We start from the raw sequence: 50843 nt of genomic DNA, 5'->3' as shown, positions 1-50843 counted from the left end.
CGCTTGCATGGCATGCAAGAGGTCAGCGGTTCGATCCCGCTTATCTCCACCAAATCTTCACCAGCAGATTGGGTGGCACCGAAAAATCGCAGAGTTAGTAGTGGGGGTATAGCTCAGCTGGGAGAGCGCTTGCATGGCATGCAAGAGGTCAGCGGTTCGATCCCGCTTATCTCCACCAAATTCTTAATGATGTGAACAATAATCTGCTCAGGCGGATTTTTTTTCGTCTGCGTTTTATCAGGGGCAGGCAAGCCGCCCCTACAACTACCGGCCAGAAACCGCTGTCGCGGTCGGTCTGGACGTACGCCCGCCCCCTGTTTCGGCATAGCGACGCGACGAATTTTACGCCGTCAGCACGCTAAACCCATGCGTGCCGTCGCGCTCCAGCTGCGCCACCAGACCATACTCCCAATCGAGATACGCCTGCATAGCCTCGGCGGAGTTATCCGTACCCTCATAAGGGCGGCGATAGCGATCGATGCGCGGCAGCAGCAGGGCTGTTTCCCCAGCTTCCACCGGCAATCCCGCCGCTTTCCATGCCGTATTTCCGCCCTTCAGCACGATAACCGCTTTACCCGTCAGCGCTTCCAGCTGTGCCACTGCATAGCGTGCCAGCATACTGCTGCCGCAGGTCACCACGTAACGCTGCGCGGCGGGCAGAATGGCCGCCCCCTGCTGCGTCAGTGCTGAGCGCTGAAGCCAGGCCGCACCGGGAATATGCGCGTTGACGTAATTGGCGCTGGTGGTGAAATCCAGCACCTGCGTATCGCCCTCTGCAAGCCAGTTGGCCAACTGATGCGGTTCAACTTCCTGCTGAGCTGGCAGAGGTGGGATAAGCGGTGCCCAGCCGCCGCTGGCGCTGAAATCCTGCGCGCAGAGGTCGTCCAGCACCCACACCTGCCACCCCAGCTGTGCCAGCCACGAGCCGGTGCTGTTGGCGCGCACGCCGTCATCGTCGATTAGCACGATCCACCCGCCGCGCACGCTGGCATAGTGGTCCGTCTCCTGCACCAGCTGGCCACCGGGCACATAGCGGCTGCCCGGCAGATGGCCGTGTTCGTATTCGCTGGCGGCGCGCACATCAAACAAATAAACGGTGTGCTGCTGCTGGCGCTGCCACAGCTGTACTTCTTTCAGCGTGGTGCGCTGCACGCCGGCTTTATCTGCCAGCGTCCTCGCCTGGCGCGCCGCCTGCACTCGCGCGGTATCGCTGGTGCCTGCATACTGGCGTGACTGTCCGTGCTCCAGCGCCAGGCCGGCCAGCGTCCAGCCGATGGTGCCGTTGCGCAGGGCGAAAAGCGGGTTACGTACGCCGGCGTTGACCAGCGACTGCGTGCCGATAATGCTGCGCGTGCGTCCGGCGCAGTTAACAATAATAGTGGTTTGCGGGGAAGGGGCGAGATCGCGCACGCGCAGCGCCAGCTCGCCGCCCGGCACGCTGATGCTGCCGGGAATGCTCATGGTCTGGTACTCATCAAAGCGGCGCGCGTCGAGCACCACCACCGGTTTGCCGCTGCGAAGCAGTGCATCGACCTCTTCGGCACTGAGTGAAGGGGTTGCGGCGCGGCTTTCGACCAGCTCGCCAAACGCTTTGCATGGCGAATTGACGTCGATGAACAGTTCGCCTCCGGCTTCGCGCCAGCCTGCCAGATCGCCCGCCAGCAGGGCAATATCCTGATAGCCAAGCTCGTGCAGCCTGAGCGCCGCAGCCCGCGCCAGCCCGCTGCCATTGTCATACAGCGTCACCGGGGTATTCAGCCGTGGAATGCGGTTAAGGATTTCGATATCCAATTTGGAGTACGCGATATTCACCGCGAACAGCGGGTGCCCGCTGGCGTAGTCGGCCTCTTCGCGCACATCGACCAGCGCCACCTCCTGGTGATTAAGCAGCGCGTGGCGCAGCTGATGATAGTCGCGGGTAAGCGGATTGAATTCAGTCATGTGAGAGATCCCAGATATTTGGTAAATGCGTGTTGTTGTAGCCGGAAATAAACGGTTTTTCACTGCCGTCATCAAGGTAGACCGCCCGGCGCACGCCGCCGATATTGCCGCCGTAGACGTGAATGCTGACCGAGGTGCGGTCACCCCAGGCATTGCTGACGCGGTGGATATCGCCCACCTGCGGCGACACCGCCTCAACCGTACCTGGCTCCAGCCGCACAGCCTGCCCGTCGGGTTGCAGGCCGCTTTCCGTCAGGCGATAGCCTTGCGAAACTTCGGCACCGCGCAGCATGCCGATCAGCCCCCAGACGCGGTGATCGTGTACCGGCGTGGTCTGGCCCGGCCCCCAGACAAAGCTCACCACCGAAAAGCGCTGCTGCGCGTCGGCATACAGCAAGTATTGCTGGTAGCGCGCGGGATCGGGCCGGGCGAACTCATCGGGCAGCCAGTCATCAACGCGCACCAGCTCTTTAAGCAGTGCACTGCCGTGCAGTAGGATCTCCTGCTGCTGCGGCTTCTCGTCGAGCAGGCTCGCCAGCCCGGCGAGAAAGGTACGCAGTCGTTGTGGATTACTCATGGGGTTTCTCCCCGGCGGCGATGCGGTTGGCCGCGTCGGCCAGCGAATAATCGAAGGCGTTATGCACATCGATGGCTTTTGGCAGTACCTTATAGCGATAGAAGAAGTCCGCTGACTTTTGCAGCGTTGCCGCCAGCTGCGGATTAAAATGGGTCGGGCGGATCTGCGCGGAGGCGATCCAGCGCTGGGTAATGCTGACCGGCATGTTGAGTGATTGACTCAGTGCCTGCGCAAACTGTTGCGGATGCTGCTGTGCCCAGATTTGCGCTTTCGCCAGCCTTGCCAGCAGGTCACTAATAGCCTGGCGTTTACCGCTCTCTTTCAGCGCCTCTTCACGCGCCAGCGCATAGGAGTAACCGGAAAGAATGCCCTTGCCGCCGCCCTGCGGTACCAGCACGGCGTGGTCGACCACGATAGCGGAGGAGACATACGGCTCCCAGGTGGCCCAGGCATCAACCGATCCGGTCGCCAGCGCGGCGCGCCCGTCCACCGGCCCAAGGAAGCGCATCGTGACATCCTGCGGTTTCAGTCCGGCACGCTCCAGCAGGCCAAGCAGCAGAAAGTGCCCCCAGCCGCCGCGGTTGACCGCAATCTGCTTACCTTTCAGATCTTGCAGGCTGTGGATACCGCTGCCGGGGCGGGCCAGCAGGGCGATGCTGTCGGCGTTATTCTGCCAGGCACCGACCGCTTTCACCGGCGCGCCGGCGGCATAGACGAACAGAAACGGCAGGTCGCCGGTAAAGCCAACGTCAAGCGCCCCGGCATTGAGCGCTTCCTGCACCGGCGCACCGGAATCAAACGAGCTGAGCTTGAGCTCGTAAGGCAGATTATCGAGCTGTCCCGAGGCGCGCAGCGAGATAAAGCGGTCGCCTTTGACATCGCCCAGCCGCAGCGTGACTTTTTCCGCCGCCAGTGCCGAGGTCGCCACCGCCGCCAGCAGCAGGGCGTAAAGTGCATGACGTCTCATCAGGCGCTCCTTGCCACGCGGCGAGCCGCCACTTTTTCCCGCGTCAGGGGGATCAGCTCGCGGCCATACTCCAGCGCGTCATTGAGCGGGTCGAAGCCGCGTATCAGCACGCTTTCAATGCCGAGATCGTAATATTTGAGTAGCGCATCAGACACCTGATCCGGCGTGCCGACCAGGGAGGTGGAGTTATAGCCGCCGCCGACCAGCTGTGCGATGCCGGTCCACAGCACGCTGTCGAGACGCTCACCTTCACTGGCGGCGGCCATCAGGCGCTGCGCCCCCACGCTTTGCGGCTTGGTGGAGCCAAAATTGTGGCCGCTCTCATGCAGCTTTTTGCGCGCCTCTTCGCGGATATATTCCGCTTTCTCCCAGGCTTCTTTTTCCGTGGCGGCAATAATCGGGCGGAAGGAGATATTAAAACCGATCTCACGCCCGTGGCGGGCGGCCGCGGCGCGCACGGTGCGCACGGTTTCCGCTGCGCCTTTCAGCGGCTCTCCCCACAGTGCAAACACATCGGCGTGACGAGCTGCCACGGCGATCGCTTCGTCGGAGGAACCGCCAAAATAGATCGGCAGCTTACCCTGCACGGGCTTTACCGCCGAAAATGCCTGCTCCGCCTGATAATACTCGCCCTGATGATCGTAAGGCTGCGCGGAGGTCAGGCTGCTGTTCAGCACGCTGAGGAAGTCGTCGGTGCGCGCATAGCGCTGGGTTTTATTCAGATAGTCACCGTCGCGGCGCTGCTCGGCATCGCTGCCGCCGCTGATGATATGCACCGCCAGGCGGCCGTCGGTTAACTGGTCAAGCGTCGCCAGCTTGCGCGCCGCCAGCGTTGGCGAGACGAAGCCGGGGCGATGCGCCAGTAAAAACTTCAGCGTAGAGGTATTGGCCGCCGCATGGGCGGTGACCAGAAAACCGTCCGGTTGATCGGACCAGTAGCCGATCAGAATGCGGTCAAATCCCGCGTCTTCGTGGGCGCGGGCGAAGTCGGCAATATACTGTTTGTTAAACACCGGCCCGCTGGCGCTAAGGGTTTCCGAGGCCAGGCGGTGGCCAATCATACCGAGGAACTGAATGCTCATGCTGTGCTCTCCGTGGTGAACGCCGCGCACTGGCGGGGTGAGAGCCAACCCTAAAGCTGAAAACACTATGTGTGAAATTCATAATTCTTCGTTGTTAATATAAAAATCAGCAATGCTCGCTGAGGCCAAATCCAGCCGCCAGCGTCGTGGCGAACAGATTGACGGCGGCCTGGTGGCTGGCCGGGAGCGCCGGATGCACCAGCCACAGCTCGCTTTGCGGGCTGAAGTCCTGCAGCGGGACTTCCCGCACCCGCTGCTGATTTGCGGCACGCGGCAGCAGCATGCGCGGTAAAATGCCCAGCCCGCTGCCCCCGGCAATTAACCCCAGCTGCAGCGCGGTGCCCTGAACTTCCATATTCAGCTGAAGCGGCAACCCCTGGTCCGCCAGCGCGCGGGCAATTGTGGCACGAAAACCGCAGCCGTCCGGATTGAGGATCCAGCCCCGGGCATAGCACTGCGCCAGCGTGCGCGGCAGCGGCTGCCCGTCATCGGCGGCCACCACCACCAGCGGCACGGCGCCCAGACCGCGCGCCTGCAATCCACCGGCAAAGACTTTCCCCGCCGGGAACAGCAGCAGGGCGGCATCCAGCTGGGCCTGATCCAGCTGCTGAAGTAGCTGATTACCCCAGCCGCTGCTCAGGCGTGGCTGTAAATCGGGGTAGCGCTGCTGCACGGCGGCCAGCACCGGAAGCAGGCTATCATCGGTCAGACTGTGCGGCAGGCCAAAGCGCAGCACGCCCTGCGGGGCGGCATCACCAGAGACCAGCTGCGTCAGGGCCTCTACTTCAGCGGCGATGCGCTTGCACTGCTGATACACCAGCAGGCCAAGCGCGGTCGGTTTCAGCGGTTTGGTCTGGCGGTCCAGCAGCAGCACGCCGAGCGCCTCCTCAAAGTTTTGCACCCGTCGCGTCACGGCAGGCTGAGTCAGCCCGAGTCGGCTGGCGGTCTGCTGCGTGGACTGCAGCTGCACAAGGGTGACAAAGGCGTGAAGATCTTCCAGTTTCATCGCAGTTTTCCAGCAGTAAAAAACGTCAGCATAATGGCCCGTTGCGGAATTTAATATGCTCATTATGCATATTTATTGCTGATAAAATGCGTTCAGATTATAAACAGCGCGGTGCTAGTCTCAGTTTTTTCCTCTTGCTGAGACACCCGATGAAATCACGCTATCTGCTTCCTGTTTCCCTGCTGCTGGCCGCCGTCAGCTCCACCAGCTTTGCCGCCACGCTGTCGGTCGGCGATCAGCGCGGCAATGCCCGTGCCATCCTTGAAGCCGCTGGCGAGCTGAACAATCTGCCGTATACGCTCGACTGGCACGAATTTGCCAATGCCGCTCCGCTGCTGGAAGCGATGCGCGCCGGCTCGATTGATGCCGGTTCGGTCGGCGATGCACCGCTCACTTTTGCCGTGGCCGCCGGCCTGGATGCCAAAGGCATCCTTGCCACTCAGTATGCGGGTAACGCGATTATCGTCAAAAAGGGCAGTGCTATCACCACGCCACAGCAGCTGGCGGGCAAGCGCATTGCCACCGTCAAAGGTTCGTCGGGCCATAATCTGGCGCTGCAGGTGCTGGAACGCGCTGGCGTCGCGGTCAAAGCGGTCAATTTTGTGTTCACGACCCCGGCAGAGGCCACGCTGGTGCTGGATCAGGGCGGGGTGGATGCGGTTTCCACCTGGGAGCCTTACGTCTCGTTCGCCACCCAGCAGTCCGGCGCGCAGATTATTGCTGACGGCAAAGATTACCCGGCGCTCAACTACCTGGTCGCCAGCAACAGCGCGATTGCCGCCAGGCGCAGCGAGCTGTCGGACTTCAGCCAGCGGCTGACGCGCGCACGGGCCTGGGGAGCGCAGCATCCGCAGGAGTACGCCGCGTCAATTGCTAAGCTGCTGCGCATCCCGCAGGAAGTCGCGCTGCAAAAGGTGAAGCGTGAGATCAATACGGTGGTCAGCGATAAGGCGCAGGTGCTGGCTATCCAGCAAAATACCGCTGATTTCTACGCGAAAAATGGCCTGATCCCGAAACCGCTCAAGGCCGAATCGTTTATCGATCTCTCCTTATCGGCGGGGAAATAGTTATGCACCTGGCACTCTACCTGAGCGACACCGGGCTGCATGCGGGCGGCTGGCGCCATCCTGACGCCGAAAACCCGGACCCGATGCAGCTGGAAACCTGGCTGAAGCTGGTGCAGAAGGCCGAGGCGGCAAAATTCGACTTCGCCTTTATTGCCGATAAGCTGTCGATCGATGATATCTACGGTGCGGATATCGCCACTACCGTGCAGTACCGTCCCGGCTATGCGCGCCCGGAACCGATGGCGCTGCTGACCGCGCTCAGCCTGTTCACCCGCCGCATCGGGCTGGGGGGCACGCTGTCGACCACCTATGGCGAACCGTTTCACGCGGCGCGCACGCTGGCGACTCTGGATCACTTCAGCCACGGGCGCGCCGCCTGGAATGCGGTGACGTCGACTAACGACGGCGAAGCGCACAACTTCAGCCGTCAGCAGCTGCCCCCGCACGGCGAACGTTATCAGCGCGCGGCCGAGTTTATCGACGCGGTGCAGCTGCTGATGGCGAGCTGGCAACCCGGCGCGCGCGTGGCTGATAAAGCCAGCGGCGTGTATGTCGATGCCAGCAAGGTCAGCTACAGCCATTTCCACGGCGAACATTTTCAAATCAAAGGTCCGCTGACGGTCAGCCAGCCGCCGCAGGGCAGGCCGGTGCAGATCCTTGCGGGCGTCTCGGCGGATTTCCAGCAGGTGGCGACCCGTCTGGCGGAGGTGATCTTCACCGTGCAGCCCGAGCTGGCGCGCGCGCAGCTGTTCTATCAGCAGTTCAAACAGCAGATGGCCCTGCACGGTCGCCCGCCCGCCGCCTGCAAAGTGCTGCCGGGAATTATGCCAGTGGTGGCCGCCACGCAGCGGGCGGCTGAAGAGAAACGCCGTGAGCTGGACGAACTGGTTAACCCGCTGGCGGGCCTGAGCTTTATGTCGGCCAGCATGAATTACGATCTGTCACAGCATGACCCTGATGAGCTGTTCCCGGATATCTTTGCGCAGATCAGCGGCAGCAAAGGGTGCTTTGAATATGTGATCAGGCAGGCGCGGCAGGAAGGGAAGACGCTGGCGCAGGTGGCGAAAACCTACGCCGCCAGTGCCTCATTCCCGCTGCTGGTGGGCACACCACACTCGATAGCAGACGAGATGATTCGCTGGGTAGAGGAGAGGGCCTGCGATGGATTTGTGCTGATGCCGGCCGATATGCCTGCGTCACTGAATGATTTTGCCGATTACGTGGTGCCGGAGTTACAGCGGCGCGGGGCCTTTAGAAAGGAGTATCAGGGGGAAACGCTGCGCGAGCACCTGGCGGTACCGTTGTGAATCGAAGGGGATTTGGCACAGGGCTGACCTTTTTTTCGGTCAGCCCGCAAACCTATTACAGCACCAGACCCGTAATCGAGGCCGACAGCACGCTGACCAGCGTTGAGCCGTACAGCAGCTTCAGGCCAAAGCGGGAAACCACGTTGCCCTGCTCTTCATGCAGGCCTTTGATGGCACCCGCCACGATACCGATCGAGGAGAAGTTAGCAAACGATACCAGGAACACCGACAGGATGCCTTCACCACGCGGCGACAGCGTACCGGCGATTTTTTGCAGATCCATCATTGCCACAAACTCGTTTGATACCAGTTTGGTCGCCATGATGCTGCCGACCTGCAGCGCTTCATGAGCCGGCACGCCCATCACCCACGCGAACGGGAAGAAGACATAGCCGAGAATGCCCTGGAAGCTGATACCGAAAATAAAGTCGAACAGCGCGTTAATCCCGGAGATCAGGGCGATAAAGCCAATCAGCATCGCTGCCACGATCACTGCCACTTTGAAACCGGCGAGGATATATTCGCCCAGCATCTCGAAGAAGCTCTGTCCCTGATGGGTATTCCCCAGCTTGAGGTCTTCTTCGCTATCAACGCGGTACGGGTTGATCAATGACAGCACGATAAAGGTGCTGAACATGTTGAGTACCAGCGCGGCGACCACATACTTTGGCTGCAGCATGGTCATGTAGGCGCCGACAATCGACATTGAAACGGTCGACATCGCGGTCGCTGCCATGGTGTACATGCGGCGTTCGGACATTTTTCCAAGGATATCTTTATACGCAATAAAGTTTTCTGACTGTCCCAAAATCAGAGAACTGACGGCGTTGAAAGACTCCAGTTTGCCCATGCCGTTGATTTTTGACAGCACGGTACCGATGGCACGGATGACGATGGGCAAAATGCGGAAGTGCTGCAGGATGCCGATCAGCGCAGAGATAAAGACGATAGGGCACAGCACATTAAGCCAGAAGAAGGCCAGACCTTTATCGCTCATATTACCAAAGACGAAGTTGGTCCCTTCCGCCGCATACTTCAGTAATTTTTCGAACAGATTTGAGAACCCCTGGACGAAGCCGAGACCCACTTCCGAGTTCAGGAAGAACCAGGCGAGGGCGACTTCAATCACCAATAGCTGTATGACAAAGCGGACACGGATGTTTTTACGGTCACGGCTGACTAACAAGGCCAGCAGAGTCACCACCACCAGTGCCAAAGCAAAGTGAAGAATGCGGGACATATTTGCTCCAAATTTGAGGGCTGTTATATTTCGTTGCACATTCTATGTAACAGGAACCGGAAAAACGAGATCTATGCCTCAATATAACAATTCCCTATTGCAGCAGATTACAGAAAAGCTTGAGGCGTCACAGGTTTTCACTCTTTTTTAACAGCTTACGCGTAAAGTTGCGCTTACCGACCTCTTTATTAAAACAATCCTGGCTGAATTGCGATGAAAAAATCACCGCACAAGTGGTAAGTGAATGCCAGATACCCTACAGTGAAAAAGGTTGCTCATTTTTTGGCGTTGCCGTACTTTATCTAAAAGTATAGCCATTGCTATAACTCATAGCGCTGGCTATCACAGCGATAAAGATAACCATTTTAAATGCACTTGATAATCATTATCACTTAAAGGCATGATAATTGTCAGGTGTTTAGCAGCAGGGGTAACAGCTATGTCGGAAAGCCGCACTGCGGAGCAGAACGTCCGCAGTAGTCGTAAAATCAAATTTGCCTTGATGGGGCCAGCCTTTATTGCGGCGATTGGCTATATCGACCCCGGCAACTTCGCCACCAATATCCAGGCAGGTGCCTCTTACGGTTACACCCTGCTGTGGGTCGTTGTCTGGGCCAACATCATGGCGATGGTGATCCAGCTGATGTCTGCCAAGCTGGGTATCGCAACCGGCAAAAATCTGGCCGAGCATATCCGCGATCGTTTTCCGCGCCCGGCGGTGTGGTTTTACTGGGTGCAGGCGGAAATTATCGCTATGGCAACCGACCTCGCCGAGTTTATCGGCGCGGCGATAGGCTTCAAGCTGGTGTTTGGCGTCAGCCTGTTGCAGGGGGCGATGCTCACCGGTGTGGCAACGTTTCTGATCCTGATGCTGCAAAGCCGTGGTTCAAAGCCGCTGGAGTTGGTGATCGGTGGCCTGCTGCTGTTTGTCGCGGCGGCCTATGTGATTGAGCTGTTTTTCTCGCAGCCGAAGGTTGTCGACCTGCTGCAGGGTATGGCGGTGCCATCACTGCCAACCGCAGATGCCGTGCTGCTGGCGGCGGGGGTGCTTGGCGCGACCATTATGCCGCACGTCATCTACCTGCACTCCTCGCTGACGCAGAACAGCAGCGATGGCGGTACGCGGGAGCAGCGCTACTCTTCAACCAAGCTGGATGTGGCGATTGCCATGACTATCGCCGGCTTTGTGAATCTGGCGATGATGGCCACGGCGGCTGCCGCATTCCACTTTAGCGGCCACAGCGGGATTGCCGATCTCGACCAGGCGTATCTGACGCTGGACCCGCTGTTAGGTAAAGCCGCCGCGCTGGTGTTTGGCCTTAGCCTGCTGGCAGCAGGATTGTCCTCTACCGTGGTCGGCACCATGGCCGGGCAGGTGGTGATGCAGGGCTTTATCCACTTCCATATTCCGCTGCTGGTGCGCCGCGTGATCACCATGCTGCCCTCCTTTATTGTGATTATGGCAGGCTGGGAACCCACGCGGATACTGGTGATGAGCCAGGTACTGCTCAGCTTCGGTATTGCGCTGGCGCTGGTGCCTCTGCTGGCCTTTACCGGCAACCGTGAGCTGATGGGGGATATGGTGAACTCGCGCCTGATGCAGAACGTTGGCCGCCTGATTGTCGCGGTTGTGGTGGTGCTGAATGGGTATCTGCTGGTATCGATGGGAATGAATTTGTGAACCCGGGCGGGGCATGCCGCCGCCCCTACGCTTAACGTTATGCATGCGGCCTATGCCGCAGCATTCAAATGGATGTTTTTCGTAGGGGTCAGGCATGCCTGACCCGCCAGGATGGTTACCAACGGTCGTGGCCGTGATGGCGACCGTGGTCGTGACGCCATTCACGATGGCGCTCGTGGTCGCGCCAGCGGCGCTCCCTTTCCCTTTCATGATGTCGGCGCTCTGCTTCATGGCGTCGCCACTGCTCGTGTCGCCACCAGCGCCCTTCATTGTAGCGATAATTATTACGCCACCAGTGGTTGTCGCGCCAGCGGCCGCCGTCCCAGTAGCGTCCGCGATCGTCGCGGTCGCCCAAATGCAGCGTCACCCCCGGGGCTAAAGTAATACGTGCGCTGTCGGCATAAGCTGTGTGTACCGCCAACGGGGACAAACTTGCCAATAAAGTGGCAACAAGCAATAAGCGTTTCATATTATCTCCTTTATCAGCGGTCTGCCTTCTCCGCTGTAGCAGCACAATATAACGAGATTGCTGGCTTAACGCCTGGTGAATTCTGATAAACGCGCAAAAACGGCGAATTGGGATTTTTCTGCAGGGGGGAAAGGGGCAATTCTCGTTGGGGCCGACCCTCTCTTCCGGTCGGCCCGCATGGCGGGATTAAGCCAGAATTGACTCTATACGGGCTAACTCATCTGCGCTGAAATCACGCTTGTTGAGCATCTGCACCGCATCATCAATCTGCGCAGTTTTACTGGCGCCAATCAGCACCGAGGTGACGTGGCCGCCGCGTAAAACCCACGCCAGCGCCATTTGCGACAGCTTTTGCCCGCGCTGCTGCGCCAGCGCATTCAGGCGCTGAACCTTCTCCATTTTCTCCGGCGTCAGCTGATCGCTGCTGAGGAAGCGGCTGCCGCTGGCGGCACGGGAATCTTCCGGGATGCCGTTGAGATAGCGGTCGGTCAGCACACCACCGGCCAGCGGGGAGAAGGCAATGCTGCCCACCCCCTTCTGCGCCAGCACATCCAGCAAGCCAGCTTCCGGTGCGCGCTCAAACATCGAATATTTCGGCTGGTGGATCAGGCACGGCGTGCCGAGATCCTGCAAGATAGCAATCGCCTGCGCGGCCAGCTCTGCCGGGTAGTTGGAAAGCGCCACGTACAGCGCTTTGCCCTGGCGCACCAGATGGTCAAGCGCTGCCATGGTCTCTTCCAGCGGCGTTTCCGGATCCGGGCGGTGATGGTAGAAGATATCCACATACTCCAGCCCCATGCGTTGCAGGCTCTGATCCAGGCTGGAAATCAGGTATTTGCGCGAACCCCAGTCGCCATAAGGTCCTGGCCACATGGTGTAACCCGCCTTGCTGGAGATCACCAGCTCATCGCGATACGGGCGAAAATCTTCGCGCAGAATCCGGCCAAAATTCTCCTCGGCCGAGCCGGGAGGCGGACCGTAATTATTGGCCAGATCAAAATGGGTGATACCGTTATCAAAAGCATGGCGCAGCAGGTCACGACTGTTATCCACGCGCGTGCTGTCGCCAAAGTTGTGCCATAAACCCAGTGAAATTGCCGGGAGTTTCAGGCCGCTGCGCCCGCAGCGGTGGTAGGTCATTTTCTCATAACGCTGGGCATCTGCTTGATAAACCATGAGTAAATCCTGTTATTGAAACGGTAAGGACGCGGAATAGCATAGCAGTGTATACGGTTACACTAAGTGAAAGAGCGGGATGGATCGCAACTTAAAGATAAATCTTAACGGCGTAACGATCTGTTGCCACGCGGTCAAAGGAGTTTCCTATAACAGAGTGAAAATAATCGCTAATACTCAATTCATACCGCCATGAGGAGCCGAATGATGAGCAGTTATACCGTTGGGGATTATCTTCTTACGCGTTTAAATGAGATCGGTATCGATCATCTGTTCGGCGTGCCCGGGGACTACAACCTGCAGTTTCTTGACCACGTTATCGACCATCCGCGTCTTGCCTGGGTGGGCTGTGCCAACGAGCTTAATGCCGCCTATGCGGCGGATGGTTATGCCCGCTGCCGCGGGGCAGCGGCGTTATTGACCACTTTTGGCGTGGGTGAACTGAGCGCCATCAATGGCGTGGCGGGCAGCTATGCCGAGTATCTGCCGGTGGTGCATATCGTTGGCGCGCCCTCACAAACCTCACAGAATAAGGGTGAGCTGCTGCACCACACGCTGGGCGATGGCGACTTCCGCCACTTTATGCGTATGCATCAGGAAATTTCCGTCGCCAGCAGCGTGCTGACGGCAGAGAACGCGGCCGCAGAGATTGACCGGGTGCTGATTGCCGCGCTGACCGGGTATCGCCCGGTCTATCTGCTGCTAGCGACCAACGTGGCAGAAAGCCCGCTTTCACCGCCTTCAACCCCGCTATTGCTGCCCGTCACTAACAACAGCACGCAGCGGGCGGCCTTTGCCGATGCCGCAGAGCTGAAGCTGGCCCCGGCCGCCAGCGTGGCGCTGCTGGCTGACTTCCTCGCCGATCGTGCCGGGCAGCAGCAACCGCTGGTGCGCTGGCTGCGCGAGGTGCCGATGCCATTTGCCACGCTGCTGATGGGAAAAAGCCTGCTGCCGGAAACGCTGCATGGCTTTGCCGGCACCTATGCCGGGGCCTCCAGTGCGCCACACACTCGACAGGTGATCGAGCAGAGCGACGTGCTGGTTACCGTGGGGGTAATGTATACCGATACCATTACCGCTGGCTTTACTCAGCAGATCGACAGCGCAAAAACCATTGACGTCGGGCTATATCGCAGCCGCATCGGTGACCAGACGTTCGAGCTGCCCATGGCGACTGCGCTGGAAGTGCTGCACCAGCTGGCACGTAAGCATGGTGCAGGCTGGCAGCGCGCCATTGTTGCGCCGCCGCAGCTGGAAGGGGACTGCTCAGACAATCTGACGCAGAACAGCTTCTGGCCGCTGATTCAGGCGTTTCTGCGCCCCGGGGATATTATTCTGGCCGATCAGGGAACGGCGGCATTCGGTGCGGCCTCTCTGCGCCTGCCGCCGGATGCCCGCCTGCTGGTTCAGCCGCTGTGGGGATCGATCGGCTACACATTACCGGCGGCTTTTGGCGCGCAAACGGCAGAGCCTGCCCGCCGCGTGGTGCTGATAATCGGTGACGGTTCGGCCCAGCTGACGGCGCAGGAGATAGGATCGATGCTGCGCGATGGGCAAAAACCGGTGATTTTCCTGCTCAATAATGATGGCTACACCGTCGAGCGTGCCATCCACGGCGCAGAGCAGCGCTATAACGATATCGCTCACTGGGACTGGACGCGGCTGCCGCAGGCGCTGAACGTCGATTGTCAGGCCCAGAGCTGGCGCGTAACGCAAACGGTGCAGCTGCAGGAAGTGATGAAGCTGCTGGAGGGGAACTCGCGCCTGTCGCTGGTGGAAGTGGTGCTGCCGCAGCAGGACATTCCGCCGCTGCTGGCCGCCGTCACCCAGGCGCTGCATCAGCGTAACAGCAGCTAAACTGCCATTTAGTGCGCAATTCAGACTGTTGCCCGTGGGCAAAAAGCACTAACCCCGTTAAGGTAACGCTCGCGTAGGTTTTACTTCCGCTGATCGTTGTCGTTTTAACGGGGGGAATTTATAGTGTGTCTAATTGACGTAAGTGGAGCAAAACAATAATGACTAAGTATGCTTTGGTAGGTGATGTCGGCGGCACCAATGCGCGCCTGGCACTGTGTGAAGTTGAGACCGGTGCTATTTCACAAGCCAAAACGTTCCCCACGACAGATTATGCCAGTCTGGAAGCGGTGATCCGCGCTTATCTGGATGAACAGCAGCAGGACATTAAGCATGGCTGTATTGCCATCGCCTGCCCAATCACGGAAGACTGGGTCGAAATGACCAACCATGACTGGGCATTTTCCACCAGTAAAATGAAAGCCAGCCTGGCCTTCGAGTCGCTGGAGATCATCAACGATTTTACCGCCGTGTCGATGGCGATCCCGATGCTGTCGCCTGACGACGTGCTGCAGTTCGGCGGCGAACCGGCAGTGCAGGATAAGCCGGTTGCCGTGTATGGCGCGGGCACCGGGCTCGGCGTGGCGCATCTGGTCCACGTGGATAAGCGCTGGGTGAGCCTGCCGGGCGAGGGCGGCCACGTTGATTTCGCGGCTAACAGCGACGAAGAAGATATGATCCTTGAGGTGCTGCGCGCTGAACTCGGCCACGTTTCCGCCGAGCGTATTCTCTCCGGCGGCGGGCTGGTAAACCTGTATCGGGCGATTGTTAAATCAGATGACCGGGAGCCAGAAAACCTCAAGCCGCGCGATGTCAGCGAGCGGGCGCTCAACGGCAGCTGCACCGACTGCCGCCGCGCGCTGTCGATGTTCTGCGTCTGCATGGGCCGTTTTGGCGGTAACCTGGCGCTGAACCTCGGCACTTTTGGCGGCGTGTATATCGCCGGTGGCATCGTGCCGCGTTTCCTGGAGTTCTTTAAAGCTTCCGGGTTCCGTGCGGCGTTTGAAGATAAAGGACGCTTCCGCGACTACACCTCGCGCATTCCGGTCTTCATGATCACTCACGATCAGCCGGGCCTGCTGGGCGCGGGCGCGCACCTGCGTCAGACCCTGGGCCGCGTGCTGTAATCTCCACGCTGTTGCGGCGCTACAGCCGCATCAGCTGGCGAAACTCCTTCACCTTGCTGCGGCTGACCGGAACCTGAAACTCCATATCGCGCAGCTTGAGAATATAGGTGTTGTTAAACCACGGCTCAATCTCGCGGATCTTACTCAGGTTCACGCAGTATGAGCGGTGGCAGCGAAAGAAATACGCCTCCGGCAGGCGACTGCAAAACTCGGTGATATTCATCGACATCACATACTCTTCCCGCCGAGTATAGACAAACGTCAGCTTTTCATGGGCTTCTGCGTAATAGATATCGTTGATATCGGTGACGATGATGCGTTCGTCCTTCACCAGATTAATGGTGTACGCAGCAGGGCGCGCCGCCGTGCTGCTGAGCTGTGCGCTGCTCTGCGCATGGTTTTCCAGCTTGCGCAGCAGAGTAACGATGCGCATCTCTGAATAGGGCTTGAGGATGTAGTCAAATGCTTCCAGCTCAAACGCATCCACCGCGTGCTCTTTATAGGCGGTAATAAACACGATCAGCGGCTTGCTGGCGAACTTACTGATGTTCTGCGCCAGCAGCATGCCGTCCAGCGACGGAATATTGATATCGAGAAATATCACGTCCACCTGGTGACTCTGCAGGTACTTCAGCACGTCGAGGCCGTCATCAAAGGTGGCTTCAATGCTAATGCTGCTGTGCTGGCGGATCAGCCAGCTCAGCTCCTGCTGGGCAAGAAATTCATCTTCAACGATTATTGCTTTCACATCGGTTTCCCATCTCAGGCAGTCAATGAAACACTCTGGTTTTCCGGCAACAGGGCGCCGTTCTTACTGATGTAGAAGGCGATTTCGGTACCCGGATTAAAACGGTGGATATGCAGCCCCTCGCCGTACAGCAGTTTCACCCGATGATGCACGTTCAGCAGGCCGATCTTGTTGCCCGGCATTTCGTTGCGCTTCACGCGCGCCATTACCTCTTCGCTAATGCCGTTGCCGGTGTCGCGCACCGCAATACGCACCCGATGGCCCTGATCCTTAATGCTCAGCGTCACCACGCCTTTACCCCGGCAGGGATGGATGCCGTGGACAATGGCGTTTTCCACCAGCGGCTGGATCAGCAGGCTGGGCAGCGGGCAGTTGACCTCTTCATCGATATCGTAAATCACCGTCAGCTTGTCACCGAAGCGCGCCTGCTCAATGGCGATATAATCTTTCACCTGATACAGCTCTTTTTTGATGTCGATGGTTTCATCGTCATTCAGTTCGAGGTTATAGCGCAGATAGCGGGAAAGATTGGTAATCAGCTGGCGCGCAGTATCGGGATTAATACGAATAGAGGAGGAGATGGCATTCAGCGCGTTGAACAGGAAGTGTGGGTTAATCTTGCTTTGCAGGGCGCGCAGCTCCGCCTTGTTAGCCATTTCGCGCAGCTGCTCGGCGCGTGATACTTCCAGCTGGGTGGAGATAATTTGCGACAGCCCGACTGCCATCTCTTTCAGCGACCAGGTAATGCGGTGCGCGTGGCGATAGTAAATCTTCAGCGTGCCGGTCACTTCGCCTTTTTCCCACAGGGGGATGACAATCATCGAGTGAATTTCCGGGGTGCGGTGCGCCTCATCATTATTTTTAATGATGATTTTACCCTCTGAGATCGCCGCCAGCGTGGTCGGGCTGATGCCGTCATCGCCGTCACGATAGTTGCCTTCGCCCACGCCAACGTAGGCGAGGATCTGGCGGGTATTGGTCATCGCCACCGCATCGGCGTTGATATCGCTGCGGATGATGTCACACACCTGGCGCAGCGACTGGCTGTTGACCTGGCGGAACAGCGGCAGGGTTTTATTGGCAATATCCAGCGCCAGCTTCGCCTGGCGGGCGGCAATTGCCTCTTTTTCCCCCTCTACGCTCTGCACCAGCAGCACGATCAGGCCGATGCTGACCGCGCCGAGGATCATTGGAATGGCAATCTCAGAGACGATATCGACGCCCAGTGAGGTCGGTGACGCCCACAGGACAATCAGCACCATGGTCAGCGTTTCACAAGCCATCCCGCCGATAATGCCGATGCTCCAGCGCTTCTCTTTCACCACTTTGAGATTGATCCAGCCGGAGACGATCCCGGCGGCAATGCTGGTGATCAGGCACGGCACCGAAGTCACGCCGTCAATGTCGATCAGGAAGCGGTGCAGCCCGGCAATCACCCCGGTAGCGATGCCGACCCACGGACCAAACAGGATGCCGCCGGACATAATGGCGATGGTGCGCACATTGACCAGCGACCCTTCAACATTGATGCCGGTCCAGGTGCTGAACAGCGCAAACAGCGAGAAAATAGCGGTCACCGCCAGCAGCTCCTGGCGCGAGTGCTCGTCCTTCTGCAACAGCTGCCGGAAATGGCGGGTACGGGTAATAAAGAACAGGCAGATAAGCATCAGCGCTGCGCGATCAAACACGGCGAGCAACATCTCAAACATCGAATGCACGGGCGCCTCGGCTGGCGGAAAACAGTGGCGCTATGATAGGGAAAGCGGGCGGGATGTGCCAGGGATCACCGCGTGGCAATCGGTTAATCCCGGCCTGGATCAATTTTCCCCGCATAAACGGGGGACCTGTTTTCGATCGCCCCGCAGGTTTACTCCAGCATCTGCTGCTTGCCCAATGGCGTCAGATCCTGCGCGGTGGCGCGCCCAACGAAATCGACTTCGAAATCGTCGGCGGCGAAATCCGGTGGCGAACGCCCCTCAACAAAGGCGGGCCACTGGCGCTGTAAATAGGCGACATTTTTCTCGCACCACGGCGCGGCGGCAATGTACATCACGTTGCTGTCGAACTCGCCCTGATGCTCATTTTCCACGGCGTGAACCACGTCGCAATGCCAGAACACCGTGTCGCCCGCTTCCATATCGGGAATAGAGGAAAAACCCTCAAGTAAAAGAGGATGGAACTTCTCACTAACCGATAAAGCGCGCCCCGGAGCGGCACCGCACAGGTCATCCTCCGCGACATCATCCTGCAGCGCGCGCAGTAAAATCCACGCCATGGCGTTGGCGATCGGCAGCAGCTGCAGGGTGCCGCCGTGCTTGCGCTGCGGCGTCAGTGCCGTCCAGCCCTGGAAAGTGCGAAACATCGAGCAGACGGCAGGGGAGGGAAATTCGCGTACTTCGCAGCGTTTCTCGGCATCAAACGGATTGTACTGCTGCCAGTTGCCGCTAAACACGTGTCGGTAAACGTGACGGAAGTTCTCATCCAGCCAGCGCTCCAGCGACCCGCCATCCACGTGCGGCGACAGGCCGAGTGAACCCGAGTTCGGTGGGCGGCGGCGCGTGCGGTCGGCGTAGCTGACGATGCGCGTTGGGTCGAAGTGCTGCTGGCCGTGGCTTTCGCTCTGCCACAGCGAGTTAAGGAATGCCTGCACCGCCTGCATGCGTGCATCCTGACGCGCCTCCACCTGGGGTCTGGACCAGTAAATGCCGTAGATTTGCGGCTTACCCTGCTTCAGGTCGCCAAAGTAATTGTCCTCGGCGGCATGTTTTAGCTTTTCCACAAACTGATTCTCGTCGAGGTAATCGCCAATCTGCTGGTTCCAGTCGCTGGCCTGCTGGCGCGTGAACACGCCTTTGATGACGCAGCAGCCGCGCTGGCGGATCAGATTTTTTTGCTGTTCCGTCACGCGCTGATTCAGGATATCGTTGGCCTCAAGCTGCGGTACCGGATGCTCACCGCGCTGCTGCTCATGGTTGAGCGTGGCAATCTGGCGGCGCATATCGGCATCCAGTTCGGCAAACACCTGGCGATAGTTGGGAAGCTGCTGGCGCAGCTGCGCTTTAATCTGGCGCACTGCGTCGGGAATATTGTCGATTTTGAGAGGGGCCATGGTCGTTCTCCAGTGACAAAATTGTTATCGTTTTGCTGTAGGGCAGGACGATTACACGGCCAAAAAGCGGCAGATAAAAGAGATGACTATTTTGTGTTTTTTCCCCTTTTAGTGAGCGAAACGATGCAACTCACCACGCAACGACTGGTACTGACCCGGCTGAAGCCGGAAGACTGGCAGCTTTTTTTACAGGTCCACACTGACGAAACCTGCATGGAGTTTATCAGTGCGGTACCGCAGCTGGCCGATATCCGCCAGCGTTTTCAGGACCGGCTGGCGCCCTGGCAGGTGACCAGCTTTCACATGCTGTGCCTGGTTATCCGCCGCAAAGAGGACAACCAGGCGATAGGCATGATGGGGGCGAACCCGGAATGGGCTCCCCATCGGCAGGTGGAAGTGGGCTATTCGCTGCTGAGCGACTATTTCGGCCAGGGCTACGGCAGCGAAGCGCTGGGGGCGCTGTGTGACTTCCTGCTGGCGCACTGTGAGTTCCACAAGCTGAAAGCGCAGGTGGTGGAGGGCAATATCGCCTCGCGCCGGGTGCTGGAAAAAAACGGCTTCGTGCTGGAGGGGACGCTGCGGGATAATTATCTGCTGCGCGGCCAGTGGGTGAATGACTGGCTATTTGGACGCATTAATCCGGCCAGATAAAAAATTTTATTCTGCCTCTCGACAGGTTACAGAATTGTACGTTATGGTCATTCCTCGACCACTACGGTGGTCAGCGTCGCTCGGATGGTCCGGGCGCTTACGTTAATCAGAGGTTACTATGGCTGACAATCATTCCGCTCGCCGTTTTTCCCGTATCGAACGTCTTCCCCCCTATGTATTCAATATCACTTCCGAACTGAAGATGGCCGCACGCCGTCGCGGGGAAGATATTATCGATTTCAGCATGGGCAACCCGGACGGCCCGACGCCGCCGCACATCGTGGAAAAACTCTGCACCGTGGCGCAGCGTGATGACACCCACGGCTACTCGACGTCGCGCGGCATTCCGCGCCTGCGTCGGGCGATTTCCCGCTGGTATGCCGACCGTTACCAGGTGGATATCGACCCGGAATCGGAAGCGATTGTCACCATTGGTTCCAAAGAGGGGCTGGCACACCTGATGCTGGCAACGCTCGATCACGGTGATACCGTGCTGGTGCCGAATCCGAGTTATCCCATCCATATTTACGGTGCCGTGATTGCCGGGGCGCAGGTACGTTCGGTGCCGCTGGTGGCGGGCGTGGACTTCTTCAACGAGCTGGAGCGTGCGATCCGCGAAAGCTATCCGAAGCCGAAGATGATGATCCTCGGCTTCCCGTCGAACCCCACCGCGCAGTGCGTCGAGCTGGACTTCTTTGAACGGGTCATCGCGCTGGCTAAGCAGTACAACGTGCTGGTGATCCACGACCTGGCCTACGCCGATATCGTTTACGATGGCTGGAAAGCGCCGTCGATTATGGAAGTGCCGGGCGCGCGCGACGTGGCAGTGGAGTTCTTCACGCTGTCGAAAAGCTACAACATGGCGGGCTGGCGTATCGGCTTTATGGTCGGTAATAAAGAGCTGGTGGCGGCGCTGGCGCGCATTAAGAGCTACCACGATTACGGCACCTTCACCCCGCTTCAGGTGGCCGCGATTGCCGCGCTGGAAGGGGATCAGCAGTGCGTGCGCGACATCGCTGAACAGTACAAACGCCGCCGTGATGTGCTGGTGAAAGGGCTGCACGAGGCGGGCTGGATGGTGGATAACCCGAAAGCCTCGATGTACGTCTGGGCGAAAATCCCCGATCGCTATGCGCACCTGGGTTCACTGGAGTTCGCTAAACTGCTGCTGCAGGAAGCGAAAGTCTGCGTCTCGCCGGGGATTGGCTTTGGCGATTACGGCGACACGCACGTGCGCTTTGCGCTGATAGAGAACAGCGACCGTATTCGCCAGGCAGTAAGAGGGATCAAGGCGATGTTTCGTGGAGAAGGCGTGAACTAACCAGGCTGGGGGTCAGGCGCACCTGACCCTTTTCTCTATCCGGCCAATCATTACAGCATCAGATAGAAAGTGCCAACCCAGATTAGCAGGATAAAAGAGATCCCCATAAAAGCATATTTCACTGAAAAAACCCTCTGAACACCCATGATCGAACGCTAATCTACCGCTATTTCCCGGCAAAATAAAGACGCTTGTTCTGAGACCTTTCTTACATTAATGGCTTTCCAGTTGCGGCACCACCGACATGCCAACGCGCAGCCTTGCCAGCTCAGGCTGGCCCGGTTCCAGCACGATTTTAACTGGAAGACGCTGAACCACTTTAGTGTAGTTTCCGGTCGCGTTGTCGGCGGTAATTGCGGCAAAGGTCGAGCCGGTCGCCGGTGCGATACTGTCGATATGGCCGCGCAGGGTAACTCCGGGCAGGGCATCCACCGTTATTGAAACGGCCTGGCCGTGGCTGACATGTGCCAGCTGGGTCTCAAGAAAATTGGCCACCACATAGCTCTGCTGCAAAGGCACCACCGCCAGCAGACGCGTTCCGGCCGACACCCACGCTCCCTGGCGCACCGCGCGCTGCCCAACGCTGCCGTCAATCGGTGCGGTGATGCGGGTATACGAAAGGTTAAGCTGCGCCTGATCCACGCTGGCGCGCATCGCGGCGATATCGGCCTGCGCCTGCTTCTTGCTGGCCTGCAACACGGCCACTTCCTTACGCGCGGCCAGCTCGGCCGCCTGGCTCTGCTTTACCTGCGCTGCGGCGCTTTGCATGGTGGAGCTGGATTTTTGCTGTTCATCCGCCGTTGCGGTGCCGCTTTTCAGCAGGCGGCGATAGCGCTCGGCATTCTGCCCGGCGTAGCTCAGGGTCGCCTGGCTGGCGCTGACCGCGGCGGCCGTCTGGGCGATGGTTGCCTGCTGCTGTTCAAGCTGGGCATCAATGCTGCTCAGCTTCGCTTCGCTGACCTGTAAATTGGCCTGGGCGGTTTCCAGCGCGACGCGATAGTCGCGATCGTCGATGGTTGCCAGCACGTCACCAGCTTTAACCTGCTGGTTATCCTCTACATTTACCGTGCGAATATAGCCAGAGACTTTCGGGGCTACCAGCGTATAGTCCGCCGTGACGACCGCGTCATCGGTGCGTAGCGAACGGTGGTTGATCGCCGACCAGACGAAAAAGGCGATAGCCAGCAGGATCAACAGCAGCAGGAGCAGCAGAGTGGTACGTTTGGCAGGTGTGAAGCGCATTATAATTTTCCCGGAGTAAGCGGAGCAGAAGTGAGTAAGGTTTGCGGTGGCCAGACGCGTTTCGGCAGCCAGGCGGTCAGCAGCACCAGCAGCAGAGCGAAGCCGATGATCAGCAGGTAGCAGTCGCTGATGCTGAGGATCACCGCCTGATGTTTTACCAGCGTGCTGAAATGGCCAAGGTTCTCGCCGGAGCTGATTGAACCGTCCGGCAGCAGCGGAGCCAGAGAACTGGCGCTGTCGCTGCCGGGGGCGGTCATCAGCCACGGACGGTTGCCGAGCTGATCGACCAGCACGTGCGAATGGAATTTTTCACGATGGGTGAGGAAGTTTTCCACCAGTACCCCGGCGGCGACGCTGGAAAAGCCGCGTACGGTATTAAACATCGCGGAAGCAAAGGGGCCTTCGGGCGGTAACACGACGCTGGTGGCGCTCATCAGTACCGGCAGGATCATCATCGGCTGACCGAACGCCTGCAGGCTCTGGATCAGCCAGAAGTTCTGCCGCGCCCAGTCGTCGGTCAGCTGCATTCCCAGCAGGCAGGAGAGCACCATCAGCGCCGCGCCGGCGGTCAGCATCCAGCGGCAGTCTACCCAGCGCAGATTAAGCAGGGCTGCTATCAGCGGCGCAATCAGCAGCTGCGGCAGGCCAATGGTCAGCGCCAGCGGAGCAAACTGCGCGGTGCGAAACCCGTCAATCTGCCCGAAGTAGGCAGAGGGCAGCGCAGATCCGGAGAGCGCCACCATCAGCACGCCCGCTAACACCAGCAGTCCGTGGGTCAGGTTTTTACGCTGCAGCATTTGCAGCTTGAACAGCGGCAGCGGGTGATACCATTCGTTAATCAGGAACACCAGCAGCAGGGCAGCCGCGGCCAGCAGCATGGCGCTAATCAGCGGTGACTGCAGCCAGTCAAGGCGCTCGCCCTGGGTCAGCGCCAGCACCAGCAGCGCCATGCCGCTACAGCCGGTCAGCATGCCGAAGGCATCAATCTGGCGAAAGCGCTCAAGGCGCAGCGGATCCTGCGGCAGTCCCCAGCCAATCAGCGTGGCGGCCACCAGGCAAGCCGGGATCACCTGCCAGAAAGTAAACTGCCAGCCGACGGAATCGGTCCAGAACGCCGCAAGCGAGGCGGCCATATTCGGACCAAAGGTGGCGGTCAGCGCATAGGCGGCCAGGCCATAGAGTTTGATGCCCGGCGGCAGAAAACGCAGCGCCACCGTCATCAGCAACGGTGGCAGCGCCCCGCCAAACAGCCCCTGGATTGTGCGCAGGGTAATAAAGGTGCTGGCATCGCGGGCTAAGGGCTGGATCAAGGCGATCAGCGCAAAACCAAAGGTTACTGCCAGCGCAAAGCGGCGCAGGGAGAAGGTCACGGCAAACCACGGCGCAATCATCATGGCCGCCACTTCTGCGGCCTGGTAGCTGGAGGTGATCCAGCTGCCGCTGTCAAAATCGATACCGATCGCTGCCCGAATGTCGGCCAGCGCCAGATCGGTGACGCGATCGTTAAGTCCTGAACTGAGCGCGGCGATCAGCACGCCAACCAGCCCCAGCGCCAGGCGCAGGGTAAATGGGTGCGGTGCGGGCATAGCGGCAGGCTGGGAGTTCATAGCAGGGGCTCCGACATCATTCATCGTTATTATTATCGATGCACTGTATTGCATCGTGATACATTTGCGGCAATGGTACAGGGTGATGCACTGTATTGCAATGCGATACAGCGTGTCCGCTAAGCCAATTAGTGCTACAGTAATTGCCGATTACAAGGAAAGAGAATCCTATGTCTGAACCCCTACACTGCCGCGATGATGAACGGATCGGCGGCATTCAGGTCATCACACGCGCCGCGAAAATATTAGATGCGCTGGGGGCCACACCAAACGGTATGAGTCTGGGCGAGATCGCCCAGGCCGTTAATTTGCCGCGATCGACCGTGCAGCGCATCGTCGGCGCACTCGACTCGGTGCAGCTGGTGCGCAGCCACGGCGTGGGCGGCGTGCGCCTTGGCCCCGCGCTGCTGCGGCTGATCGCCAACGTACATACCGACGTGGTGGCTATCGCTCAGCCCTGGCTGCAGGCGCTGTGCGATGCCACGGGCGAAACCGTCTCGCTGGCGCGCGCCAGCGGGCTGCAGCTGGCCATCGTGCACTACGTGGTGGCCGATCGCGAGCTGCGGGTAGTGCCGCGCATCGGCATGAATCTGCCGCTCTACAGCACCTCCGGCGGGCGCGCTCTGCTGGCGCTGGACAGTGATGAAGCGGCAAAAGAGCTGGTGGGCGAGGCCTACCAGGCCATTACCGAGCTGACGGTGCGTGACTTCCCCGCGCTGCTGGCGCACTTAACTGAAATTCGTCACACTGGCCTGGCCTACGATCGCGGCGAAACGCTGGAAGGGATCTCCACCATGGCCGTGGCGATCGATACCATTCTTGGCCGCTTTTCCATCAGCCTGTTGATCCCCAGCGCACGCTTTCAGCTGAATGAGGAGCGCAATCGCGCTGAAATCCTCAAGTGTAAAGACGCGCTGATCGATGAGATTGGAAAAGCGGCATTACGTGACTGACAGGAGAGGGATATGAAAACGCTTTTAGTCGCTGTAGATAATTCAGTTATTGCACGTAAAGTGGTGGCGCTGGCCACCGAACAGGCGCTGGCTTTACAGGCGGAAGTGGTGGTGGTGTGCTGTGTTGATGCCAGCTACTCTGCTTCCGGGGCGTTTGATATTGAAGCCGGGGAGGACCCGGGTGATTTCGGCCTGGCGCTCGATGAGCAAAATACCGCTGAAGCCGTAGTGCGCATGGCGCTGGCAGAACTGCAACGCGCGGGCGTTAAGGCGCGCGGCAAGGTGGTTCCCGGCGAGTCGGCACAAAGTATTGTCGCCCAGGCCAACGAGCTGAGCGCCGCGATGATCATCATGGGCCGCCGCCATCTCTCCTCGTTCAACCGCCTGCTGAAAGGATCGTGCAGCGCCGCCGTGATTGAACGCGCCAGCTGCCCGGTGCTGATTGACGTCCGCGCTGATTAACCCACCGACGAACCTTAGACAGGCCGGCAACCCGGCCTGATGATTTCAGGAACCTGTTTTGAACTCTCACGCTATTCTCGCCTCGCTGTTCTCCGCTCTGGTCTGGCTGCTGGTTATCGGCTGGCTGCTAAAACGCCAAAAATTGTCGAAACTAACCGGCGCGCTGCTGTTTGTACTGCCGCTGCTGTTGGGGAATCTCTACTACTACGGCTGGATAGCCCCGCGTCAGCAGCAGGAAGCGGCTCTGGCTGCCGCGCAGGACAGCCTGGCGGTGCAGCCCGTCTGGCGCACCATCAAAGAGCAGCAGCCCACGCTCTACCGTCAGGCAAACGATCGGCTGCTCAGCAGCCTTGAGGCGGGCGTACCCTTACAGCAGGCGATTGACCGCCTGCGCCCGCTGGCTGCCGATCTGCTAAATCAGCGCATCAACGCCGCGCGCGATGAAGATCTTATCCGCTATATGCAGATTTCCCTTGAGGAGATGAAAGCGATGCGTGAAAGAGGTGCCGCTGAATGTTTCCGCTTTCTGTTCCCGCAGGTGAAGGGGGGGATCAACATCAGCGATGTGCTGCCCAAGCCGCTGACCGACAGCGAACTGCTGGCGATGGATACGCTGTTTAAGCACAGCAATGGTGCTGACCAACCGGTTGATTTACAGCAGGGAAGAGTAAAATTGCAGTGGGTGGTGCGCACGCTGTACGCGAAGTGGGGCAGTGACTTACAAACCCTCAATACGCCTGCTGAAGCGGGCGTTGACGAAGCGAAGCTGTGCGATATGACCATTGATCTTTATCAGTCGGTTCTGGCACTTACTGATAAGGATTCGGCAAACGTCTTACGTATAATTATTAGCGGAACAGGTAACTGACCTGCAAAAAAAAGCCCGCTCGCCGCGGGCATAAAATATTGTAATTATTAATAAAAATCCTGGTGTTGTGCAGACATGTCGCGATGTCTGTAAAGCATATTCGCACCTAACAGCAGATAACGCTAAGCGTCTTCCTGAATCGATTCAATCGGTAGAACATTGCATAACGTAAGTAAAATTATGCAAATGCGCCGGAATCCGATAGTCACGGAGGGGGAGCTTGTTATTATGCGGCACCGGAAGAGGGGAATCAGAATGAAAACGAAACTGTTCGGCGCTCTGGCGCTGTTATTGCTGGCGGGCTGTACTTCCAGCAAACCAGGGGCTTTTGAGAAAGTCGATGAAGATCCGGCGGTGAATACCGTGCAATATCGCTTTAACCCGACAAGCGTGGATAAGACCGCCATGTTGGAAGATGTTGAGCGCTACTGTAATGAGCGCGGGTTCGATAAGGTAGAAGCGCTTGACCCGCAGGACAGCCACGTCCCGGGACTGAAGAAGGCCTGGTATCAGTGTAATTTCAGCGTTAAAAGCTAAAAGCAAAAAATAAGGGCGGGGAAATCCCCGCCCAATTTATTTCAACTTCTCTGTTTTTATTATCTTGCTGTGTGCAGGCTTTGCCCGCGAAGGTGAGAAAACCTCACCTGACTTCCTTACCAGCCACGGTGTCTGCCGTGGTCATGATGATACCCTCCGCCGCCGTGATATCCGCCGCCGCCGTGATAAGGTCGGCCAACGATACAACCACTCAGCATGACAATCAGTGCAGCTACGGTCGCTGCTTTAATTATGTTTTTCATTATGTCTCTCCTTCCCTTTTCTATAGCTACAACTCTACGTGGGGAAAGTGGAGGAATAATGCGTCGATTGTAGATTTATTTAATAAGGTATTTCAAAATAATTCCAATAGCAGAGTTATTTATTAAGCTGCTATTTATTAAATAAGATATAGCCTAAAAACAGGCCTTTCGATTGGGAATTGTCTCAAACATTAAATGAGGTAGGGAATTTTGCCTGCGATGCCGCGGATAAAATCACGTACACTTAAGGTAAATAACCGTGCAAGGAGCTGAGATGAATTATCAGGTGAGCAACGTATTACCGGTACAGGCGGAGCTGGGTGAGTGCCCACTGTGGTGCAGCGAGCAGCAGGTGCTGTGGTTTGTCGATATCCTCGCGCCAGCATTGCACCGCTTTGACCCGGCCACAGGCGAGCATCAGCGCTGGCCGGTGGCGGAAGATATTGGCTGCATCGGCCTGCGCGCAGAGGGCGGGCTGATAGCCGCACTGCGCAGCGGCGTCTGCTTCCTTAATGAGCAGGGGCAAATTACCCAGCGCATCGCGGATAATCCCGGTGATGCGCCGCGCAGCCGCTTTAACGACGGCCGCGTCGATCCCTTTGGGCGCTTCTGGTGCGGCACGCTGTGGGAACCGCAGGATCGCAACGGCGCGGCGCTTTACCGCGTCGATAATCAGCTGAACCTTAGCATGCAGGCCGACGATATTAAGATTTCCAACGGGCTGGCATTTTCTCCCGATCGCCGCTGGATGTACCACACCGACACGCCAAACGGCGTGATGTACCGCTACCCGCTTGACCCCCACAGCGGGGAGATCGGTAAGCGCCAGGTAGTGCGCCGCTTTATTCAGCAGCAGGGGGGGATCCCCGACGGCGCGGCGGTCGACAGCGAAGGCTATTACTGGTCGGCGATGTTCGACGGCGCCCGAGTCATTCGCCTTGATCCGCACAGCGGGGAAATTGTCGATGAGATCCCGCTGCCGGTACGCTGGCCGACCATGGTGGCATTTGGCGGGCCGGATCTGAAAACGCTGTATATCACCAGCTCGCGCGAAAATCGTAGCGCTGAGGAGCTGGCGCAATATCCGCAGTGCGGAGACCTGTTTGCGGTGCGCGTGGCGGTGGCGGGCCTGCCGGAGCCGAAGTTCCGCCATCAACAGGCATAAAAAAAGCCCGCTGTGTTCAGCAGCGGGCCACTCTTGCGTGCCGTCAGGCGTGCTGCAGCGTCTCTTTGCGCGCTGCCGGCTTGTGCGGCATGCGGATGGTGGCGGAGAGCAGCAGGGAGATAACCAGCAGCGCCATAATCAGGCTGAAGGTGATGGTAAAGCCGCCAAACAGTGAGGCGATCAGTGAACCCATCACGCTGCCGATACCAAAGCCGATGTAAATCACGCCGTAGTTTTTCGTCAGGTTGTTCAGGCCGAAGAAATCACTGACCAGCGACGGATAAACGGTAATGGTGCCGCCGAAGCTGAAGGCGACGCAGGCAATGGCAATAAAGAAGCTGCTTTCACTCATATGGCTGAACAGCAGAATGCTCATGCCGACCAGCGACACCACCTGCGCCAGGGTGATCACCCGAATACGCGCCACTTTATCCGACAGCACGCCAAGCACCAGGCGACCGCTGAGGTTGGCAATCGCAATGATGGTCACTGCATTCGCCGCCGTCTGCGCGCTCAGATGTACCATGCTCTCGCCGATATCCTTCGCCACGCCAATCACGTACAGGCCGCTCATGCAGGCGGTCAAAAACATCAGTGCCAGCATCCAGTACTGCGGCATGCGCATCGATTCGCCCAGCGAATAGTCACGCGCCTGGCTCGCCATTTTGTTACCCGCCGCCTGCTGTTTAGGGGCATCTTTCATCATCAGCGCGCCGAGGATCATCATGGTCATTGCCACGCCGCCCCAGATCATAAAGGTGGTTTCAAGGCTGTAGACGCTCAGCAGGTAGCTGCAGATAAACTTAAAGCCCAGGCTGCCGAGGCCGTAAGCGCCGATAGCACAGGCTGAGATCACCCCTTTACGCTCCGGGAACCACTTCACGCAGTTGGACAGCGTCATCAGATAGCCTGCCCCGTCCGCCAGACCGACCAGTACCCCGGCGCTGAGGTAAAGCATAAACAGATTATCCGCCTGCGAGGTCAGCATCAGGCCAATCGCCATCAGCAGGCCGGCACCAATAGTGACGTTGCGCACGCCAAAACGCTCCTGCAATTTCCCTGCTACCGAAGAAGCCAGCGCCAGGCCGAGGCTCAGCAAACCAAAGGAAAATGCCACCTGGCTGATGGGCGCGTCCAGTTTCATAGAGAGCTGGCCGTTGAACAGGCTCCAGGTGTAGACCGAACCCAGCGCAAACTGGGTGATGATAGTGCCTATCAGGGTTAAACAGCGGGTGCGATTAACGCTGCTGCTGACGGTTGCTGTGCTCATGGGGCTCTCCCGGTGGGAAAATTAACAATATGGAATTGCAGCCATAGTAAGACCGGCTTCTTTATGGCGGGAGAAAAGGGCATGAGCTGCCATTAGCAGGGAATGAAATGCACTGAGAGCGACATGAACGGCAGTCTCAGGGAACGAACGCAGAGTAACAGGCAGTGGAATATTTTGATATATATCAAGTTTTTCCCGCAAGTTAAAGTTTTATGACGGCACGGCCGATATTAACCGGATAAAGCGTCTTTAGAACGCAGCTGCATAACCTTAATCAATATTTAGCGTTGAGCTTATCTCTGATAGTCGCTGTGCAATTCCATCTTGAGGATATTCATTATGTCGTGGGTTCCAGTTCGTTTATCAGGGAAGTTGATGTCAGGTGGCGTCTTAATGCTGCTGCTTACCTGCATCATGGTCTATCTGGCTATCTCACTGCGCGGCCAGCCGCGCGTGATCGAGGCCAGTAACAGCTTAATTCAGCAAACCGGAGAGAATATCGTTGGCCAGCTTAATCAGCAGCTGATCCGCGTAGAGGGTGAGGGCGTGAGCCTGGCGCGGCTGGCCGAAGTGTTGCCGCACGATGAAGCGCTGTTTCGCCAGGTGTTGCCGCAAATTATCGACAGCAAGGGCGACAAAAGCATTGCCGGCGGTGGAATCTGGCCGGAGCCGAATGCATTCAGTGACGGCGTAGCCCGCCGCAGCTTCTTCTGGGCGCGCAACGCCAGCGGCAGCCTCGACTATTCTGACGGCTATAACGACCCTGCCGGAACCGGCTATCACCACGAGTCGTGGTACACCTCGACCCGCACCACTTCACCCAACAAGTGCAACTGGTCGGAAGTTTACCAAGACCCGGTATCCAGGGTAAATATGGTGACCTGCAGCGTGTCTTACCGCAAGGGCGATGCCTTTGCCGGCGTCGCCACTTTTGACGTGCTGCTGGACAACCTCTCCGGCTTTATGCAGCGCAACGGCGCCAGTACCGGCGGCTATGCTTTTGCTCTCGACCAGGCTGGCAACGTGCTCTATTTCCCGGGTATCAAAGATAAGGCGCTGAAGAAGTTCAGCGATCTGGCGCAGCAGCAGGCGTGGCTTGCTCCGATGGTGGCTGCAGTGAAATCCGCCAGCGCCAGCCAGCGCAGCGCCACCTTCAGCAACCTGAATGATGAGTGGCTGCACACCCGCAGCCAGCTGACCCTGTTTCGCATGGCGGATACCGGCTGGATGATCGGCCTGGTGACGCCGGAATCCCAGGTGACCGCGCTGGCCGATAATATCATGCAGGACATTTTCATCCTGCTGATCCCGGCACTGCTGCTGCTGCTGGTCATCTTGTGGTTTGTTGCCCGCCAGATCTCCGGGCGGCTGGAATCTACGCGTAAAGCGCTGGACGATATCGCCCACGGCGACGGTGACCTGACGCGCCGCCTCGATACCTCCGGCCGTGATGAAATTGCCGATATTGCCGTCTCCTTTAACCAGTTTGTCGACAAGATTGCCGGGGTGATCACCAACGTGCAGTCGAGCGGCGTACAGGTGGCGCACAACGCCAGCGGGTTGGAGCAGAGCAATCAGGAGCTGAGCGGAAAAATCAGCGAGCAGGCGGCAGCGGTCGAACAGAGCGCCGCGGCGATGGAACAGCTCAATGCGACAGTACAGCAGAACGCCGAGAACACCCGGCTGGCCGATGCCTTTACCGAGCAGACCGCAGAGATCGCACGCAATAGCAGCGATGTGATGCGTCAGCTGATTGATACGATGGAAACCATCCGCACGTCATCCAGCCGCGTCGGTGAGATCCTCAGTGTGATCGACGGTATCGCCTTCCAGACCAATATTCTGGCGCTGAACGCGGCGGTGGAAGCAGCCCGCGCCGGCGAGCAGGGGCGCGGCTTCGCCGTGGTGGCCTCTGAAGTACGGGCACTGGCCCAGCGCAGCGCGACGGCGGCGCACGAGATCAAAGCGCTGATTGGCCAGTCAGACAGCAATGTGCTGACCGGCAGCAAGCTGGTGGAAGGGGCAGGGCGTCAGCTGGAAGAGCTGGTGAAAGATGTGCTGAAGGTGAAAGAGGTGGTGGGTGAGATCCGCGTGGCGGGCGATGAGCAGAGCAAAGGCATTGCCGAGGTCACTCAGGCCGTGTCGCAGATGGAGCGCAGCATCCAGCAGAACCTGATGCTGGTTCATCAGACCGCTGAAAACACTCACGCCCTGCATGCCGAAGCTTCGCAGCTGGCGCAGGATATCTCAGTGTTTAAAGTGGCGTAACAGGCTGGCAGGCCCCGGCGTGATACCGGGGCTTTGTCGCCGCACTTAGCGAATATAGGTGCGGATCACATCGGCAATCGCTTTATTCGCTTCGCGCCCGTCGCGGTGCTCAACGTCTTCTGCCACCTTCTCAAGGTACTTGTTCAGCTTACCGCCGGTCGGCACATTGCCGTAGGCGATCAGCATCTGCACAATATTGCGCAGTGCAACTACCTCAAGGGAGAGGCGTTCAACAACGGGGTCTTTATCTGGCATAGGGTGCTCCGTACGGCTATCAATTATTCCACCAGCTTAGCCCCTGTGCGCACAAATCAATTCGTCGAATATCGCCGATTTCTGCCGCGATTCTGCTGCAGGTCGCTAAATGCGCCATCATGCTTTGGCATATCCAGCCCAATGATCTACAGTCTGCAGGTCAATAAACGGGAACAGGGAAGCCACATGTCAGCAAAAATTCTATTTACTCTGTTATGCCTGAGCATCGGCAGCGCGCAGGCCAGCGATCTCGCCGCCTCGGTTAATCAACGCCTGAGCTATATGAAAGATGTGGCGGCGTTTAAGGCCGACAAGCACCGGCCAATAGAGGATCTGCAGCAGGAACAGAAGGTGCTGGCTGCCAGCAAACAGCGCGCGACGCAGTTCTGTCTGGATGAGAACTCGGTGGTGCCGTTTATTCAGGCGCAGATGGACGCGGCCAAAGCGGTGCAGTATCGTTTTCGTGCTGACTGGCTGGCTACGCCGATTCGCGGCTGGCAGCCCCGACCGCTGGAAGAGGTGCGCGCCCAGCTCGCCAGACTCAATGACGTTATATTGCAGCAGATTGCGCAAGGCTTGCAGCAGAAGACACTCAACGCGCTGGATGAAAAGCAGTTTGTCGGGCAGCTTAATCAGCCGAACCTGAGCGACGCGGATAAATCCCGCCTTTATCGCACGCTGCGGGAGGTCAGATTATGGTCAGGTGACTGTCACGCCGCGAGTAAAACCAAGACCTGAGCACGGATAACCAGGGGTTGAACCTGGATGCCGCAGCAGGCATGATCCCTCCTCGTTCGAAAAGGAGGCGTCATGCAGCAGTTACTCGCATTATTAAAGCAATATGGAATAGAACCCGACCACACCACTTCGCTTATTGTTATTTTTGGCATTATTTTCCTCACCGCCATTATTATTCACTTTATCCTGCACCGCATCGTCCTGCGCACCTTTGAGAAGCGTGCGCAGGCCAGCAGCCATCTGTGGCTGCAAGTCATCACGCAAAACAATCTGTTTCACCGGCTGGCATTTACCCTGCAGGGGGTGATCGTCAACGTGCAGGCGGTGCTGTGGCTGCAAAAGGGCAGCGATGCTGCCGCCATCGTCACCACCTGCGCCCAGCTGTGGGTGATGCTGTACGCGCTGATGTCATTCTTCTCGCTGCTGGACGTGATGCAGGGCCTGGCGCACCGTTTTGCCTTCTCCTCACAGTTTCCGCTTAAGGGATTATTGCAGGGCGTGAAGCTGCTGAGCGCGATCGTGATTGGCATCATGATGATCTCGCTGCTGATTGGTAAATCCCCGGCCATTCTGATCAGCGGGCTGGGTGCGATGGCCGCGGTGCTGATGCTGGTATTTAAAGACCCGATCCTCGGGCTGGTGGCGGGAATACAGCTGTCGGCCAACAGCATGCTGAAAATGGGCGACTGGCTGGAGATGCCGAAATACGGCGCCGACGGCGCGGTGATTGACATCGGCCTGACCACGGTAAAAGTGCAGAACTGGGATAATACCATTACCACTATCCCAACTTATGCGCTGGTTTCCGATGCGTTTAAAAACTGGAGCGGCATGTCCGCTTCCGGCGGCCGCCGTATCAAGCGCAGCATTAATATCGACAGCACCAGCATTCGCTTCCTCAGCGCAGAGGAGCAGCAAAAGCTGGCGCAGGCGCGCCTGCTGCAACCCTATATCGCCGAGCGTCAGCAGGAGATCGACAGCTGGAATGGCGAACACAACACCCGTGATTCGGTACTTAACCAGCGCAGGATGACGAACGTGGGCACTTTCCGCGCCTATCTTACCGAATATCTGCGCCAGCATCCGAAAATCCGCAAGGATATGACGCTGATGGTGCGCCAGATGGCACCGGGCGCAGAGGGGCTACCGGTAGAAATCTACGCCTTTACCAATACCGTGGTGTGGCTGGAGTATGAAAGTATTCAGGCGGATATCTTCGACCACATCTTTGCGGTGGTGGATGAATTTGGTCTGCGTATTCATCAGGCGCCCACCGGCAATGATGTGCGGGCAATAGCGGAAGGGTTCAAGGTGCAGTAACGGCACATCCGGTGTGGGACTGACCACACCGGATTGCCCTGTCTTAATGCGCGGTGCCGTTACGCTGGCTGCCCGGTACGAAACACGGCCACCAGCTCTCGTAGCTGTATAGCGCGCGCGGCCAGTTCATCTGCAGACGAGGCGGACTGTTCCACCAGCACCGCATTTTGCTGAGTCACCTGGTCCATCTGATTGACGGCGATGTTGATTTGCGACACGCCGGCGCTCTGCTCCTGGGAAGAAGAGGAGATTTCGTTGACCAGCTGCGCAGTCTGTTCAATCGCCCCCACGCTCTGCTTCACCTTTTCTCCGGCATCCGCAACCATGGAAATTCCCTGACGCGCATTTTCCACCGAGTGTGCAATTAACTGTTTAATCTCTTTCGCGGCAGAGGCAGAACGTTGGGCTAACGCTCTGACTTCAGCGGCGACGACGGCAAACCCCTTACCATGTTCCCCGGCTCGGGCTGCTTCAACGGCGGCGTTTAACGCCAGAATATTCGTCTGGAAGGCAATACCGTCGATAACGCTGATGATCTCTTCAATCTCACCCGCGCTGGCGCTGATTTTTTGCATGGAGACCATGACAGATTGCATCGCCTCACCCCCTAACAGCGCCGCATCGGTGGCCGAAGTGGCCATGCCTGCGGCATAGCGGGTATTTTCAGCGTTTTGCAGAATGATGGATGACAGCTCTTCCATGCTGGCCGCCGTTTGTGCCAGTGAAGCAGCCTGCTCCTCTGTGCGCGCGGAGAGGTCGCCATTGCCTTGAGCAATTTCTTCAGAAGAGGTGGCAATCGTCGTGGCGTTATCCTTGATATCCGCAACCAGCAGAGAAAGGCGCTGGCGCATCTCCATCAACGAGGCGATCAGGCCCGCCATTTCATTACTTCCGGTCACCACCAGGTGCGAGGTTAAATCACCGGCAGCGACATCTTTGGCAACTTTTGCGGCATCACGTACCGGCCCGGTGATGGAGCGAATGATAAATACCGCCAGGAAGATGATAAGCCCCGCCAGCAGTGCCAGCACGCCCAGCAATTCAAATTGAGCGGTGCGATGCTGACTAATTTGCTCAGAAAGCATGTTGCTGAGCTGGTCACTCGCGTCGTTAGCAAATTGATTGTACTGATTGATCGCAGCGGTAAAGCGTGCCACGAACTCCGTGGGCGGAAGATCGTTTTTCGTCCGCTTAATAAAGACGTCCTCAGCCAGGGCTAAGGCTTCACCCGCCTGTTGCAGTGCGGCATTAGCCTGACCACTAAACTTTTCGCGTACGCTGCTATCAGTGTTAAAGGACTTTAAAAGATTCGCGTTATACAGACGCAGAGCATTCTTACCGTTAAGGATCTGAAACTCCATACGGGCGTAATCGCTGTCCTGAATCGCCTCTTTGCTGGCCAGTAGTGACGTACCCCGGGCACGAATCTGACCCAATGTTTCTGTCAGTTCTGGCAGGCGACTGAATGTACTGATAATAAACTGGTAAGTATTTAAATCTGGATCCAGCGACAGGCCAAAATAGTCGATCACTTCAATGTTGGCATCAAGCAGCGTCCGAATCATTTCGGCGTGGCGCGAGAGGTTGGTTTGCAGCGTCAGGTTACGGCTGTCAATGTCGCGCTGTAGCTGCTGCCACTGCGCTGTCACCTTGCTAAAATCTTGCCAGGCCACATTGTCCTGACCGGTGGCGGCCAGCGTGGTCTGAAGAGTGCTAATTGACTGTTCTACCTGCTCTTTCAGCGCCAGACGTGCAGGAATAGCGGCATTTTGCTGTGCCACGGCGATTGCCGCTTGTGCGCGGTGGAGCTGCATCATATTGAGCAGATTCAGCATCTGTTTTTCAACGGGAATTCCCTGCAATTCTCGCTCTTTAGCGTTTATCTGTTGATTACCTTCATTGACAAAAAGCCATGAGGGTACGGCAAACAGCAGCAAAGCAAAAAAAGCAAGAATGAGAAACTTTGCAGGCAAATTAATCGTATTCAGGATGTTTTTCATTTTTTTAATTTCACTTAAGTTAAATATGGCTGTTCGTTATTTCACTGGTGGGTGAATGCTAATTTATATCTGAATGCCAAATGTGCTTAAAAATTCATACTCAGAGATAACCACAGCATGACTCAATAATGAGAATGAGTTTTGTTATCAAGGTATAAATAAATCTTTTGCATAGCGAGTTGAAGTATAGGTTCAAGTGAGTGATTGTCCATGAAGTAAACTGGTAATATTTATTAATGATAGGCTTGTTTTTAATCTTTTATAACTAGTTGTTTTTATTGTTATTTTTATATTATTGTTATTCTTGTGGTATTTAATTGAGCGCTATAAATGCATTTTTATTAACGATGGAAAAAGAGGTTAAAGTTTGCAGGGAATATGCCGATAAGGGGTTTTTTGATACTGCTATCTCAAGAAAGAGCTCATTTCAGCAAGGACAAGAGCATATTTCTCAAGGAATTAAGATTGCTAAATAAATAACCCGGTTGGTTTTTTAAATTACTTTATTACATCCTGTCTTTTTATCTCTCAGATTGTATGTTATGGAATGTTTTGCTAGCAGGTCGTAAAAAGATAGTGCTGGCAAAACAGATCCGTGCGTTAACTGGCCCAATTCCAGAGGGTAGATTTATTGACTTGTTTTTTACCTGCTGCGCGTCTTAATGCTTAATGCGGCCTCTAAATCGTTAGATGTATTGCCCGCAAGCCGTCGAATTCGATCTAACAATGCTAAAGACGGCTGTTCATAATCGTAATTATAAGGTGGCTGAGGCACACGATCTGCGCGAAAGTTATTGAGCACCTGACGGGCATCCGCCAGGTAAAGATTATCTCTGACTTTTAAAAAAGCCTCTACGCGATGTCTGTAAGCATATCGTTTTTTTGTCCGCTCATAACTTCGCCGATCTGATTTACCATTTTCCAGTGCGCTCCTGGCAGGGGCGCTTTTAATATACTGACAGTATCTGGCTTTAACCCCCTCAACCGTGGGAAAATATTTGGGTTCTTTACAAGGTCTTTTGGCACGGTTGATAAATATATTTCCTTCAATCAATACAAGGGCTTCAAGGCTGAAACTCATACCATAAAAATCCCAGTTCTCCAGTGCGTTGTTATAAAGATGGAATGTGCCAAATTGTGCCCGTGGATTACGCTGCACCGTATTGAAGAAATAGTTGTGATGCAGCGTGACCCGAGCCTGTGAGTCGCGATGATAATGTTTAAACAGATTGGCCGACGTGATGTTATTGAGCAGCATGACCTTGTCGTCATCATGGAAGCGGGTCCAGGACAGTGTGACGTCCGTTGCACCATTTTTGACGTTGAGCAGCCGGTCGGCAAAACGGGAGAGATCGAGATGATCGATCCAGACATCGTGCGAAAAATTTGCGATATTGATGGCTTGAGAGAAAGTGCGTAACCTCCCGTCAATCGTCAGATGAGTGACGATGACATTGTGACTGTGATAGATAGCTAACCCATAATCCAGCAACTTCACGCGTTTATCCCGGCCGTCAATTGTCACATTGGAAGGCACCCGAATCTGTGAATCAAGCCTGATCGTCATGTCGGTGGCAAAACGTACCCAGAGAGGGACATTCAAGTCGTGTGCCTGTTTGAGGATATCTCGCAGTGTCCCCGGACCGCTATCTGCCATTGACGTTACCTGCACAATGTCCCCCTTTACGCCTCCCTGCGCCATGCGACCATATCCCTGTCGTTGTTTCAAAAGAGACTTCACCAACGCACAATCCTCTAATGCCCTGTCGCACCGATGGGGTGAGGCCTGGGATATCGGTACAAAAAAACCGATCGCACTGCCCATGCCCAGTAGCGTGACAGATGCACGCGCAAGCATGCGTTGAACCCGACGGCATGCCCCTCCAATCCTTCCTTGCTTAGTCATGCTTAATACGCTTATCAATGAGTAAGCGCACGTACCAGGGCACGGTTTCTCTCAGGCCTGCATGCAGGTCCACAAGAGGTACATAGCTCAGTTCGCTCTGAGCTTTAGAAATATCAGCCTGAGAATGGCGCACGTCGCCCGGCCGTAGGGCTTTATAGCGTGGTTGCCGGCCATACTCAAAGCCCAGCAATTTCAAATTATTGCTGATGATCTCGAACAGTTGGTTAAGCGTGGTTCTCTCGCCAACAGCGACATTATAAATCGTGCTTGCTCCCGGCCTGAAGTGCAACGCAGCGCGAAGATTGGCTTGCACGACATTGCCGATATAACAAAAGTCCCGACTGGTCTCGCCATCACCAAATATTTCGACATCTTGCCCGTCAAACATTGCGGAGATCCATCTTGGGATGACAGCTGCATAGGCGCCGGCCGGGTCCTGGCGCGCACCAAAAACATTAAAGTAGCGTAGCCCGGTCGTGCCAAAACCGTAGGTTCGCGCATATACCCCGGCATAAATTTCGCTAATTAGCTTGGTTGCTGCGTAAGGTGATAGAGGCTGACCAATGCGATCCTCACGCTTGGGCAAATTCGGCTCATCACCATAGGTCGAACTGGATGCGGCATAAACGAAGCGACGTACCTGTGCACACCGTGCAGCATCAAGTATGTTTATGAAACCTGTGATGTTCACCTCGTGGCTTGTCACCGGGTCATCCACCGAACGCGGGGCAGAGCTCAGGGCTGCCTGATGCAACACGTAATCAATCTGCCTGACCGCTCTGCTACAGTGGCTGCGGTTTCTGATGTCGGCTTCAATAAAACTAAAATGGCGCCAGCGTTCTGCCCCCACGCGATCCCTGACTTCATCCAGATTACGCTGGTGTCCCGTTGAGAAATTATCTAAACCCCGCACGTCCTGTCCCAGTATCAGCAGCGTCTCTACAAGGTTGGAACCAATAAATCCTGCGGCTCCGGTGATTAGCCAGTGGCACCGTTGTGCAAGTAATTTTGCGCACAATGCCTGCTGGGTAGGGTGCTGTGCCCAGGCGGGCAACAGAGAATTTTGGTTAATCGCTATTTTCATATCAGAATCCTTTGAATGAAGAATAAAAGCATGGCAATGCTCATCTAAAGCGCAATGCGCGTGATACTCCTGCAGCAATCCGATAAATGAAGACCAGTAATAAACCCACCACCAGAGCTTCCGACAGGATGATGGATGCATTGGGGCTGTCAGGGCGAACGCCAGGCTCAGGGTTGACGACAATGCTAAGATAGCGGCGCAACTGCAGCGTACTGATAAACGACTGATGATAATTCTGGCGTGCGGTGACGAGATTAGCGTCCGCAAACTGCTGTGCATTCTTGAGGACCTCATAGGTTTTCATCCGATTGACTTCGGAATCTCCCAAACCACTCAGATGCTGGCGAATTTCGACCAGCCGCTTTTGTCGGGCGTCTACCTCTGTTTTTGCTGCCTGCATCATTGGATGATGGGCATTGCCCAGTGCACGAATTTTGTAAAGATTGATGCTGGCTGTATTGAGTTCGCCTTCAAGTTGAGCGATCAGCGTGAGTCGCATTGCCGCATCTGCGGTAGGATCGATATTGCCGTTTGTGATACGCCAGTTCGTCAGTTTCTCCCTCGCATGCCGGGCCTGTTGTTCGGCCAGAGTGACTGCTTGTTGGGAAACTTTCAGCGCATCGGCAATGCCTTTTTCATCCATGTTGTGTACGAATTGCTGGGCTAGCTCCAGCAAAGCAAGCGAAATTATTCGCGCATCGTTTGGCGAAAAAGCGCTGATCCTCATCAGGTTGAGCTGCTCGAGCATGTTGTAGGAGACATTTATCATTGATTGATAGGCTTTATACAGTGCATCGTCATCCGCTTCAGGCATCAGTCTGTTCACCGGGTCGCGCGTCGTGTTGGTGAGATGTCGACGCAGTCCAATTTTCCTGTCAAGCTGATGCATGGCATCGCGTGAATTCAGAAAGCTGTTAACAGCCCAACCGTCCACTAAACCATTTGCAGCGCTGCCGTCCGTTGAAATCAGGCTGGTGGCGTTGTCAGGTGAGGAATAGCTTTGCCGATCGCTGGCTCGCACCGAAAAGCTAGACTCGGCGGTGTAGCGCGGCGTCGCCAAATTCGTCAGATACAGCGTTGCCAGCAGTACGGGTAGTAAAATGAATGTTGCGATAACCCAACGCTCCCTGCGCAGCTTGCGCAAAGCGTCGGCCCGGAGACGGAGTAGATAAGTCTCTTCCTCCTGCGAGTGGGTCTCAATATATGAAGGGGTCTCCTGCAGAGGAGCTGAAGTGGGATACGTCGATTGACTGTGCAGAGGCGTCGCTGCTGTTTTGCCTTGCAGGGAATTTCCCGATGCAATCTGTGAGGTTTTCTTCGATGCGGAGTCCATTTCGCTCATAGATCATTGCCTTCGTACAATAGTCCGTCATCTGCGAATGACGATATGTGGAAAGTATCAACGTGCGGTTTGCCAGCCGCTTCTCAAACAGCGCTCGCCATAATCTTGTAAAACGGCAAGGCTGAAATGGCATTGCTCCATCAACCAGGTAGATATCGAAATCGGGTATCAGAGCTAATGCAAAAGAAAATTCCTGTCGCATAAACAGCGGCCAGTCAGCCATTGGCCTGGACAGATACTCAGGGTGTGTCATCAAGTCGGCTAACCAGTCGATCGAAGAGTGCACATCCAGGCCATAAAGGTTGCAGACAAGCCGCACCATTTTCAGGCCTGAGCCTTTACCACGGATGAAGCCCTGGCGGCCCATCGGCCATGAAACCAGACCGCGATGCTGTACCAGCCCGCGCTGTGGGGGGCGAATTCCGGCTAGCACGTCTAACAGCGGACGATGACATTCAGGCTTGCTTGAAAGCAACGCATAGCGGCCGGGCGCAAGCACCAGATCAACATTCGATAGCAGCAGTTTTCTTTCGCCAAATACTCGCGGACAGTCGGTCACACCAGTCAGATGGATCATGGGTCCTCACATTGGCTGCACATTGCAGCGCAACAGACGTTCAGCGAGCAAGCTAATGGCGACCAGGATCACCAGCATGATAAAAAAATAGTTAAGGCTTGCATCTTGTGATGTGTAGTTCTCGAAATAAGCCTGCCGCATTAACTGCATGCCGTGCGCAAATGGCGACCACAAAAAATATCTCCGATATGTTTCAGGTAACTGTTCTGAAACAAGAAAAACACTGGAGAACACCTGGAGGAAACGCTCGATAACCGCAGAGAAACGCAGGAAATAGGGCCAGATTGAGGCGATGCTGCCAAACAGGATACCGATTGCGGTTGCCCCCAACGCCATCATCAGCACATAAAAAAGAACCATCATCCACTGGTCGGGGGGAGTGATAAGGTTCAGATAAGCCCCGGCAGGCAGCAGCACCAGATATACCACCAGATAGATACCGAGCTGGATCAGCGCATAAGCCAGAGAACACAGCAGTGGCGTGATGACACTCAAATGAACTAATACGCGCGATGCGACATAGTGGGTACTGCTGCGAAAGACGATCTGCCGAACCATAATCCACGTAATCGCACCCAACAGTGCGAATGTCGCGACATCCATACCCAAAATATAGCGAACGCCTGTCAGGAAATAGGGGGTTGAAATCAAGCCAAGCAGTAAGGCAGGTGCAAGCATCGCCCACAGTAACGCCACCCGACTTTCATTGCGAATAACATGCAGAAGAAAACAGATTAAAGGTATCAGTGTGGTTGGCCACGAAGCACCACGTTCCAGCGGCCGTAGCTGTTGAGCGGCATGAATGCGATTCATGCGTATCCCCAGTGACGAACACTGCTCGGCCTCTTGAGGGGTGAGTAACTCAGCCGCAGATGCGTTGGACTTCGCTGCACGCGCAGCCCGACTCTTTTGCTGTGCAACCCTCATGGCATAGCCTGCCTCCAGCCGCTGGTAATCTCGCTCAAGATCTGTTGAATGAAAACCCTCAGCCAGCACGTCAACGCCAGCCCGGATATCCTGTTCGAGATAGCGCATGATCATGCGAAGCTGGCGGTAACGAACATTCACCAGCGCATCCTCAGCGCCAATACGGGTGAGGCCACTTTTCTGCCCGGTCTGGATCGCCTCGTAGATTGCGCGTCGTTGACCGATCGTGGCATGTGGTAGACGCGCCAGTGAGCTGAGGAATGTCGCCAATGAAACTTCAAGCGGTTCCAGCGCCAGGCTCGTGGCGGCATCTACCTGCTGACGCAATAAATCAAGGTCGCTATCAGCAGACACCGCGGCTGGTTGTGTTAACTTCTCATGATGAATATCCGCTCTCATTGCTCTATGCCCGTGACAGAGCGAACGGAACCCAGCGTTGAGCTGAAGGCAGAAAGTACTTTTTGTACTTGAGTAAATGGTGCGTCCGAAATGTAAATCTGGTCACCTTCGTGCACCACGAAGTGGCTGGCAAGGACCAGCTGCTCCGGCCGTGTAAAATCAAATTGATAGACAACTGGCTGCGCTTCCGTTCCTGAAGCAAAGCTATCTGCATCAGGTGTGTGCATCAGGAAAACAGCACCAGGGTTGGCCTGGCTGTCGTTCAGGCCACTGGCATCACCAAGGGCATCGGCAACGCTATAATTACGTTTACTCAGCCTGAGACGTTTTTGCCCGTTGGCAGCGCCCAATACAGTGAAATATTGAGTCACGTTATGCGCAACGACAACATCCCCTGGCTGTAACGCAATATTCTGAGCTGGATTACGATAGATATCGGCCAAACGAACAGAAGCCGACTCCCCGGAACGTTGCACCGTGATTGCCATTTGTTCAGGATTACGCTGATCCGGTGCGGCCTGTGCAAGTAACCCGCTCAATCTGCGGGTTGCCTGATTGAGCGGATATGCGCCAGATTTAGATAAATCGCCCTGTGCGATTACCATCTGGCTACTCCGTGACCCTGCCTGTACGTTCACAGCGGAAGCATTCACGATGCCGTGTAGATGTCTCATGATGGCATCGCGTAATTGTGCGATGGTGAGTCCTTTCGCCGGAATTTTTCCCACATAGGGCAGATAGATTGCCCCCTCGTGGTCAAGGACCAGTTCTCCCAGATCGGCCCTGCCGCCAGTGTCCGGCATAAACAGTTGCAGGCCGTCTCTTTCCCAGAGGATGACATTGACACTGTCTCCCGGGGCCAAACGGGTGAGGTCGGTTTCCGTCGCAGTGAGAAAGCTTTCGGGAAAGCTGGCATGTTGTGCATCTCGGCTGGCTGTTGCGAGTGATGGCGTCACGGGTAGCAGTTGGATACCTCCCTGGTTGTACGACTTTTCTATTTCGCTGAGCAGGGGGCCACCGCGTGGTAAGCCACATCCCTGTAGTGTCGTGCAGGCCAGGAGTAACAGCATCAGTCTCTCCATAAAGCGTATCTTCCTCACACCATCCTCCCTTAAACGCATCTTTTTTCTTCTAAAACATCATCCTGAAATGAATAAGCGTAACCTCAGCTAAACGTAGAGATGTCTATACCGTAGTCAGTTCGTTATGCATGACTGAAGATCGACATAAATCGATGAACGTATCGCGCATTGCGTTGACAGCAAACAGCTTACGTGCGCGTGTAATTGCCATCTCGCGCACCTCTTTACTGGAGTGAAGGCTATCCACCAGCAATGAAATTTTGTCGCAGGCTTCATCAAGATCGGGATTCTCTGCGCGGGAGAGCAGGTGTCCGGTTACGCCATCAATAAAGCATTCGCCAGAGCCGCCTGCAGGTGTTGACACTGTTAACACCCCCAACAGCTGCGCCTCGATGAGCACATTGGGTAATCCTTCATACAGTGAAAGGAGTACCTTTACGTCCATTTTCGAATACCAGAATCCGACGTGTCGGGATAATCCCACCAGCAGCACATGCTGGTGGATCCCCAGTTCGTTCACTAAATTGCGTGTGCTTTCCAGTAATCGGCCATCGCCCACCATGACAAAGCGTGCATTTGGGCGGCGCTGCAAATAGTGATGTGCCAGCCTGACCCATATGTGTGGCTGCTTATCGGGTTCATGACGGAATACTCCGCCGATGGTTTCGGTGGCACCCTTGGTATGTTGCGAAAATTCCTGCCATTTGCTTTCCTCTTTGCCCGGAGCGCCGATGGCTGGCACTGGCACACCGTTATAAAGAATATGGAAACGTTCGATAGGCAAATCCAGCCACTGAGCATATTCCCGGGCAATCACTTTGCTGTTACTGATAAAACAGACCCCCGGAATTTCAGCCAGCGCCTGGTACAGTAAACGATATTCAGGTTTGTAGCGTGCGCCACGCAGATTAGGCGGCAGGCCGCGAAACACCAGATGAATGACGGGCACGCCAGCCAGTAACGCAGCCAGCGCGCCAAAGAAACAGGTTCCGTCCTGCCACAGGCTGGCAACATCAAAACGATTTTCAAGAAGATACGGATACAGACGTGTTAAGCCATAGCGCACTTGAGCCGGGAGATGCTCCAGTAGTCTGAGAAAATCAGGATCGCCGTTTGTTAAAGCGAACAGGTTATTCACTGGCAGATTGTTTATCTCTGTCACTTTGATTCCAGCGTCAAGGAGGTCATGGAGAAAAAAATCTAGCTGCTTATGTGTGTTCGTTTCAGCAACCGTTGCGGTATAGCGCTTGACGATGACATTGATGAGAAGTGGATGTTGAAGCGGGTATTCTGCCCCTTCTTGCAGTTGGCGGGGAGACGTCAGGCAGCAGGCCAGTCTGGCCAACTGGCGTTCGGCTCCCCCGGGTCCGAGGCTTCCTGTGATCAAGGCGATGCGTGATGGTTGCGCCTTCCCTGCGACAATTTCCCGATAACGGAAATGGAGCAATGCATGCTTCAGTGACAGCATTGAGATGTGCTGCCCGACAATACTGCCGCTGGGCTCAAGCCGACAGAAAAAGTCGTAGTCATCCATGAGCCGAATATTGAAGTCTCCGATCGGGCTATCCGGATCCTGACCCTCAGCGACTGGAGCGAGCACCTCAATCGCTTCATACAACAAACCGCGCTTGTGCAAATTTTTGGCGAATCGTACCCGTATGGTCGGATGATCATAGCGGTCAATCAGTTTAAGAAACAGGGTATCTGACCTGTCGTACAGATGGGCATCCACCATTATCCCTGCGCGTGCCAGGGCAGAGTGCATATCTTCCATATTTTCTGGCAGATGTTGGTCAATCAGCGCGGGGATTTCCCCTTTACGCTGCGCCTTCATCAGGTAACGGACATAGAGACGTAAAAGAGCAGGATCCTGTGGGCAATTGAGCAAAAGCGCAGCCCATTGCTCGCTCAAACCTGCGCTGTCTCCCGTTCGCTCCCTGATTTGCAGCCAAAACGCTTGTACCTTAGTGTCATTACGATACCTGTTCGCCAGATTTTCAGCCTCTTCCAGATGACGATGCGCGGTATCACTTGTAAGGCAAAGCTTAAGTATTTCTGCCAGACGAGCACGCGTATTTTCAAGCTCGTGGAGCGGCGCAATATGCAGATCCGAAACTAATTTGTTCGATTCATTCATAGTGGTTGATCCATTACCAACTCAGCGTGGGAACATGGGCTATCGAAAGCAGGAAAAATGGAAACCGTTGGCATAAAAGTATCAGGCTGTTTTTTGCGCTGCGCACGGTCAATCCACAAATGACATTTATTGATATTGGCATCGATCAATTCTGGTTTTTCAGAGTGCGTCCGTAATAAAGACCAGTAGTGCAGGGCTTCGGTAAATCGATGGGTTCGCATTGCCGCCGTAGCTGCGGCTTTAAGTCCTACCGTATCATCGGGGGCAAAACGCAGGATCGTTTCGCCAATCATCAGTCGCTCAGAGACATTGTCAGGAGCCAGGGACTTAAGTCTGGAATAGAGTGCCGAAATTACGCGTTTTTTCTCCCGTGAGACCGCCGGGTTATTCGCATCAACATTTTCAGCGCGTTTGAGTAGCTCCCATGCTTTGTCATATTCGCCTTGCGTCAACATCTCACGCGCCACGCGCGTCAGGCGACTCTCCAACCGGGGAATGTGCCGCTTTGCTTCATCGCTGACCCATGCCTCCGTCGGATGACTTCCTAGCAATTCCTGGTAGGTGTCAATGGCTTCTTCGATATGTTCTCCACTGCGTGCGGCAGTACGCGCCAATAAAACCTTCGCCACGACGGTCGCGTCTTCTTCGCTGGCGGCCCGTCTCAAGTAAAGCAACGCTGTTGTGATGTCTCCCTGCGCATATGCCGCCCGGCCCGTGAAACTATTAAGTTCGGGAAAACTTGTCAGAGTCTGGCTAGCGATAAGTGAGATCTCCATGACCTCTTCATAACGTTTTTGCTGGAAGGCACGGCGTATATCAACGCGCATCTTCTGTTCCAGTGAACGCCGTGCACGTCTGAGCGTATTGTTGATTGCAGGCAGACAGGCTCGTGCCTGAATATTATCCGCAGCTTTTAGCAGCTCCCCTTCATCAAGCTGGCTCATACCCTCCTGCAACCATTTGCCAGCTTGATTTTTGATCCATGTCGTTACCCCAGGGTCATGGCTCTCAGGTAGTGCATGCGCTACGACGAGTAACGCTGCCGGCAGGGCAAAACCCTGTTCAGCAGTGCGGCATGTCAGATTGAAGGCCTCCTGTTCGCTCAAAACGACGGGTCGGGATGCAAGTTCGAGCAGGCCCGCCCGATCTGCATCTGCCAGCCGTTGGTTCCACAACACAACAAAACAGGGACCATGCGTTGGCAGTACCTCAAGCACTTTTTCTACCCAGTCAAGCACAGCATCTTTATCTGCCATCGTTTCCAGCAGGCTCAACACTGCCTGAGCAGCTTCGGCTTTGTCATCGCTCAGGCGAAACAGCTGCTTCCACTCACCTAGCGCAGCAGTATGCTCGCTAAGATGCGTTGCCGAAACTGCACAGACATGCATAATTTCCAGCGTGACGGTTTCATCTGACAGCAACGCTTGCGCGCACAAACGGGCCTCGCGATATTGACCTATTCTGAAATAGGCCCGCATTAGCATCAGATCGTTTTTTTCATCATTGGTGTCGCCCTGCTCTTTGGCCGACTGCAGATTACGGATGGCATTCTCAAAGTCGCCCAGTTCATACTGCATGCGCCCGAGCAGAATACGGTGACGACGTGAGTCGAATTGATTACGCAAAGCCTCATGTAATTGTCGTGAGGCACTAAGGTGCTTTCCGGCGTTCCATAGAGCCTCGATTTCGGCAAGCTGGCTCTCTTCGGGTGAGGGCACATCATGAAAAGTCGAGGCATCGAGTCGCGGCAAGACAAAAATTTTGTACCAGTCTTCACCCAGCCGCTCATTAAACAGATCGGTATAGTGCGCTAAATCCAGCCCGTCATTGGCAATGGCGTTGATCTGCCCGAGCCGGCGCATTAACGGTGTTGGGTCATAGCAGGCGACGTCCAGGTGCTTACCCTTCTCACGCACCAACTTGATCAGTGCGCTTCGCCGATTAATGACCGCACTGTCTGCGGTACAAGCGTTAACATGTGTGACAAACACCAGCTTATCGCGGCCGATGATTTGTGTGATTTCTTCCATATCGCGTGCAATCTCATCGTCAGCAAGATTTCGCCTTTGGATGCGGGCAAGAAGTTCACGATCGTCCGACGACAGGCGCTGAAACACCGGCATTTCCTCAAGGACTTTACGTCGGGCGTTGATCTGATCATCTCCCGCCATTGACCAGAACAACTTTGTGCGCTCACTGTTGGCAAAGAAATCACTGAAATAGCGATAGGTATAATTACACTGAATCGGTTGATCATCGATGTAATGCAGCTTGTTTGATGAAATCTCCACCATATAGATATCTGCTTGATGGTGAGGGGTTAAGACAAAACTGGCAGATGTACCTGGTCGGAAAATAAGTGGTTTTATATCATCGGAAAATTTTTTTTCTCCTTTCATAAAATGTAACTGCTGCAGTGCTTCGGTGCTGGTATGGATATAACCATAGTTACGCCCCTGCTCGAGCGCTATTGGATAGTGCTGTGTGCAGATACGCAAAGGCTGATGGATACGACAGGTTCCTATCGGACAGATACTCAGGGAAGTCATAGGATGATTACTCCATGTTGAACCAGGTATTACAGCGTCCAGTGAAGAATGTCTGAACGTAACCGGGACGGTTCCAGTACTGAACGGAGGTCGCATAACACGCCACCTTTCGCCACCATTTGATCGAGCCTTCGATAAATGAGTTTCACCGACTGGGTATGGGGAACGGCGAGTATCAGCATGTCGAGGTCTATCAGTAACGAAGGGTCAACTAAAGTCATCCCGTATGCGCGCTCCGTCTGAATTGGGTCGGCAAGAGGGTCGCTTACCAGTGAATTGACGCCATAACGTCCTAACTCTCTATAAAGATCGATGACTTTCGAGTTGCGAATATCTGGCACATTTTCCTTAAACGTGATGCCAACAATACCGACACGAGTTGACGATGCGAGCCGCTTGCTACAGGCCAAAATTTGGACCAGTCTGGAGGCAACGTGCTCAGCCATGCTGTCGTTAATATGTCGTCCTGCCAGGATGACTTCGGGATGATAGCCATATTGCTGAGCCTTAGATGTCAGATAGTAAGGGTCTACGCCAATACAGTGCCCCCCCACTAAACCTGGTGTGAAATGCATGAAGTTCCACTTCGTACCCGCAGCCTTTAGCACGTCAGAAGTATTTATTTTTATCAGTGCGCAAATCTTAGATATTTCATTCATCAAGGCTATATTAATATCGCGCTGGGTATTTTCTAAAACTTTTGCAGCTTCAGCTACTTTGATTGATGAAGCGCGAAAAACGCCAGCTTCGACCACGGTTTCATAGACGCTGGCGATTCGCTCCAGCGTATCCTCATCCTGGCCTGCTACCACCTTTATAATTTTTTCGAACGGGTGTTCAGTATCACCTGGATTAATTCGCTCAGGGCTGTAGCCAATTTTGAAATGAATACCACAACGAAGCCCCGAACTTTTTTCCAGTTCAGGAGCACAGATTTCCTCCGTGGCACCCGGATATACTGTCGACTCAAAAACAACCGTACTTCCTTGTGTCAGCACCGAGCCTATCAAACGACTCGCCTCTTTCAACATGGTAAAATCTGGCGCGCAGCGTTCATCTATTGGGGTTGGTACTGCGACGATAAAAAAATCGAAACCTTTAATATCTTCTATATTATCAGTGAGTTGAAGTGTTGAGTGAGCGAGTATTTCTCGACTAACTTCCCCAGTCCAATCATTAAAGTCCCGTAAATGACTTATCCGCTCGGTGTCTACGTCAAAACCCATCACATTAAAATGTTGAGCAAGTGCTACAGCAACAGGAAGGCCAACATATCCTAATCCACATACTGCTATATTCTGAACATTCATCATGGAATCCTTAAAAAGTTATCCTAATTTGATTATGTGCAATGCGTGATTTTTTTACGGCTAATAAGTCATAATTATTTTATTTTGTTTTATTAATCTATTAGGAGCCAGTTTCTTGTTATTTAGGGTGGCTTCCTTGCTGTTAGTTTATAATCATTGAGTCGATAGATTGAAATAGATTTTTGCCGATAATTAATAAATTCTCAGGATGCTGCGGGAAGTTAAATTTCTGATGATAACATTGCTGAAACCAATAAAAATATTTTTCCCTATATATCTTAATCCTTATCAGGGCATGGTGTTTATTATGTGTTGAAATAGAGGTGATATATATATGTTTATCAGCTTAAGTCAGAAGAGTTTTTATGAAAAAAATAAGCATCTTTAGGGTTTTTAATTCCAAAATTAAACAATATAACTAACAGTGTGAATGTCGTAAGCGATTATTGATTCTGCTAATCAATAACTTAAGTACGACTATTTTTATCTGTTATGGCGCGTGGTTGCCAACGAACCATCGCGAAAGAGTGTCTTAAGTTGAACCCGACTTTTAAGCGTTTATGCGAACCACGATAGAGGGGATGGAATCGAGAAATGGTGTCCCCTGCATACATCGAATCAGTAGTGCAGGGGGTTGATTGGGAAGGGGTATTTCAGAAGTGTATTTGTTTTTACCCGCGCATTTACCCATTAAGGCAATTCAGGAGCTTGTTTTTGAATTCGCAGTGGTCACGGTATAGCCAGCGGGCGCGGCCATGGATCAGCTTACTTTTCGGCAGGGTGCCATCTTTGATGCGGTCATAGATGAATGTCTTTCCGAATCCAGTATCGGCCATGATGAATTTCAGGTCAACCAGTGAGTCTGGCTGCAGGTGATGTTGCATAAGTGTTTCTCCGATGGGAATCGAACCTGACGGGAATCGAACCTGTGGATATTCGCCAGATTACCTCAGTAGATAGATGGAGGGGTTAGTGTGGGGATCGGTTAGTTGCAAAAATCCACTTTGAATTCATGGCCGCATTCCGGGCACTCCACAGCAACATCTTTAGTGCGTGGTGTGTCGTGTTCGCAAACCGCAGCCCTTCCGCCGTCAACCCAAAAATCGTCATCTTGTTCGATTAGGTCAAAATAATTTTCACAGTTAGGGCATTCTGTGTGGAGAGCTATATTCCAGTCAGCATAAATTTTACTCATGCGCGTATCTCCTTATCCACCACGCGCACGTAGTAAGCCAGCCAGTCTCTTGGCCGGAACTTAC

General features: G+C 55.5%; 44 protein-coding genes and 1 tRNA gene. 17 read left to right on the top strand and 28 right to left on the bottom strand.

All coding sequences use genetic code 11. The features are described from left to right. The first annotated feature begins 102 nt into the window (after window positions 1-102). Window positions 103-178, top strand: a tRNA-Ala gene (locus tag QLG07_RS13175). A 164-nt stretch (window positions 179-342) separates the two neighbouring features. On the opposite strand, the gene QLG07_RS13170 is transcribed toward QLG07_RS13175, so the two are convergent. The 5 genes from QLG07_RS13170 to QLG07_RS13150 all read right to left on the bottom strand — a co-directional run bounded on the left by QLG07_RS13170 (window position 343) and on the right by QLG07_RS13150 (window position 5573). Next, window positions 343-1941: a rhodanese homology domain-containing protein gene (locus QLG07_RS13170; RefSeq protein WP_282469404.1), complete on the bottom strand. Its 1599-nt coding sequence runs from the start codon at window positions 1939-1941 to the stop codon at window positions 343-345. Continuing rightward, complete coding sequence (locus QLG07_RS13165; RefSeq protein WP_282469403.1) at window positions 1934-2518, bottom strand: cysteine dioxygenase; 585 nt, start codon at window positions 2516-2518, stop codon at window positions 1934-1936. The genes QLG07_RS13170 and QLG07_RS13165 overlap by 8 nt, the downstream gene beginning before the upstream one ends. After that, window positions 2511-3485 (bottom strand): ABC transporter substrate-binding protein, encoded by a 975-nt coding sequence (locus QLG07_RS13160; RefSeq protein WP_187497840.1) that lies wholly within the window; start codon window positions 3483-3485, stop codon window positions 2511-2513. The genes QLG07_RS13165 and QLG07_RS13160 overlap by 8 nt, the downstream gene beginning before the upstream one ends. After that, the gene (locus QLG07_RS13155) at window positions 3485-4567 is read right to left on the bottom strand and encodes an LLM class flavin-dependent oxidoreductase (protein ID WP_282469402.1); all 1083 of its coding nucleotides are present in this window, start codon (window positions 4565-4567) and stop codon (window positions 3485-3487) included. The genes QLG07_RS13160 and QLG07_RS13155 overlap by 1 nt, the downstream gene beginning before the upstream one ends. 106 nt (window positions 4568-4673) lie before the next feature. Next, window positions 4674-5573 carry a LysR family transcriptional regulator gene (locus QLG07_RS13150; RefSeq protein ID WP_191149755.1) on the bottom strand — a complete coding sequence of 300 codons (900 nt, stop codon included), beginning with the start codon at window positions 5571-5573 and terminating at the stop codon, window positions 4674-4676. Window positions 5574-5722: 149 nt separating this feature from the next. On the opposite strand from QLG07_RS13150, the gene QLG07_RS13145 reads away from it, so the two are divergent. Both QLG07_RS13145 and QLG07_RS13140 read left to right on the top strand, forming a co-directional pair. After that, on the top strand, window positions 5723-6640 hold the full coding sequence (locus tag QLG07_RS13145; protein ID WP_191149754.1) for an aliphatic sulfonate ABC transporter substrate-binding protein: 918 nt from the start codon (window positions 5723-5725) through the stop codon (window positions 6638-6640). A 2-nt stretch (window positions 6641-6642) separates the two neighbouring features. Next, entirely contained in the window at window positions 6643-7947 is a 1305-nt protein-coding gene (locus QLG07_RS13140) for an NtaA/DmoA family FMN-dependent monooxygenase (protein WP_282469401.1), read from the top strand. Between the two features lie 55 nt (window positions 7948-8002). Here QLG07_RS13140 and QLG07_RS13135 read toward each other — a convergent pair whose 3' ends face one another. Further along, window positions 8003-9187, bottom strand: coding sequence for a NupC/NupG family nucleoside CNT transporter (locus QLG07_RS13135; RefSeq protein WP_048915289.1), 1185 nt, complete (start codon window positions 9185-9187; stop codon window positions 8003-8005). 439 nt (window positions 9188-9626) lie between these two features. Here QLG07_RS13135 and QLG07_RS13130 point away from each other — a divergent pair, with 439 nt between their 5' ends. Then, window positions 9627-10868 (top strand): Nramp family divalent metal transporter, encoded by a 1242-nt coding sequence (locus tag QLG07_RS13130; protein WP_048915290.1) that lies wholly within the window; start codon window positions 9627-9629, stop codon window positions 10866-10868. Between the two features lie 115 nt (window positions 10869-10983). On the opposite strand, the gene QLG07_RS13125 is transcribed toward QLG07_RS13130, so the two are convergent. After that, complete coding sequence (locus QLG07_RS13125; RefSeq protein ID WP_099754678.1) at window positions 10984-11337, bottom strand: DUF2502 domain-containing protein; 354 nt, start codon at window positions 11335-11337, stop codon at window positions 10984-10986. Window positions 11338-11523: 186 nt separating this feature from the next. Beyond that, window positions 11524-12513, bottom strand: a complete 990-nt coding sequence (gene mgrA / locus QLG07_RS13120) for an L-glyceraldehyde 3-phosphate reductase (protein ID WP_282469400.1) — start codon at window positions 12511-12513, stop codon at window positions 11524-11526. Window positions 12514-12720: 207 nt separating this feature from the next. On the opposite strand from mgrA, the gene QLG07_RS13115 reads away from it, so the two are divergent. Both QLG07_RS13115 and glk read left to right on the top strand, forming a co-directional pair. Then, a complete protein-coding gene (locus tag QLG07_RS13115) occupies window positions 12721-14370 on the top strand; it encodes a thiamine pyrophosphate-binding protein (RefSeq protein WP_282469406.1) in 1650 nt (549 codons plus the stop codon). A gap of 158 nt (window positions 14371-14528) precedes the next feature. Continuing rightward, entirely contained in the window at window positions 14529-15494 is a 966-nt protein-coding gene (glk, locus tag QLG07_RS13110; RefSeq protein WP_048915294.1) for a glucokinase, read from the top strand. Between the two features lie 19 nt (window positions 15495-15513). On the opposite strand, the gene QLG07_RS13105 is transcribed toward glk, so the two are convergent. From QLG07_RS13105 to QLG07_RS13095, 3 genes are all read right to left on the bottom strand, one after another. Further along, window positions 15514-16242, bottom strand: coding sequence for a LytTR family DNA-binding domain-containing protein (locus QLG07_RS13105; protein WP_282469399.1), 729 nt, complete (start codon window positions 16240-16242; stop codon window positions 15514-15516). A gap of 14 nt (window positions 16243-16256) precedes the next feature. Next, window positions 16257-17942 carry a sensor histidine kinase gene (locus QLG07_RS13100; RefSeq protein ID WP_282469405.1) on the bottom strand — a complete coding sequence of 562 codons (1686 nt, stop codon included), beginning with the start codon at window positions 17940-17942 and terminating at the stop codon, window positions 16257-16259. A 167-nt stretch (window positions 17943-18109) separates the two neighbouring features. Beyond that, complete coding sequence (locus tag QLG07_RS13095; protein ID WP_048915296.1) at window positions 18110-19351, bottom strand: DUF1479 domain-containing protein; 1242 nt, start codon at window positions 19349-19351, stop codon at window positions 18110-18112. 123 nt (window positions 19352-19474) lie between these two features. On the opposite strand from QLG07_RS13095, the gene QLG07_RS13090 reads away from it, so the two are divergent. Then, the gene (locus QLG07_RS13090; RefSeq protein ID WP_099754674.1) at window positions 19475-20002 is read left to right on the top strand and encodes a GNAT family N-acetyltransferase; all 528 of its coding nucleotides are present in this window, start codon (window positions 19475-19477) and stop codon (window positions 20000-20002) included. A 118-nt stretch (window positions 20003-20120) separates the two neighbouring features. Beyond that, window positions 20121-21323: an alanine transaminase gene (gene alaC / locus QLG07_RS13085; protein ID WP_048915297.1), complete on the top strand. Its 1203-nt coding sequence runs from the start codon at window positions 20121-20123 to the stop codon at window positions 21321-21323. Window positions 21324-21536: 213 nt separating this feature from the next. On the opposite strand, the gene QLG07_RS13080 is transcribed toward alaC, so the two are convergent. After that, the gene (locus QLG07_RS13080; protein WP_099754672.1) at window positions 21537-22565 is read right to left on the bottom strand and encodes an HlyD family secretion protein; all 1029 of its coding nucleotides are present in this window, start codon (window positions 22563-22565) and stop codon (window positions 21537-21539) included. Next, window positions 22565-24172, bottom strand: a complete 1608-nt coding sequence (locus QLG07_RS13075; RefSeq protein ID WP_282469398.1) for an MFS transporter — start codon at window positions 24170-24172, stop codon at window positions 22565-22567. The genes QLG07_RS13080 and QLG07_RS13075 overlap by 1 nt, the downstream gene beginning before the upstream one ends. Window positions 24173-24342: 170 nt before the next feature. On the opposite strand from QLG07_RS13075, the gene QLG07_RS13070 reads away from it, so the two are divergent. The 4 genes from QLG07_RS13070 to QLG07_RS13055 all read left to right on the top strand — a co-directional run bounded on the left by QLG07_RS13070 (window position 24343) and on the right by QLG07_RS13055 (window position 26992). Continuing rightward, window positions 24343-25125, top strand: coding sequence for an IclR family transcriptional regulator (locus tag QLG07_RS13070; protein ID WP_282469397.1), 783 nt, complete (start codon window positions 24343-24345; stop codon window positions 25123-25125). Window positions 25126-25137: 12 nt separating this feature from the next. Further along, window positions 25138-25587, top strand: coding sequence for a universal stress protein (locus QLG07_RS13065; RefSeq protein WP_133623139.1), 450 nt, complete (start codon window positions 25138-25140; stop codon window positions 25585-25587). Between the two features lie 58 nt (window positions 25588-25645). Then, window positions 25646-26455, top strand: coding sequence for a hypothetical protein (locus QLG07_RS13060; protein WP_282469396.1), 810 nt, complete (start codon window positions 25646-25648; stop codon window positions 26453-26455). Between the two features lie 255 nt (window positions 26456-26710). After that, window positions 26711-26992 (top strand): hypothetical protein, encoded by a 282-nt coding sequence (locus QLG07_RS13055; protein ID WP_048915303.1) that lies wholly within the window; start codon window positions 26711-26713, stop codon window positions 26990-26992. A 116-nt stretch (window positions 26993-27108) separates the two neighbouring features. On the opposite strand, the gene QLG07_RS13050 is transcribed toward QLG07_RS13055, so the two are convergent. Next, entirely contained in the window at window positions 27109-27255 is a 147-nt protein-coding gene (locus QLG07_RS13050) for a hypothetical protein (protein WP_180276845.1), read from the bottom strand. A 274-nt stretch (window positions 27256-27529) separates the two neighbouring features. Here QLG07_RS13050 and QLG07_RS13045 point away from each other — a divergent pair, with 274 nt between their 5' ends. Then, entirely contained in the window at window positions 27530-28420 is an 891-nt protein-coding gene (locus tag QLG07_RS13045) for an SMP-30/gluconolactonase/LRE family protein (protein ID WP_062818121.1), read from the top strand. 43 nt (window positions 28421-28463) lie between these two features. Here the strand turns inward: QLG07_RS13045 and QLG07_RS13040 are convergent, their stop codons facing one another. Beyond that, window positions 28464-29690 (bottom strand): MFS transporter, encoded by a 1227-nt coding sequence (locus QLG07_RS13040; RefSeq protein WP_282469395.1) that lies wholly within the window; start codon window positions 29688-29690, stop codon window positions 28464-28466. A gap of 393 nt (window positions 29691-30083) precedes the next feature. Here QLG07_RS13040 and QLG07_RS13035 point away from each other — a divergent pair, with 393 nt between their 5' ends. Beyond that, window positions 30084-31958, top strand: coding sequence for a methyl-accepting chemotaxis protein (locus QLG07_RS13035; protein WP_348994612.1), 1875 nt, complete (start codon window positions 30084-30086; stop codon window positions 31956-31958). Between the two features lie 45 nt (window positions 31959-32003). On the opposite strand, the gene QLG07_RS13030 is transcribed toward QLG07_RS13035, so the two are convergent. Continuing rightward, window positions 32004-32213 (bottom strand): hypothetical protein, encoded by a 210-nt coding sequence (locus tag QLG07_RS13030; RefSeq protein ID WP_048915308.1) that lies wholly within the window; start codon window positions 32211-32213, stop codon window positions 32004-32006. Window positions 32214-32399: 186 nt separating this feature from the next. On the opposite strand from QLG07_RS13030, the gene QLG07_RS13025 reads away from it, so the two are divergent. Beyond that, on the top strand, window positions 32400-32951 hold the full coding sequence (locus QLG07_RS13025) for a chorismate mutase (protein WP_099755041.1): 552 nt from the start codon (window positions 32400-32402) through the stop codon (window positions 32949-32951). A 72-nt stretch (window positions 32952-33023) separates the two neighbouring features. Beyond that, a complete protein-coding gene (locus QLG07_RS13020) occupies window positions 33024-34271 on the top strand; it encodes a mechanosensitive ion channel family protein (protein WP_048915310.1) in 1248 nt (415 codons plus the stop codon). Window positions 34272-34330: 59 nt separating this feature from the next. On the opposite strand, the gene QLG07_RS13015 is transcribed toward QLG07_RS13020, so the two are convergent. Next, window positions 34331-36271 (bottom strand): methyl-accepting chemotaxis protein, encoded by a 1941-nt coding sequence (locus QLG07_RS13015; protein WP_133623144.1) that lies wholly within the window; start codon window positions 36269-36271, stop codon window positions 34331-34333. 317 nt (window positions 36272-36588) lie between these two features. On the opposite strand from QLG07_RS13015, the gene QLG07_RS13010 reads away from it, so the two are divergent. Beyond that, a complete protein-coding gene (locus tag QLG07_RS13010) occupies window positions 36589-36747 on the top strand; it encodes a hypothetical protein (protein ID WP_282469393.1) in 159 nt (52 codons plus the stop codon). 167 nt (window positions 36748-36914) lie between these two features. Here QLG07_RS13010 and QLG07_RS13005 read toward each other — a convergent pair whose 3' ends face one another. From QLG07_RS13005 to QLG07_RS12955, 11 genes are all read right to left on the bottom strand, one after another. Beyond that, entirely contained in the window at window positions 36915-38129 is a 1215-nt protein-coding gene (locus tag QLG07_RS13005) for a polysaccharide lyase family 1 protein (protein ID WP_282469392.1), read from the bottom strand. Window positions 38130-38169: 40 nt separating this feature from the next. Beyond that, window positions 38170-39261, bottom strand: coding sequence for an SDR family oxidoreductase (locus tag QLG07_RS13000; RefSeq protein ID WP_282469391.1), 1092 nt, complete (start codon window positions 39259-39261; stop codon window positions 38170-38172). A gap of 40 nt (window positions 39262-39301) precedes the next feature. Then, window positions 39302-40405 (bottom strand): hypothetical protein, encoded by a 1104-nt coding sequence (locus QLG07_RS12995; RefSeq protein WP_282469390.1) that lies wholly within the window; start codon window positions 40403-40405, stop codon window positions 39302-39304. 52 nt (window positions 40406-40457) lie between these two features. Continuing rightward, the gene (locus QLG07_RS12990; protein WP_282469389.1) at window positions 40458-41180 is read right to left on the bottom strand and encodes a hypothetical protein; all 723 of its coding nucleotides are present in this window, start codon (window positions 41178-41180) and stop codon (window positions 40458-40460) included. A gap of 6 nt (window positions 41181-41186) precedes the next feature. After that, a complete protein-coding gene (locus QLG07_RS12985) occupies window positions 41187-42506 on the bottom strand; it encodes a hypothetical protein (protein ID WP_282469388.1) in 1320 nt (439 codons plus the stop codon). Next, window positions 42503-43576: a polysaccharide biosynthesis/export family protein gene (locus QLG07_RS12980; protein WP_253536830.1), complete on the bottom strand. Its 1074-nt coding sequence runs from the start codon at window positions 43574-43576 to the stop codon at window positions 42503-42505. Before QLG07_RS12980 ends, QLG07_RS12985 begins: the two co-directional genes overlap by 4 nt. A 115-nt stretch (window positions 43577-43691) precedes the next feature. Continuing rightward, on the bottom strand, window positions 43692-45725 hold the full coding sequence (locus tag QLG07_RS12975) for a glycosyltransferase (RefSeq protein WP_282469387.1): 2034 nt from the start codon (window positions 45723-45725) through the stop codon (window positions 43692-43694). Then, complete coding sequence (locus QLG07_RS12970) at window positions 45722-48274, bottom strand: tetratricopeptide repeat protein (RefSeq protein ID WP_282469386.1); 2553 nt, start codon at window positions 48272-48274, stop codon at window positions 45722-45724. The genes QLG07_RS12975 and QLG07_RS12970 overlap by 4 nt, the downstream gene beginning before the upstream one ends. Window positions 48275-48303: 29 nt before the next feature. Continuing rightward, window positions 48304-49587, bottom strand: a complete 1284-nt coding sequence (locus tag QLG07_RS12965) for a nucleotide sugar dehydrogenase (RefSeq protein ID WP_282469385.1) — start codon at window positions 49585-49587, stop codon at window positions 48304-48306. Between the two features lie 680 nt (window positions 49588-50267). Then, window positions 50268-50468 carry an excisionase gene (locus QLG07_RS12960; protein WP_162475305.1) on the bottom strand — a complete coding sequence of 67 codons (201 nt, stop codon included), beginning with the start codon at window positions 50466-50468 and terminating at the stop codon, window positions 50268-50270. A 101-nt stretch (window positions 50469-50569) separates the two neighbouring features. Then, window positions 50570-50779, bottom strand: a complete 210-nt coding sequence (locus QLG07_RS12955; RefSeq protein WP_282469384.1) for a hypothetical protein — start codon at window positions 50777-50779, stop codon at window positions 50570-50572. Window positions 50780-50843: the final 64 nt, after the last annotated feature.

The sequence above is a fragment of the Erwinia sp. V90_4 genome, from assembly GCF_029967685.1.
Lineage (GTDB): Bacteria > Pseudomonadota > Gammaproteobacteria > Enterobacterales > Enterobacteriaceae > Erwinia > Erwinia aphidicola.
The sequence above is the reverse complement of the archived record's forward strand: the minus strand, read 5'-3'. Positions and strand labels throughout refer to the sequence as shown.

Bases quoted from the DNA above. Each gene is read 5' to 3' on its own strand.
- glk (WP_048915294.1), top strand. From the start codon at position 14,529: ATGACTAAGTATGCTTTGGTAGGTGATGTCGGCGGCACCAATGCGCGC.
- QLG07_RS13140 (WP_282469401.1), top strand. From the start codon at position 6,643: ATGCACCTGGCACTCTACCTGAGCGACACCGGGCTGCATGCGGGCGGC.
- QLG07_RS13015 (WP_133623144.1), bottom strand. From the start codon at position 36,271: ATGAAAAACATCCTGAATACGATTAATTTGCCTGCAAAGTTTCTCATT.
- alaC (WP_048915297.1), top strand. From the start codon at position 20,121: ATGGCTGACAATCATTCCGCTCGCCGTTTTTCCCGTATCGAACGTCTT.
- QLG07_RS13155 (WP_282469402.1), bottom strand. From the start codon at position 4,567: ATGAGCATTCAGTTCCTCGGTATGATTGGCCACCGCCTGGCCTCGGAA.
- QLG07_RS13150 (WP_191149755.1), bottom strand. From the start codon at position 5,573: ATGAAACTGGAAGATCTTCACGCCTTTGTCACCCTTGTGCAGCTGCAG.
- QLG07_RS13040 (WP_282469395.1), bottom strand. From the start codon at position 29,690: ATGAGCACAGCAACCGTCAGCAGCAGCGTTAATCGCACCCGCTGTTTA.
- QLG07_RS12975 (WP_282469387.1), bottom strand. From the start codon at position 45,725: ATGAATGAATCGAACAAATTAGTTTCGGATCTGCATATTGCGCCGCTC.
- QLG07_RS13035 (WP_348994612.1), top strand. From the start codon at position 30,084: ATGCTGCTGCTTACCTGCATCATGGTCTATCTGGCTATCTCACTGCGC.
- QLG07_RS13050 (WP_180276845.1), bottom strand. From the start codon at position 27,255: ATGAAAAACATAATTAAAGCAGCGACCGTAGCTGCACTGATTGTCATG.
- QLG07_RS13135 (WP_048915289.1), bottom strand. From the start codon at position 9,187: ATGTCCCGCATTCTTCACTTTGCTTTGGCACTGGTGGTGGTGACTCTG.
- QLG07_RS13130 (WP_048915290.1), top strand. From the start codon at position 9,627: ATGTCGGAAAGCCGCACTGCGGAGCAGAACGTCCGCAGTAGTCGTAAA.
- QLG07_RS13070 (WP_282469397.1), top strand. From the start codon at position 24,343: ATGTCTGAACCCCTACACTGCCGCGATGATGAACGGATCGGCGGCATT.
- QLG07_RS13065 (WP_133623139.1), top strand. From the start codon at position 25,138: ATGAAAACGCTTTTAGTCGCTGTAGATAATTCAGTTATTGCACGTAAA.
- QLG07_RS13080 (WP_099754672.1), bottom strand. From the start codon at position 22,565: ATGCGCTTCACACCTGCCAAACGTACCACTCTGCTGCTCCTGCTGCTG.
- QLG07_RS12985 (WP_282469388.1), bottom strand. From the start codon at position 42,506: ATGAGAGCGGATATTCATCATGAGAAGTTAACACAACCAGCCGCGGTG.
- QLG07_RS13100 (WP_282469405.1), bottom strand. From the start codon at position 17,942: ATGTTGCTCGCCGTGTTTGATCGCGCAGCGCTGATGCTTATCTGCCTG.
- QLG07_RS12955 (WP_282469384.1), bottom strand. From the start codon at position 50,779: ATGAGTAAAATTTATGCTGACTGGAATATAGCTCTCCACACAGAATGC.
- QLG07_RS13030 (WP_048915308.1), bottom strand. From the start codon at position 32,213: ATGCCAGATAAAGACCCCGTTGTTGAACGCCTCTCCCTTGAGGTAGTT.
- QLG07_RS13115 (WP_282469406.1), top strand. From the start codon at position 12,721: ATGAGCAGTTATACCGTTGGGGATTATCTTCTTACGCGTTTAAATGAG.
- QLG07_RS13095 (WP_048915296.1), bottom strand. From the start codon at position 19,351: ATGGCCCCTCTCAAAATCGACAATATTCCCGACGCAGTGCGCCAGATT.
- QLG07_RS13125 (WP_099754678.1), bottom strand. From the start codon at position 11,337: ATGAAACGCTTATTGCTTGTTGCCACTTTATTGGCAAGTTTGTCCCCG.
- QLG07_RS12980 (WP_253536830.1), bottom strand. From the start codon at position 43,576: ATGCTGTTACTCCTGGCCTGCACGACACTACAGGGATGTGGCTTACCA.
- QLG07_RS13020 (WP_048915310.1), top strand. From the start codon at position 33,024: ATGCAGCAGTTACTCGCATTATTAAAGCAATATGGAATAGAACCCGAC.
- QLG07_RS13055 (WP_048915303.1), top strand. From the start codon at position 26,711: ATGAAAACGAAACTGTTCGGCGCTCTGGCGCTGTTATTGCTGGCGGGC.
- QLG07_RS13170 (WP_282469404.1), bottom strand. From the start codon at position 1,941: ATGACTGAATTCAATCCGCTTACCCGCGACTATCATCAGCTGCGCCAC.
- QLG07_RS13045 (WP_062818121.1), top strand. From the start codon at position 27,530: ATGAATTATCAGGTGAGCAACGTATTACCGGTACAGGCGGAGCTGGGT.
- QLG07_RS12990 (WP_282469389.1), bottom strand. From the start codon at position 41,180: ATGATCCATCTGACTGGTGTGACCGACTGTCCGCGAGTATTTGGCGAA.
- QLG07_RS13165 (WP_282469403.1), bottom strand. From the start codon at position 2,518: ATGAGTAATCCACAACGACTGCGTACCTTTCTCGCCGGGCTGGCGAGC.
- QLG07_RS13160 (WP_187497840.1), bottom strand. From the start codon at position 3,485: ATGAGACGTCATGCACTTTACGCCCTGCTGCTGGCGGCGGTGGCGACC.
- QLG07_RS12970 (WP_282469386.1), bottom strand. From the start codon at position 48,274: ATGACTTCCCTGAGTATCTGTCCGATAGGAACCTGTCGTATCCATCAG.
- QLG07_RS13000 (WP_282469391.1), bottom strand. From the start codon at position 39,261: ATGAAAATAGCGATTAACCAAAATTCTCTGTTGCCCGCCTGGGCACAG.
- QLG07_RS13005 (WP_282469392.1), bottom strand. From the start codon at position 38,129: ATGCTTGCGCGTGCATCTGTCACGCTACTGGGCATGGGCAGTGCGATC.
- QLG07_RS13090 (WP_099754674.1), top strand. From the start codon at position 19,475: ATGCAACTCACCACGCAACGACTGGTACTGACCCGGCTGAAGCCGGAA.
- mgrA (WP_282469400.1), bottom strand. From the start codon at position 12,513: ATGGTTTATCAAGCAGATGCCCAGCGTTATGAGAAAATGACCTACCAC.
- QLG07_RS12960 (WP_162475305.1), bottom strand. From the start codon at position 50,468: ATGCAACATCACCTGCAGCCAGACTCACTGGTTGACCTGAAATTCATC.
- QLG07_RS13025 (WP_099755041.1), top strand. From the start codon at position 32,400: ATGTCAGCAAAAATTCTATTTACTCTGTTATGCCTGAGCATCGGCAGC.
- QLG07_RS13075 (WP_282469398.1), bottom strand. From the start codon at position 24,172: ATGAACTCCCAGCCTGCCGCTATGCCCGCACCGCACCCATTTACCCTG.
- QLG07_RS13145 (WP_191149754.1), top strand. From the start codon at position 5,723: ATGAAATCACGCTATCTGCTTCCTGTTTCCCTGCTGCTGGCCGCCGTC.
- QLG07_RS12965 (WP_282469385.1), bottom strand. From the start codon at position 49,587: ATGATGAATGTTCAGAATATAGCAGTATGTGGATTAGGATATGTTGGC.